46 protein-coding genes (1 of these 46 cut by a window edge) are annotated in these 54,102 nt (G+C 65.7%); 9 read left to right on the top strand and 37 right to left on the bottom strand.

The window, feature by feature from the left end; all coding sequences use genetic code 11:
- Window positions 1–2,851, bottom strand: a 2,851-nt coding sequence (gene dnaE / locus VGM20_04190) for a DNA polymerase III subunit alpha (GenBank protein HEY4100060.1), incomplete at its 3' end; no start/stop codon positions are given.
- Between the two features lie 181 nt (window positions 2,852–3,032).
- Here dnaE and VGM20_04185 point away from each other — a divergent pair.
- Together VGM20_04185 and VGM20_04180 are read left to right on the top strand one after the other, a co-directional pair.
- Window positions 3,033–4,124, top strand: a complete 1,092-nt coding sequence (locus VGM20_04185; protein HEY4100059.1) for an aminopeptidase — start codon at window positions 3,033–3,035, stop codon at window positions 4,122–4,124.
- 25 nt (window positions 4,125–4,149) lie between these two features.
- Entirely contained in the window at window positions 4,150–5,520 is a 1,371-nt protein-coding gene (locus VGM20_04180) for a M20/M25/M40 family metallo-hydrolase (GenBank protein HEY4100058.1), read from the top strand.
- A 28-nt stretch (window positions 5,521–5,548) separates the two neighbouring features.
- On the opposite strand, the gene VGM20_04175 is transcribed toward VGM20_04180, so the two are convergent.
- The 6 genes from VGM20_04175 to VGM20_04150 all read right to left on the bottom strand — a co-directional run bounded on the left by VGM20_04175 (window position 5,549) and on the right by VGM20_04150 (window position 15,888).
- A complete protein-coding gene (locus VGM20_04175; GenBank protein HEY4100057.1) occupies window positions 5,549–6,115 on the bottom strand; it encodes a DinB family protein in 567 nt (188 codons plus the stop codon).
- A gap of 83 nt (window positions 6,116–6,198) precedes the next feature.
- Window positions 6,199–7,668 carry an aminopeptidase P N-terminal domain-containing protein gene (locus VGM20_04170; GenBank protein HEY4100056.1) on the bottom strand — a complete coding sequence of 490 codons (1,470 nt, stop codon included), beginning with the start codon at window positions 7,666–7,668 and terminating at the stop codon, window positions 6,199–6,201.
- A 14-nt stretch (window positions 7,669–7,682) separates the two neighbouring features.
- Window positions 7,683–8,915, bottom strand: coding sequence for a C4-dicarboxylate transporter DctA (gene dctA, locus VGM20_04165; GenBank protein ID HEY4100055.1), 1,233 nt, complete (start codon window positions 8,913–8,915; stop codon window positions 7,683–7,685).
- Between the two features lie 52 nt (window positions 8,916–8,967).
- Window positions 8,968–12,855 (bottom strand): carboxypeptidase regulatory-like domain-containing protein, encoded by a 3,888-nt coding sequence (locus tag VGM20_04160; protein HEY4100054.1) that lies wholly within the window; start codon window positions 12,853–12,855, stop codon window positions 8,968–8,970.
- Between the two features lie 212 nt (window positions 12,856–13,067).
- A complete protein-coding gene (gene galA, locus VGM20_04155) occupies window positions 13,068–15,518 on the bottom strand; it encodes a beta-galactosidase GalA (protein ID HEY4100053.1) in 2,451 nt (816 codons plus the stop codon).
- Window positions 15,519–15,573: 55 nt separating this feature from the next.
- Window positions 15,574–15,888 carry a DUF3175 domain-containing protein gene (locus tag VGM20_04150; protein HEY4100052.1) on the bottom strand — a complete coding sequence of 105 codons (315 nt, stop codon included), beginning with the start codon at window positions 15,886–15,888 and terminating at the stop codon, window positions 15,574–15,576.
- 149 nt (window positions 15,889–16,037) lie between these two features.
- Between VGM20_04150 and VGM20_04145 the strand changes: the two genes are divergently transcribed.
- Window positions 16,038–18,500 (top strand): hypothetical protein, encoded by a 2,463-nt coding sequence (locus VGM20_04145; protein ID HEY4100051.1) that lies wholly within the window; start codon window positions 16,038–16,040, stop codon window positions 18,498–18,500.
- Between the two features lie 32 nt (window positions 18,501–18,532).
- On the opposite strand, the gene VGM20_04140 is transcribed toward VGM20_04145, so the two are convergent.
- The 4 genes from VGM20_04140 to VGM20_04125 all read right to left on the bottom strand — a co-directional run bounded on the left by VGM20_04140 (window position 18,533) and on the right by VGM20_04125 (window position 21,566).
- Window positions 18,533–19,657, bottom strand: a complete 1,125-nt coding sequence (locus VGM20_04140; GenBank protein HEY4100050.1) for a hypothetical protein — start codon at window positions 19,655–19,657, stop codon at window positions 18,533–18,535.
- A 253-nt stretch (window positions 19,658–19,910) separates the two neighbouring features.
- Window positions 19,911–20,195 carry a hypothetical protein gene (locus VGM20_04135; protein HEY4100049.1) on the bottom strand — a complete coding sequence of 95 codons (285 nt, stop codon included), beginning with the start codon at window positions 20,193–20,195 and terminating at the stop codon, window positions 19,911–19,913.
- 44 nt (window positions 20,196–20,239) lie between these two features.
- Window positions 20,240–20,605: a VOC family protein gene (locus VGM20_04130; protein ID HEY4100048.1), complete on the bottom strand. Its 366-nt coding sequence runs from the start codon at window positions 20,603–20,605 to the stop codon at window positions 20,240–20,242.
- A 127-nt stretch (window positions 20,606–20,732) separates the two neighbouring features.
- On the bottom strand, window positions 20,733–21,566 hold the full coding sequence (locus tag VGM20_04125; GenBank protein HEY4100047.1) for a hypothetical protein: 834 nt from the start codon (window positions 21,564–21,566) through the stop codon (window positions 20,733–20,735).
- Between the two features lie 228 nt (window positions 21,567–21,794).
- On the opposite strand from VGM20_04125, the gene VGM20_04120 reads away from it, so the two are divergent.
- Both VGM20_04120 and VGM20_04115 read left to right on the top strand, forming a co-directional pair.
- The gene (locus VGM20_04120) at window positions 21,795–22,310 is read left to right on the top strand and encodes a hypothetical protein (GenBank protein HEY4100046.1); all 516 of its coding nucleotides are present in this window, start codon (window positions 21,795–21,797) and stop codon (window positions 22,308–22,310) included.
- Between the two features lie 9 nt (window positions 22,311–22,319).
- Entirely contained in the window at window positions 22,320–23,297 is a 978-nt protein-coding gene (locus tag VGM20_04115) for an MBL fold metallo-hydrolase (protein ID HEY4100045.1), read from the top strand.
- Between the two features lie 36 nt (window positions 23,298–23,333).
- On the opposite strand, the gene VGM20_04110 is transcribed toward VGM20_04115, so the two are convergent.
- From VGM20_04110 to thiO, 9 genes are all read right to left on the bottom strand, one after another.
- On the bottom strand, window positions 23,334–23,885 hold the full coding sequence (locus VGM20_04110) for a hypothetical protein (GenBank protein ID HEY4100044.1): 552 nt from the start codon (window positions 23,883–23,885) through the stop codon (window positions 23,334–23,336).
- Window positions 23,878–24,564, bottom strand: a complete 687-nt coding sequence (gene lipB, locus VGM20_04105) for a lipoyl(octanoyl) transferase LipB (GenBank protein HEY4100043.1) — start codon at window positions 24,562–24,564, stop codon at window positions 23,878–23,880. Before lipB ends, VGM20_04110 begins: the two co-directional genes overlap by 8 nt.
- Window positions 24,561–25,028 carry a hypothetical protein gene (locus VGM20_04100; GenBank protein ID HEY4100042.1) on the bottom strand — a complete coding sequence of 156 codons (468 nt, stop codon included), beginning with the start codon at window positions 25,026–25,028 and terminating at the stop codon, window positions 24,561–24,563. Before VGM20_04100 ends, lipB begins: the two co-directional genes overlap by 4 nt.
- Entirely contained in the window at window positions 25,025–26,425 is a 1,401-nt protein-coding gene (lpdA, locus tag VGM20_04095) for a dihydrolipoyl dehydrogenase (protein HEY4100041.1), read from the bottom strand. Before lpdA ends, VGM20_04100 begins: the two co-directional genes overlap by 4 nt.
- Window positions 26,426–26,461: 36 nt before the next feature.
- Complete coding sequence (locus VGM20_04090) at window positions 26,462–27,727, bottom strand: dihydrolipoamide acetyltransferase family protein (GenBank protein HEY4100040.1); 1,266 nt, start codon at window positions 27,725–27,727, stop codon at window positions 26,462–26,464.
- Between the two features lie 4 nt (window positions 27,728–27,731).
- Window positions 27,732–28,712: a pyruvate dehydrogenase complex E1 component subunit beta gene (locus VGM20_04085; protein HEY4100039.1), complete on the bottom strand. Its 981-nt coding sequence runs from the start codon at window positions 28,710–28,712 to the stop codon at window positions 27,732–27,734.
- Complete coding sequence (gene pdhA, locus VGM20_04080; protein ID HEY4100038.1) at window positions 28,712–29,731, bottom strand: pyruvate dehydrogenase (acetyl-transferring) E1 component subunit alpha; 1,020 nt, start codon at window positions 29,729–29,731, stop codon at window positions 28,712–28,714. Before pdhA ends, VGM20_04085 begins: the two co-directional genes overlap by 1 nt.
- Window positions 29,732–29,741: 10 nt before the next feature.
- Window positions 29,742–30,686, bottom strand: coding sequence for a lipoyl synthase (gene lipA, locus VGM20_04075; protein HEY4100037.1), 945 nt, complete (start codon window positions 30,684–30,686; stop codon window positions 29,742–29,744).
- Between the two features lie 103 nt (window positions 30,687–30,789).
- Window positions 30,790–31,905, bottom strand: a complete 1,116-nt coding sequence (gene thiO, locus VGM20_04070) for a glycine oxidase ThiO (GenBank protein HEY4100036.1) — start codon at window positions 31,903–31,905, stop codon at window positions 30,790–30,792.
- Between the two features lie 91 nt (window positions 31,906–31,996).
- On the opposite strand from thiO, the gene VGM20_04065 reads away from it, so the two are divergent.
- A complete protein-coding gene (locus tag VGM20_04065; protein HEY4100035.1) occupies window positions 31,997–32,218 on the top strand; it encodes a hypothetical protein in 222 nt (73 codons plus the stop codon).
- Window positions 32,219–32,265: 47 nt separating this feature from the next.
- On the opposite strand, the gene VGM20_04060 is transcribed toward VGM20_04065, so the two are convergent.
- Genes VGM20_04060 through VGM20_04040 form a run of 5 tightly spaced genes read right to left on the bottom strand, consistent with a single transcriptional unit; the run spans window position 32,266 to window position 36,028 of the window.
- Window positions 32,266–32,739, bottom strand: a complete 474-nt coding sequence (locus VGM20_04060) for a hypothetical protein (GenBank protein ID HEY4100034.1) — start codon at window positions 32,737–32,739, stop codon at window positions 32,266–32,268.
- 2 nt (window positions 32,740–32,741) lie between these two features.
- Window positions 32,742–33,467, bottom strand: a complete 726-nt coding sequence (locus VGM20_04055) for a DUF3108 domain-containing protein (protein ID HEY4100033.1) — start codon at window positions 33,465–33,467, stop codon at window positions 32,742–32,744.
- The gene (locus VGM20_04050; protein HEY4100032.1) at window positions 33,464–34,249 is read right to left on the bottom strand and encodes a glycosyltransferase family 2 protein; all 786 of its coding nucleotides are present in this window, start codon (window positions 34,247–34,249) and stop codon (window positions 33,464–33,466) included. Before VGM20_04050 ends, VGM20_04055 begins: the two co-directional genes overlap by 4 nt.
- Window positions 34,246–35,292, bottom strand: coding sequence for a glycosyltransferase family 4 protein (locus VGM20_04045; protein HEY4100031.1), 1,047 nt, complete (start codon window positions 35,290–35,292; stop codon window positions 34,246–34,248). The genes VGM20_04050 and VGM20_04045 overlap by 4 nt, the downstream gene beginning before the upstream one ends.
- A 13-nt stretch (window positions 35,293–35,305) precedes the next feature.
- Window positions 35,306–36,028, bottom strand: coding sequence for a gamma-glutamyl-gamma-aminobutyrate hydrolase family protein (locus VGM20_04040; GenBank protein HEY4100030.1), 723 nt, complete (start codon window positions 36,026–36,028; stop codon window positions 35,306–35,308).
- A 133-nt stretch (window positions 36,029–36,161) separates the two neighbouring features.
- Between VGM20_04040 and VGM20_04035 the strand changes: the two genes are divergently transcribed.
- Both VGM20_04035 and VGM20_04030 read left to right on the top strand, forming a co-directional pair.
- Window positions 36,162–36,695, top strand: coding sequence for a hypothetical protein (locus VGM20_04035; GenBank protein ID HEY4100029.1), 534 nt, complete (start codon window positions 36,162–36,164; stop codon window positions 36,693–36,695).
- Complete coding sequence (locus VGM20_04030) at window positions 36,692–38,218, top strand: peptide MFS transporter (GenBank protein HEY4100028.1); 1,527 nt, start codon at window positions 36,692–36,694, stop codon at window positions 38,216–38,218. The genes VGM20_04035 and VGM20_04030 overlap by 4 nt, the downstream gene beginning before the upstream one ends.
- A gap of 42 nt (window positions 38,219–38,260) precedes the next feature.
- Here VGM20_04030 and VGM20_04025 read toward each other — a convergent pair whose 3' ends face one another.
- The 6 genes from VGM20_04025 to VGM20_04000 form a co-directional block, all read right to left on the bottom strand.
- The gene (locus tag VGM20_04025) at window positions 38,261–39,112 is read right to left on the bottom strand and encodes a c-type cytochrome (protein ID HEY4100027.1); all 852 of its coding nucleotides are present in this window, start codon (window positions 39,110–39,112) and stop codon (window positions 38,261–38,263) included.
- A 10-nt stretch (window positions 39,113–39,122) separates the two neighbouring features.
- Window positions 39,123–41,960, bottom strand: a complete 2,838-nt coding sequence (locus tag VGM20_04020; GenBank protein ID HEY4100026.1) for a TonB-dependent receptor — start codon at window positions 41,958–41,960, stop codon at window positions 39,123–39,125.
- A complete protein-coding gene (locus VGM20_04015; GenBank protein ID HEY4100025.1) occupies window positions 41,957–42,934 on the bottom strand; it encodes a hypothetical protein in 978 nt (325 codons plus the stop codon). The genes VGM20_04020 and VGM20_04015 overlap by 4 nt, the downstream gene beginning before the upstream one ends.
- A gap of 292 nt (window positions 42,935–43,226) precedes the next feature.
- Window positions 43,227–43,868, bottom strand: a complete 642-nt coding sequence (locus VGM20_04010) for a hypothetical protein (GenBank protein HEY4100024.1) — start codon at window positions 43,866–43,868, stop codon at window positions 43,227–43,229.
- A 488-nt stretch (window positions 43,869–44,356) separates the two neighbouring features.
- Window positions 44,357–45,604 carry a DUF1501 domain-containing protein gene (locus tag VGM20_04005; GenBank protein HEY4100023.1) on the bottom strand — a complete coding sequence of 416 codons (1,248 nt, stop codon included), beginning with the start codon at window positions 45,602–45,604 and terminating at the stop codon, window positions 44,357–44,359.
- Between the two features lie 24 nt (window positions 45,605–45,628).
- Window positions 45,629–47,335 carry a DUF1800 domain-containing protein gene (locus VGM20_04000; GenBank protein HEY4100022.1) on the bottom strand — a complete coding sequence of 569 codons (1,707 nt, stop codon included), beginning with the start codon at window positions 47,333–47,335 and terminating at the stop codon, window positions 45,629–45,631.
- Window positions 47,336–47,511: 176 nt separating this feature from the next.
- On the opposite strand from VGM20_04000, the gene VGM20_03995 reads away from it, so the two are divergent.
- Entirely contained in the window at window positions 47,512–48,276 is a 765-nt protein-coding gene (locus VGM20_03995) for a hypothetical protein (GenBank protein HEY4100021.1), read from the top strand.
- Here the strand turns inward: VGM20_03995 and VGM20_03990 are convergent.
- The 6 genes from VGM20_03990 to VGM20_03965 all read right to left on the bottom strand — a co-directional run.
- A complete protein-coding gene (locus VGM20_03990; GenBank protein HEY4100020.1) occupies window positions 48,273–49,082 on the bottom strand; it encodes a PhzF family phenazine biosynthesis protein in 810 nt (269 codons plus the stop codon). The genes VGM20_03995 and VGM20_03990 overlap by 4 nt on opposite strands.
- Entirely contained in the window at window positions 49,079–50,998 is a 1,920-nt protein-coding gene (locus VGM20_03985; protein HEY4100019.1) for a PDZ domain-containing protein, read from the bottom strand. Before VGM20_03985 ends, VGM20_03990 begins: the two co-directional genes overlap by 4 nt.
- Before the next feature lie 61 nt (window positions 50,999–51,059).
- A complete protein-coding gene (locus tag VGM20_03980) occupies window positions 51,060–52,064 on the bottom strand; it encodes an oligopeptide/dipeptide ABC transporter ATP-binding protein (GenBank protein ID HEY4100018.1) in 1,005 nt (334 codons plus the stop codon).
- Complete coding sequence (locus VGM20_03975) at window positions 52,061–53,041, bottom strand: ABC transporter ATP-binding protein (protein HEY4100017.1); 981 nt, start codon at window positions 53,039–53,041, stop codon at window positions 52,061–52,063. Before VGM20_03975 ends, VGM20_03980 begins: the two co-directional genes overlap by 4 nt.
- Window positions 53,038–53,844, bottom strand: a complete 807-nt coding sequence (locus VGM20_03970) for an ABC transporter permease (GenBank protein ID HEY4100016.1) — start codon at window positions 53,842–53,844, stop codon at window positions 53,038–53,040. The genes VGM20_03975 and VGM20_03970 overlap by 4 nt, the downstream gene beginning before the upstream one ends.
- On the bottom strand, window positions 53,841–54,102 hold the 3' portion of the coding sequence (locus VGM20_03965) for an ABC transporter permease (GenBank protein ID HEY4100015.1). The gene runs 710 nt beyond the window's last position; 262 of the gene's 972 nt are visible here — the last part of the coding sequence; its start codon lies off the right edge, out of view; it ends in the stop codon at window positions 53,841–53,843. The genes VGM20_03970 and VGM20_03965 overlap by 4 nt, the downstream gene beginning before the upstream one ends.

The following is a 54,102-nucleotide window of genomic DNA, read 5'->3' as shown; positions in this document are numbered from 1 at the left end:
CCTTCTCCTTCGCCAGACGCTCCGCTTCCGTCCACGCCGGCACATCGGGAAGGGTCGCCTCCGGGGCGTGCGACGCGGCGACGGCTTCACCAAAGAGCGATCCCTGACCGGCAGCGATCTCCTGCTGGAGCAGCTGTGCCGCGGCGATCGTCTGGTCGACCGCCGCGGTCAGTTGCGCGCGTTGCCCGAACGCGTCGCACGCTCCGGCGGCGATCAACGATTCGAGGACCCGCTTGTTGCAGAGCCGCGTGTCGATCCGCTTGACGAAATCCTCGAACGAGCGGAACGCCCCGCCGCTTCGGGCGGCGATGATCGATTCGATCGCACCGGCGCCGACATTGCGCACGGCGCCGAGACCGAAGCGGATCCGCTTGTCGCCCACGACGGTGAATTTGAATCCCGATTCGGCGACGTCGGGGGCGAGAACGGTGTGGCCGAGCTCGCGGGCTTCGTTGATGTACTGCACCACCTTGTCGGTCGAGCCGATTTCGCTCGACAGGAGCGCGGCCATGAATTCGGCGGAGTGATGCGTCTTGAGCCACGCGGTCTGGTACGACAGCACGGTGTACGCGACCGCGTGCGATTTGTTGAAGCCGTACCGGCCGAACGTCTCGATCTGCGCGGAGAGCTCGTCCATCACCTTCGGCGAACGCCCCAGCGCCACGCCGCGATCGACGAACCGCTTCAGCTCCTTCCGAATCAGCTCGGCGTCCTTCTTTCCCACCGCCTTGCGGAGCATGTCGGCTTCGGCGAGCGAAAACCCCGCCATGATGTTCGCGATCCGCATCACCTGTTCCTGATAGGTGATGACGCCGAACGTTGGTTCGAGCAGATCCTTGAGGAGCGGATCGGGATAGGTGACCGCTTCCTGCCCGAGCTTCCGCTTCACGAAGACGAGGTGCATCCCGGTGTCGAGCGGTCCCGGGCGAAGCAGCGCGTTCGACGCGACGAGATCGTCGAAGCGATCGCATTTCATGTTGCGAAGTGTGTCGGTCGCAAGCGCGGATTCGAACTGGAAGATCCCCGCGGTCCGGCCCCGGCGCAGCAGGTCGTACACGGCCGGATCGTCGAGTGGAATCGTCGCCATGTCGAGGCGTGTACCGGTGCGCGCCGCCACCGTCTCTACCGCGTCGTGGATCACCGTCAGCGTCTTGAGGCCGAGGAAATCCATCTTGAGCATCCCGACCTTCTCGAGCGACCCCATGTCGTACTGACAGATGATCGCGTCTTCGCCGTCGGCAGCCTGCCCCTTCGCGGGCGCCGTGCAGACCGGGACGTATTCCGCCAGCGGACCCGGCGCGATTACCACGCCGGCGGCGTGCACCGAGGCGTGGCGCGACAGTCCCTCGATCCGCGAGGCGAACTGGAAGACGCGGTCGAGCGCGGGATTGTCGCGCACGGCGGTCTTCAGTTCATCGACCCGCTTGAGCGCCTCGGGAATCGTCAGCGAGAATCCCGGCGCGGACGGGATCAGCTTGGTGAGCTTGTCGGCATCGCCGGCAGGGACTTTGAGTACCCGCGCCACATCCTTCACCGCGGCGCGCGCCTTCATCGTCCCGAAGGTGATGATCTGGCCGACCGATTCGCGGCCGTAGCGCTGGCGGACGTACTCGATCACCTCGCCGCGCCGTTCGAAGCAGAAGTCGACATCGATATCGGGCATCGACACGCGTTCGGGATTGAGGAACCGCTCGAAAAGGAGATCGAACTTGAGCGGATCGACGTCGGTAATCCTGAGCGAGTACGCCACCAGCGACCCCGCCGCCGAACCACGGCCCGGGCCGACCGGAATGCCGCGCTCCCGTGCCGCCGCGATGAAGTCGGCGACAATCAGGAAGTACCCGGCGTATCCGGCCTGGTCGATGACCGACAGCTCGTAATCAAGGCGAGCCTGCACCACGTCGGAAAGCGGATCGCCGTACCGTTCCTTCGCGCCCTTCGTGGCAAGATCGTGCAGGAGATTTTCGTCGCTGGCGTACTCCGCTGGCCGTGGAAAGTTGGGGAGGAAGTACCGCTTTTCGAAATCGAATTCGCACCGATTGGCGATCGTCTGGGTCAGTTCGATCGCGTCGAGCTGGTCGGGGAAGAGCTTGCGCATCTCCGGCTCGCTCTTGACGTACGATTCGCTCCCGGTGAACCGGAAGCGCTTCGGATCGTCGAGGTCGCTGCCGGTGCCGATCGCGAGGAGGACGTCGTGCGCCTCCGCATCGTCGCGACGGAGATAATGCGCGTCATTGGTCGCCACCACGCCGAGACCAAGGTCGCGCCCCAGCTCGACCATTCCCTTGGCAACCAGCGATTCCTCCGGGATGCCGTGGTCCTGAATCTCGAGGAAGAAGCGCTCCTTCCCGAACACCCGCGCGAACCACTCGGCCGACTCCTTCGCCTTGTCGTACTTCGATTGCCGGAGCCAGAGTGCTACCTCGCCCGAGAGGCACGCCGCCAGGCAGATGATCCCTTCGCTGTGGGCCTCGAGGACCTCGCGGTCGATCCTGGGCCGGCGGTAGAAGCCCTCGGTGAACCCGATGGACGAGAGCCGGACCAGGTTCCGGTAGCCGGCCTGATTTTGCGCCAGGAGCACCAGGTGGGAGTAATTGGCCGGCGCCCACTGGGGCCGAGCCTGCGCCTGCCGCGGTCCGAAGGCGAGATATGCCTCGAATCCCAGGATCGGGCGGATCCCATGGTCTCGAGCCTCGTCATAGAAATGGCGGGCCGCGTGGAGGTTGCCGTGGTCGGTGACGGCCAGCGAGTCCATCCCCAGCTTCTTGACGTGCTTGACCAGCTCGGGGAGCCGGTTTGCGCCGTCGAGAAGCGAGAATTCGCTATGAGTATGGAGGTGGACAAAGGCCATCTTGTCACCGGGTCCGCGTAGTCACCGGCGAATCGTATCGAGTTCCTTGACGATTGTCAAAAGTCATTGTCCCGCTTAGGCTTAGATCGATTTTACCGGATCACGGAGCGGGCGTGACCAAGGGGATTTCCGGCGCCTTCATCGGGCGCTCCACGGCATGGTGAGAAGAAGGCGCTGGAAGATGGGATTGATCATCGCAGCCGCGGCGCTCCTGCTCGGCTTCGGAGGCGCCTACGTGGCGAGCGACCAGGTCCGGTATCTGTCACGGGCCGGGATCGAGGAGATCCGGATCCTCGATCACCGCGTCCCAATCAGCCACCTCGCGCTCGACCGCAAGACCCCGGCTGCCCTCAAGGAAGAGGCAAAGCTCGTCCTCGATGTCCGCGAGTACGCCGCTGAGCTCGGTCTCGAAGCCAAAGAGACGTACACCACCTACAGCGACGTGGGTCGCGATACCCTCCTGCTGGTGCTGACGGCGTCGCCCCGCAACTGCATCTGCCCCGTGACGTGGCGCTATCCCATTGCCGGACGCGTGCCATACAAGGGGTTCTTCAACTTCAAGGATGCGCAGGCCGCCGCCTCCAAGTATGCCAAGCGCGGCGATGACGTGAACCTCCGGCCCTCGGACGCCTTCTCGACCCTCGGCTGGTTCAACGATCCGCTCCTGTCGACGGCACTGACCCCCGATTCGATGGAGCTCGCCGCGACGGTCTTTCACGAAATCGCGCACAACACGTTGTGGGTGAAGGGCGCGACCGACTTCAACGAGAGCTTCGCACAGTGGGTCGGCTATCGCGCGACGCAGATGTTCTTCCTCTCGCGGGGAGACACCGCGGTGGCACTCCGGGCCGAGGGACGCTGGCAGGATGAGCAGACGCTCGGCACCTACTACTCCCTCCTCCTCGATCGCCTCGATTCACTGTATGCATTGAAGCTTCCGCCAGCGGCGAACGACAGCGGACGGGCGGTCATCGCGCGATGGAGCGAGGACACGCTGGAAACGGGGTTCGGACCGATCCTGCACACCTATCACGTCGTCCACGCACCGGTGCGCCCGATCAACAATGCCGCGCTGATCGGTGTGCGGCTGTACCGGACCAATCTCGAGCTCTTCGACGATTGGGATCGAAGCAATGGCAACGACCTGATCAAGTCGGTGTACCGCCTGCAGCAGCTCGTGGGCGATGCGCACGGCGACGAGGCGTTCAAGCGGATGCGGGTGGCACTGCATCGCACTGCCGTACCGGCTTCGCCGGCCGACACAGGACACTAGCGGCTCAACATCGCAGGAGAATTCGATGGATCAGCAGTTCGTGGCACGTGAGCAGGAACGCCTGCTCGGGGAATTGAATGACTTTCTTTCGATTCCGAGCATCAGCACGCTCCCCGAGCACGCGAAAGACTGCCGGCGTGCCGCCGAGTGGGTCCGCGATCAGCTGACTGCGCTGGGATGCACCGCGACGCTGCTCGAAGGCGATGGACATCCGGTTGTCTGGGCGGAGAGCCCTGCCGTCCCGGGGGCGCCCACGCTGCTGATCTACGGCCATTACGATGTGCAGCCGACTGATCCGGCCAACGAATGGATCTCCCCGCCGTTCACACCGACCGTTCGGAACGGAAAGGTCTTCGCACGCGGCGCGGTCGACGACAAGGGGCAGGTCTTCTGCCTCATGAAGTCGTACGAAGCGGTGCTCGATGACAGGAAGCGTCCCCCGCTCAACGTGCGGTTCCTGATCGAGGGTGAGGAAGAGTGCGGCGGCCACGTGATCGAGGAGCTGCTGCGCCGGGAGCCGGGGCGCGCGCACGCCGATGCGATCCTGGTCTGCGACATGTCGTATTACGCGAAGGGTTGGCCGGCGATCTATACCGCACTGCGCGGGATCTGCTACGCCGAAATCGAAGTCCGGACGGCGCAACGCGACCTGCATTCCGGCACCTACGGAGGCGTCGCGCCCAACGCGATCGAAACGCTCTGCCGGATGCTGACCGACATCAAGGGCCGCGACGGCGTGATCGCCATGCCGGCGCTCTACGACCGCGTCGATCCGCCGACGGAGACCGAACTCGACGCGTGGAGTTCATTGCCGTTCGATCAGAAGACGTTCATGCACGAGGAGATCACCGGGCGCGCGGTGGTTGGTGTGCCTGATCGTTCGGTGTTCGAGCGGACCTGGGCGCTTCCGACCTTCGAGATCCACGGCATTCGCGGCGGGTTCACCGGCGAGGGAGCGAAGACGGTGATCCCCGCGGTGGCGACGGCGAAGGTGTCGATGCGGCTCGTCCCCGGATTGTCCTACGAGTTCGCGCGCGATCAGCTGCGCGACGCATGTCATCGAGCTGCGCCGGACTACGCCGACATCGAGGTCCGCTTCGTTCACGGTTCCGACCCGGTGCAGGTCGACGTCGACCACGCCGCGTTCGGACTGCTCGACCGCGCCTTTGCCGACGTGGTGGGCAAGGGAATGGTGCCGGTACGCGCCGGCGGATCGATTCCGATCGTCAGCGACCTCGCCCGCGGCGGGGCGCCGGTGCTGCTGAGCGGAATCGGTCTCCCCGACGATGGGCTTCATTCGCCGAATGAAAAGCTTGACCTGCAGCAGCTCTGGGACGGGATCAACGTATTCGGGACCTTTTTCGATCTCTTTGGCACGGGCGGCAAAGAGCGGTGAACTGACGACGACGCGCTTCAGCGCCTGGTCACTTGCTCCACGGCGGAACGACGCCGTTCATCCGCGCGTAAGCGATCAATTGCCCGAGATGCTCGTGCATGTCGGCGGTCATTGCCACCGACGTTTCGACGATGGTAAAGTCCCGGCCAAAAAGTTTCCGCGTTCCCGCCAGTGAATCGGGCGGCACCGCCATCACCGAGGCGGTGACATAGTCGTGCCCTTCCTTGAGATGCCGAAGTACGTCGTCCTTCGTCGCTTGCGCCTCGAACTTCGTCATCGCATCCTGGGCACGCGGAATGGCGGGTGAGCGCGTGGCGCCGAACGACATCGGCGTGTAGACGTAGAACTCGCTCGCCACGTGCATGAAGACCTCGCCGACCGAACGCACGCCCGGCGCCGGGCGCCACGCGAACTTGTCGGCGGGGAAGGCATTGGCGAGGGCGGTGAGCTTGGTGTACATCGTGTCGAGGTCGGCCATGAACTGCTTGCGGACCTCGACCGCCGATGCGCGGTCGGGCACCGATTGCGCCGCCAGAGGGGCGGCGCACGCCGCGAGGGCAACCATGCCGGCAAGGATCCGAGTGGACCGGTTCATCAGTGACGCTCCGATGTGGATGAAGGTTCGCCCGCCCTATGGAGGAGCACCCACGCCGGTTTCGCCGCGCGCGCCGGTCTTACCTACTGCTTACGCGGCGGCCGCTTCGCCATCATCGCCTCGATCTCGGCGATTTCCCGCGGAGCATTGCTCAGCCGTTCCAGCCCCTTCGCCGTGATGGCGTAGTCGTCCTCGATCCGGACGCCGGTCATGTCGTACTTCGCCACCACCGGCCGGACCTTCGCGATGAACTGACGGTTCCGCGGCGTGTCGGGGAGCACGTCGAGCATCTTCGACGAGATGTAGATCCCCGGCTCGAGGGTGAACGCATCGCCGATCTGATAGACGGGATCATTCGCCGGCACGTTGGTGAGCGGATCATGAACCGCGAGCCCGAGGCCGTGACTGATCCCGTGAATCATCCAGAACGACGCCTGCGTCGCCGGCGCACCGCCGCCCGAGCGGCCACGTCCTCCGGCCGCTCCGGGCGGGTCGTAGGTGGCATCGACGCTCTCGACCAGGCCGAGCTTCGCCAGGCCCGCGGCACGCACGGCGACCGATGAATCCGATGCCGCCCGCCGTGACATTCCCGGGCGAGCGTTCCGTTCGGCTGCGGCCTGCGCATCGCGGACGAGCTGATAGATGGCACGCTGTTCCGGCGTGTACTTGCCGTTCACCGGAATGCTTCGGGTCACGTCGGCGGCGTACCCTTGGTATTGCGTCGCGGCATCGATCACGATCAGATCGCCGGGCTTCGTCGGGCCACGGTCCAGCATGTAGTGGAGTTCGGTTCCCTTCTCGCCCGATCCGACGATCGATCCATAGGCCGGCCGTTCGCCGCCTTCGCCGAGGAAGGTGCTCTCGAGCACCGCCTGCACCTCGTATTCGTGCCGCGGCTCGGGCATGGCGAGGACGGCGCGGTGGCCGTCCGAGGAAATTTCGGCCGCGCGGCGAAGCAATGCGATCTCGGCCGGAGTCCGGTGCGATCGCAACTGGTTCACGATCGGATGTGCGCTCGTGACCGTCAGCCCAGGGTGGCGCGCCATCAGTTCCTTGATGAACTGCTGGCCGCGGGTCAGTGAATCGGCGCGGGCGAAATCAGCGTCCTCGAAGTCGGCGAGATCGTAGAACGGCAGCCGCGTGGCGACGAGCGAGTCGACGATCGGTTCCATCGCACTGGCCGAGCGGGCGTCGACACCCAGCATCTGTGCCAGGACGTTGGTGTCGGCGCGCTGGCCGTAGTAGAACGCGGTCCGCGGATCGAGCCTGGTGACGAAGAGCGTGGTCACAGGCCTGCCGTCGCGGACCACCATCACCATCCCGGCATCGGGTTCGTCGTAGCCGGTGAGGTAGTGAAACGCCGCGAGCTGGAAGAAGCGGCCGAAGTCGCTCACCAGCGTCCGGCCGCCGAAGCCGACCACCACGCCGTTCCGGATCCGTGCCGCGAGCGAATCGCGCCGCGCCATGTAGTCGGCCGACGTGATCTGCTGCGCGGGGAGCGCCACCACTCCCGTGACCAGCAGCACTATACCAACCAATGATACCCTGCGCATGTTCGCTCCTCGGCTCATGCCGATTGCAGTTCCTGCGGGGACGGTGCGCCGACAAACTCGCGCTCGCTCCGGGCGACGACCACGGTCGCCACGGCGTTGCCGATCACATTGGTGATGGCGCGGGCCTCGCTCATGAAGCGGTCGACGCCCAGCACGAGGGCGACACCCTCGACCGGCACCACGCGCAAGGCGGAGAGCGTGCTCGCAAGGACGATGAATCCCGATCCGGTCACGCCGGCGGCGCCCTTCGAGGTGATCATCAGGATCGCCATGACGCTGACCTGCTGGCCGATCGACAGGTGCACGCCGTACGCCTGCGCGATGAAGAGTGTCGCCATCGAGAGATAGATCGACGTCCCGTCGAGGTTGAAGGAATACCCGGCGGGGATGACCAGACCGACAACGTCGCGGGTGCAGCCGTAGCGTTCGAGCTTGTCGATCAGCCTCGGCAGGACCGCTTCGCTCGACGAGGTCCCGAGTACGATCGCGATGTCGTCGCGAAGGTAGACGAGCAGCTTCCAGAGGGAAAATCCTGCCGCGCGCGCGATCAGGTTGAGGACGCCGAAGATGAAGATTGCCATCGTGACGTAGACACAGAACATCAACCGGCCGAGGGTGAGCAGCGATCCGACGCCGAACGCGCCGACGGTGAAGGCCATCGCGCCCAGGGCGCCGATCGGCGCCACGCGCATCACCATCTCGACGATCCGGAAGATGATCCGTTCGAGATGTTCCAGCGCGCGCACCACCGGTGCACCGGCCTCGCCGACCGACGTGAGTGCGGCACCGAAGAGGATCGAGAAGAAGACGACCTGCAGCACGTCGCCCTGGGCGAAGGCACCGACGACGCTCGACGGGATGATGTGGGTGAAGAACTCGACCATCGAGAGCTTGCTGCCGGTGGTGTACCGGCTGACGTCGGCGGTTGCGAGGTGCGCCGCGTCGATGCCGGCACCGGGCCGCACGACGTTGATCACCACCAGGCCGATCGCGAGGGCGAAGGTGGTGACGACCTCGAAGTAGATCAGTGCCTTGATCCCGACTCGCCCAACTCGCCGCAGGTCGCCGGTCCGGGCCATCCCCAGGACCACGGTGAGGAAGATCACTGGAGTGATCACCATCTTGACGAGATTGATGAAGGCGTCGCCCAGCGGCCGCAGCGCGCGGCCGGTGCCGGGGGCGAGCCAGCCGATGACAGCGCCGCAGGCGATCGCCAGCAGCACCTGCACGGTGAGGTTACGGGTCACGCGACCGATTGTGGCCTCTGCGGCGGAGAGACTGGAAGGTTACATCGGTCGGTCAGTTCTCGCCGCCACCGCCCTTGATGATCACCGTGCCCGGTCCCATGATGACGTCCTGCTTGATGGCCGACGGCGATGCACCGGCGGCGCCACCCGGTGCGGCACCAGGGCGGCCACCCGGCAGCAGGCCGCCGATCGACGGGGTCGCCGGGAGCATCCGCAACTGCGCCGGCGTGAGCAATGCCCGGGCGCGCGTGTTCGCATCGGCCAGCATCCGCTGGATCTGCGGCTGCGCCCGGCTCAACCGTGAGTTGAGCTGCTGGTCGTCGATCCTGCGACCCTTCTTCATCACGTATTCGAGCGCCGGATCGAGCGCCGAGTCGATCCGGGCATGGAGCGCCTTGCTGATCGATTCGAGCTCGCCCACCACCTTCGGCGTCAACCCCATCGTGTCCTTCCGGACGAGGATCGGCTGCACCGGATCGCGGCTCATCTTCTCCAGCTTGGCGCGGATCTGGTCGATGGTATACGGCGGTTCCTTGGCGCCGGGAATCAGCCCCATGCTGAGCGCCATCGGCGCCGTCGGCGGGCCGCCAAGCTTGTACTCGAGCCCCATCTGCAGCTGGAACGGCGGATACAGATGCCGCGCCGTGCCGAAATTGGCCGGCTGCCCGAAGAGCTGGTTCACCTGATACTGGTAGCTCTGCGTCTGCGGATTGAACCCGGTCACGGTCAGCAGTGAGGCGTTGGCCTGCTGGCTCAGCGCGCCCCGGCCGAGCGGCGTGTTCTCCAGCCCGAAGAGCCGGACCAGCGCACCGCTGGTGTTCAGCATCTGCGTGGTGACGCGCAGGCGGTCGCCGAAGCCGAACGAGCGCGGGGGCTGCCAGTCGATGCGCAGATCGAGCCGCGCCTGCCACGGATTGCTGCAGCTGTTGATCCCGGCCACCTGTCCCATCTGCTTCATGAGACAACTCCGCGCGCTCGAGGGGGCCGAGGCGAGGAGCTGGGCCATCTGCGACGCCAGCACCGGATCGGTCGTCGTCGCGGGATTCGGGATGAAGGCGATATCGTCGTTGAGGCCGTCGCCGTTGATGTCGCCCGAGACCGACGGCGTGTACGGAATCCCGGAGAGAAAATTGAGCCGCGTGTTGATGTTGAACCACCAGGCACGGAACGACGCCGACGCGACGATCTGGTGGGTCGGTTGCGATGACCGCACCCAGGCGGTGGTGAACGGATTGCCGTTGATGGCGAAGTTTGATCCGCCCGACGAGAAGAATTGCCCGTTGATGATGGTGAAGAGACCACCACCGCCGAAGCTCCCGGCGTCGATACCGCGCTGCTCGCGTTCGCCGTGGTTGTACACGTAGGTCATCGAGAGCTGCATCTTGTTGTGCAGCAGCGCATGCGGCGGCGCGATCGTCGCCTGGAACTGCGCGGTGCGCTGGTGCAGGTCCGAGATGATATCGCGGACTGCTCCATACGCAGGATCGATCCGGTATGCATTGGGAGCGATCAGGCCGGTCTCGGGGACGATTTCCGACGGATTGACGTAGACCTGACGATTCGATTCGTTGCCGAGATTGAATACCGGCGTCTGCGTCAGGTTTTCGTCGATCGAGCTGCGGTAATGCACGCCGTAGTTGTAGAAGGTCGTGATCCCCAGCGTCCACTTCGCCGGCAACCGGATCCCGTCGATCCCGAGATTCGCGCGCCAGTTCACCTGGGCGCGGTACGACGGATCATAGACCTGCACCGACGGGACGTTGGAGGAGAAGGTCGAGACACCGCTCCCGTCGATGCACGACGTCGGCGCCGCGTTGTTGATCGCGCTCCAGTCGGGGATCGGGGTCACGTCACCGACGCAGCTGAGCACGCGGCGAGTGTCGGGCAATCCGGTCTGATCAAGGAGCGAGACGAGGTCGCTGTTGTCGAGCGGCGTTCCGTACGCCCCGATCGACCCGTTTACCGCCCACCCCGGCAATGTCGATCCACGCGGAGTGCCGAGCAGTGCCTGGATGAATTCCGGCGGCAGATTGAGCGGGATACCGCCGAGCGCGATCGGCCCGTTCTGGCCGGTTGCCGAACCCATGCCGCGCCGCCGCGCCGAGGTCCACGAAAAGCCGAGACGCGGCGTCAGCAGTCCCGAATACGGCACGCGGTTGGTCTCGACGCCGAATTCCTGCTGCGCGGCCGGGTTGAGTTGCGGAATGACTTCCGGAATCGCCGCGTCGTAGCGGAGGCCGCCCTGGAATTGCAGCGCCTTGGTCGCACTCCATTCGTCGCCGATCCAGGCAGAAATGTCGGCGCCGTGTGTCGATCGCTCCATGCTGTTCAGCGTCAGCGAATATGCTGCCGGACGGTTCGCCTCCAGGTCGGCGAGCGTCTGGTAGGTGTAACTGCCGAACCGGTTGCCCGACGAAAAGGAGGAGTTCCAGCTGTTCTGGAGATCCTGGCCGATCTTGACCCGGTGCTTCCCACTTCCCGCGATCCAGGAGAACTCGTTCCGCAATTCGAGGTTGTAGCTGGTATTGGTGCTCGCGCTCGAACCGCCGCCGAACGAGAGGGACCCGAGCCCGGTGTGCCCGTCGTCGAATACGGTACCGACGCGGACCGATGCGCTCGGCATCTGCAGGAAGGGGTTGCTCCCGAAGTTCGAGTAATTCAGTGAGGCATTCATCTCATCGAGGAAGCCATGCAGGTAGCCGGTGAGCTTGGCGGTCACGAACTGGAACCGGTTGCTCGACGTCTGTCCGATCGACGGATACGAGAATGGCGCCCGTCCCGGTGACCCGTTGTCGCTCCAGAAGCCGCTCTGGGTGATCCTGAGCGCCGTGGTTCCCTTCGGCGTCCAATCGATCACCATCGAGGTGTTGTACGAGCGGCCGTGATTGTTCGGCGACGCACCGGCGGCGGTCATCGGGATGCCGAGGTCGTGCAGCGCCCCCGACACCGCGTTGATCGTATCGGCCACGATCCCGTACTGCGAAATGATCGACTGTGGCGGGCTGAGGAGCGAGTAGACGTCGGACTCGTTGTCGCGCACGCTCCACGATCCTTGATAGTGCAGCCGCTTCCTGATGATCGGGCCGCCGATCGTCCCGCTGGTGAGACCGGTGCGCGCGACCGGCTGCGGCCACGACGGATCGGTCCACGCGAGATGGTGATCACCGAAGGAGCCGCGCGCGGTCATTGCGAAGAGATCGGTGCCGCCACGCGCGATGTTCTGCGTCACGCCGCCGGAGAAACCGCCCACGCCGGGATCGGCGGACGACTGGACCAGTCGCGATCCGGCCAGCGCGTCGGGCGGCAGGGAGGTTCCGCCAAAGCGCGAACCATCAAGCGTGCTCGCGTTCGCTCCATTGCCGGAACCAAGCACCGAGAAGCCGGTGCTATCGGTCGAGAAGACGCCCGGGATCTGCGCCGCGAGCGCCAGGAGGTCGCTCGGGTCCAGCGAGAAGAGCGCGCCGGAGAGGAGGTCGTTCGTCACCCCGCCGATCGACGTCTGGTCGTCGCCGGCGTTGAGCTTCTTCGCCGCGACGTTGATCGTGTCGAGCTGGAAGGCCAGCTCCTTGAGTGTCACGTCGGCGACGAGCACCGTGCTCAACCCGGTCCGGGTGACTCGGGTGTTGTACGGCGCGTAGCCGATCTTGCGGATGTTGACGATGTAATCCCCTTCGCCGTTCGGGAAGAGGGCGGTGTAGATCCCCTTCTCATTGGTGGGGACGGAAAGGGCGGTCTGGGAGATCAGGCCGGTGATCGTCACCGATACCTGCGGGATTGGCTTGCCGTCGATGCCGGTAATCTTCCCGCGCACGATTTCGGTCGCACTCTGCGCACGAGCGGGTGCCATGATCAACAGGAGCGCGGCAGTCGCCAGAAGGGCGCCGAAGCGTGTTGCATTGAGGAACGCTGCCGCTCGCCTGAGCAGTGTCTTCGATTGCATCGGTCGTCCGGGTCGCAGGGTCGGGATGTGGTGCTTCGTCCAAGGTCCGAATAACTACGGGATCAGTTGAGTACGCCGAACGCCGGCGATTGGTTACACGAGTGCCGAGCTGTTCTGCGGGTCAGATGCTTCGGATCAGGCGGCCGTTGCAGATGACGTCAGGTGAGACACGTGGAAGCGTCGATCCCGTTGGTCTTATCGCGGCAGGCGCGCTACTCGACCGCCAGCCGGGCGGGGGCGCCAGCCGCCTCGACCGTCACACTCGCCGGGCGAAGCCCCGGTGCGGTGGCGTCGATTCGAATTGATCCCGGAAGCTTCGCGCCCTGGATGATGGCGCAACAGAGACCGTTGAAGGCGCGGCGCGTCGAGCCCTTGTCCGGCTCATGACTGCTTGGGTCGCCGTTGCCGACGCCGATCAGCGCCGCCGGGGAATTCACGCTGAACGAGATCTGGTCATCGGCGGTCGGCACGACGCGACCGGCAGCATCGACGACCCGCACTTCGAGCACCACGACATCTTCACCATCGGCGCTGATTCGAGTGCGATCGGGCCGCAATGCGATCGCCGCGGGCGCGCCAGTCGTCTCGCGCACGTCGGTAATCGTCATCGTGCCGTTCGTGAAGCCGCGCGCCTCGATTTTCCCCGGCGCATACGGGACTTTCCATGCGACGTGCGAATTGCGATGCATCGGAAGCTTGCCGAGCGACTGTCCGTTCACCAGCAGTTCAACCTCGTCGACGTTGGCATAGACCCACACATCGATCGACTCCCCCTCGCGACCGGCCCAGTTCCAGTGCGGAAAGAGATGCAGCACCGGTGCGTCGCCCCACCACGCCTGATAGTAGTAGAAGAGGTCCTTCGGAAATCCGCAGGTATCCATGATGCCGAAGTGCGAGCTGATGCACGGCCATTTGTACGGCGTCGGCTCGCCGCGATAGTCGAATCCGGTCCAGACGAACCCGCCGGCGAGAAAGGCGCGGGCGTCGAAATAGCTCCACCACTCCTCGGCGAGCGCACCCCATCCCGGCTTGTTGACATCATACGCGGCGAGGTAGCCGCGATCCTTGTCGTTGGCGTAGATCCCGCGCGTGGACAGAGTGCTGGCCACTTCAGTGCCCATCAGCGGCTTGGCCGGGAATTGTTTGTGAATCGCATCGATGTCGCCCAGGAAATAGTTGAATCCCTGCACATCGACTACCGAGGTGAATCCTTTTCCCCAGCTGCCGTTCATCGCCGCGGTGACGGGCCGGGCCGGATCCAGCCGATGCGCCAGGCGCCGCAGCGTGCTCGCCATGCGCGCGCCGCGATCGTTCCCCTGATCGGAACCCTCCTCGTTGGCGAGTGACCATGCGAAGACCGACGGGTGATTCCTGTCCCGGCGAATCATCCGCTCGAGTTGGCTCGTCCCTTCGGCCTCGGACGAGAAGGTCCGGTTTTCGTCGAGGACCAGCATGCCTAGCCGGTCGCAGGCGTCGAGGAGTTCGGGCGTCGGTGGGTTATGCGACGTGCGATAGGCGTTGGAGCCCATCGCCTTGAGCCGCTCGATCCGATACGACTGCAGCCGGTCCGGGAGCGCCGAACCGACGCCGGCGTGATCCTGGTGGTTGCACGTCCCCTTCAGTTCGACGCGCTTGTCGTTGAGGAAGAATCCCTGATCCGGGTCGAAGCGCATCGTCCTGATCCCGAACGGCGTGGTGTAGCGATCGACCTCCCGGCCGGCAACTTCGACCGTGGTCACGAGGGTGTGCATCGCGGGATCGTCGATCGACCAGAGGCGCGGGGCGCGAACGGCGAGATCGACGGGGACGGTGCGCTGGTCCCACGGATCGACGCGAACCGGCGCGGAGCGGGCGGTCGAGATCGTTCGTCCGGTGCCGTCGAGAATCGATTGCGCCACGACACACTGGACCGCGTCGCCGCTCTCGTTGCGCAGGTCGGTCGCGGCGTGGACCGTCGCCGATCCCCGGGCGACGGTCGACGTGACGTACGTCCCCCACTGTCCCACATGCACCGGCGCGGTCTTGACGAGCCACGCGTGCCGGTAGATCCCGGCCCCTTCGTAGAACCATCCTTCGCGTTCGGTTGCGTCGGCGCGGACAACCAGCACGTTGCGCCCGCCGGTTGTCACGATGTCGGTGACGTCGGCGGTGAACGGGGCGTAGCCGCTGAAGTTGCGGCCGACGAGATGGCCATTGAGCGCGATCAGCGCATCGCGGTAGATCCCGTCGAACTCGAGCGTGATCCTGCGGCCGGCATCTCCTGGCGGCAGCGTGAAGACGCGGCGGTACCACCCGATGCTCGTCGCCGGGAAGTTTCGGCCGACGGGGTGGTGGCCGGCGTCGTTGAGTTCGTCGGCGGGGTCGAACGGCAGCTCGACCACCCAATCGTGCGGCAGGTTGACTTGCCGCCACGCGGAGTCATCGAAGGTGAGGCGTGACGGACGGAAGAGACCGCCGGATTTGTCGAATTCGCTGCCGGCTCCGAACCCGAAATCCTGGGCGGGATCGCTGGCGTGGCCCAGGTGGAATCGCCAGCCGAAATCGAGGAGGAGCCGTTCGCGACCTGCGGTCGGTGCGTGGCCGCGGGGGAGCCGCGCCACCCATGGAGTGAGCGACGCGGCGACACCGCTTTGAATCACGCTGCGACGGGACCAGCTGGCCATCAGGGATCTCCGGTTGATGATCGGGCGGGTCAACCGGTCAAAGTTACCGGCTTGTTCAGGGGCGCGCGGACTCCTTCCCGAACTGCCGTCGCAACTCGGTCTTGGCCCGCTCGAGCACGGCCCGCTGTGCCGCGTTGAGTGAGGCGCCTGCGCGATTGATATAGAAGTTCAATGTCGACATCGCCGAGCGGAACGGACTGGTCTTGCGGTGACGGCTCCGGAGGGCCGAGCGCTTGAGCGAGCCGGCGATGCGAGATGGATTGGACCAGGTGAGGACCTGCGGATCAAGGATCATGGCGCTGCTGTGACTTGCGACATCCCGGGACGACCGGCTGTAGCGGCGCCCGGTGTCTCGTCCGTGACGAACCATCCAAGCCTCCTGTTGTGGGGTGTCTTTTTCAAGACGTTCATGCCGACAAATCGACCACACATCGTCCAACGTCCGGCCTTGGCTGAGCGTTACATCACTGGCATCTTTTGCTCGCCGCCCAGCGGCTCCGCCACCACTGCAAGGTCTCAATGACACGTCCCGACATGGTTCAGCCGGACACGTTGCCGGCGCCTGCGCGCGTCCTCCCGTGGCTCCCCGTCCTCTTCATCGGCAGCGGCTGCGCCGCCCTGATTTACGAAATTGTCTGGTTCCAGCTGGTCGAGCTCGTGATCGGGTCGTCAGCGGTTTCTCTCGGCGTTCTCCTCGGCACCTTCATGGGCGGGATGTGCCTCGGCTCGCTGCTCCTGCCGCGCTTTATCTCGCCGCGCGAACATCCGCTCAGAGTATACGCCTTTCTCGAAGCCGGTATCGGACTGCTCGGCCTTCTCATTTTGTTCGGCCTTCCTGCGCTCGGCAACCTCTACGCTTCAGTATCGGCAGGAGGATTCCTCGGGATCTGCCTGCGGGGACTTTTCTGCGCCGTCTGCCTCCTCGTCCCCACGATGTTCATGGGAGCGACACTTCCCGCGGTGGCTCGCTGGGTCGAGGCGACGCCGCTTGGCGTGTCGTGGCTCGGTTTCTTCTACGGGAGCAACATCGTTGGTGCCGTGGTCGGATGCCTTCTTGCCGGCTTCTATCTCCTGCGTGTGTACGACATGGCGACGGCGACCTATGTCGCGTTCGCGATCAACATGGCCGTTGCGGCGACTGCCTTCCTGCTCGCGCGCTGGGCACCCCGCGCCGCGCCACCGACGATGCGGCCGCTGATCTCGGCGCCGGGGGCTCGCGTCGTGTACCTCACCATCGCGCTCTCCGGCCTCACGGCGATCGGCGCGGAAGTGGTCTGGACCCGGCTCCTGTCGCTGATGCTCGGCGCGACGGTCTACACTTTCTCGCTGATTCTCGCGGTGGTGCTCGTCGGCCTTGGTGCGGGGAGCAGTGCCGGCGCGTATCTCGCACGGGTGGTGAAGAATCCGCGCGCGGCCCTCGGCTGGTGTCAACTACTCCTGCCAATTGCGATCGCCTGGACGGCATACCTGATTGCGCGGTCGCTGCCGTACTGGCCGGTGAATCCTTCGCTCACTACCGATCCGTGGATCACCTTCCAGTTCGACCTGATGCGATGTGCGTGGACGATCCTCCCCGCCACCGTGCTGTGGGGCGCGTCCTTTCCGCTGGCGATCGCCGCGGCCGCAGAGCCGGGCGACGACACCGGACGACTCGTCGCACGCGTCTACGCGGCGAACACCGTCGGCGGGATTGTGGGTGCGATCGGGTTCAGCATGATCGCCGTTCCGGTCTTCGGCACCGAGAATTCGCAGCGGTTGATGATCGTGATCGCCGCGATCGCCGGCCTCACCATGCTGCTGTGGGATCGGGCGCGTCCGCTCATCGAGGCAACGCCGGCATCGCGATGGCGCACGCCGTCGCTTGTGGTGATGGGGGTGGTCGCAATCCTCCTTGCGCGCGGAGTCGCGGCGGTGCCGCCCGGATTGATCGGTTACGGCCGCTTTCTCGCGACCTATACGACCCTGCCGAAGTTTCTCTTTACCGGCGAAGGGATGAATTCCTCGATCGCCGTATCCGAACTCGCGAACGGCTACCGGAACTTCCACGTGAGCGGCAAGGTGGAGGCGTCGTCGGAGCCACAGGACATGCGGTTGCAGCGCCTCCTCGGGCATCTCTCTTCGCTGGTGCAGGGAGATCCCAAGACGGTCCTGGTGGTGGGCTTCGGCGCCGGGGTGACGGCAGGGACGTTCGTCCTCTACCCCGGAATCAAGCGGATCGTGATCTGCGAACTCGAACCGCTGATCCCCAAGTCGATCGGGCCGTACTTCACCAAGGAGAATTACGACGTCCTGCACGATCCGCGGGTGCAGATCGTGTACGATGACGCGCGACACTACATCCTGACGACCAGGGAGAAGTTCGACATCATCACGTCGGATCCGATTCATCCGTGGGTTCGCGGGGCGGCGACGCTCTACACCAAGGAATACCTCGATCTCGCCCGCGAGCATCTCAACCCGGGTGGCGTCATGACGGAATGGGTGCCGCTGTACGAAAGCCACACCGATGCGGTGAAGAGCGAGATGGCGACCTTCCTCGATGCGTTCCCGGGCGGGACCGTGTGGGCCAACAACGAGGACGGGGCGGGATACGACCTCGTGATGCTCGGTCAGCCGGGGCCGACGCACATCGACGTCGCCGCGGTGAGCAAGCGCCTCGAGGATCCTGCCGACGCGCCGATCGTTGCGTCGTTGCAGGAGGTCGGGATTACGTCGCTCTTCGACCTCTTCGGGAGCTATGCCGGTGAGCGTGCCGATCTGGCGCCGTGGCTTGCCGGGGCGCAGATCAACCGCGACCGGAACCTCAAGCTGCAGTACATCGCGGGGCTGGAAAACGACTCGTATGACAACGCCGCGATCTTTCAGGACTTCGCACAGTACCGGCGCTTTCCCGACGACCTCTTTATCGCCAGCGACGAATGGAAGACGACGCTGAGCGGCGAGGCCGGACTCAAGCGCACAACGACAACGGGGGCCCCGTAAGGAGCCCCCGCTGGCGTCCTGCGGTCACCTGATTACTGGAAGAGGCCGAGCGTTTCCGTGGCCGGATCGATGGTCAATCCGCTGCGCTCGAGCATCGGCCCGAGCGCGATGTCCATCTGGTATTCCTTGTTGTTGTGATCGACCTTCGGCCAGTCATGGATATCGTCGGGGGCGAAGAGACCGCCCATCACTCCCATGACGCCCATGATCGGCTCGTTGGTCTTGTTCTCGTAGACGGCGACGAGACGATAGGAGCGGCCTGCGCGGAGGTGCGGACCGCGACCCTTCACCGCGAGCAGCTGGCGTGACACCCCGATGACTTCGCCGGTCGAGTCGTGCAGCGTGTGCACTCGCGCGAGCACCTTGCCCGTCTTCACATCTTCGAGCCGCATCTCGACACCGTGATCGTGCATGTGTCCGCCGACGCCGAGGAGGCGGCCGCTCACCGGCACCTTGAATTCATAGGTCTTGGAGTTCCCGCCCGGTGGCACCATGTACGAATCGGGAGAGCCGGGGGTGTTGTTGACGTCGACCTTGAACGGCAGTGCCGCCACCGGGCGCGGGGTCAGGTTTTCGGGGGCGGTGATCAGCTCGAAGCGAAGATTGATCCCGTCGAGTTCGTGACCGGTATCGTTGTTCCACATCAGAAAGACACCGACCTGCTGTCCCGAGTCCATCGGCACGCCGACGGTGCGGGGCAACTTGATCGCGGCAGTCTCCTCGCCGATGCCCAACACGCGCTCGGCCATCGGATAGACCAGCTGGCGGCGATCGAAATTCACGAACTCCATATGATGCATGGTGCGCTGCGGCATCACGCGGCCGTTCTTGTCGGTGATCGTCAGCTTGAATCCGCGCAGCCACATGTCGTGCGGCCAGGGAAACTTGACCAGCAGGAGTTCCTGATGTGATTCGTGTCCTCCGCCCATCCCGTCCATCATCATCGGCACCTCGCCATCCATCATCATCGGCGGAAGATTCCACGGCCCGGTGGTGACGACGACGTGGTGTGTATTGGAATCGACCGTCACATGCACAGGAGCGTGCTTCAGTGGCGGCATATCCATGTTCGCCATGGACGCGGCCTGCGCGCTCACCTGCGATGCACCGAACACGAGCGCTGACGCAATGCCGGACCACAGCCGAAGTCGGCCCATTGAAGCTCCGTCGTCCTGAGGATAGAACCCGGGAGGTGCCGGATTCGCGACCGCAATGTCAAGGACGGTACGCCGAAGGTCAAGGTGTTCGGCGTTCGTGACAACGGCATGACAGCAACGGCCGCGTCATCCTGCGTGATCGTGCAGCGATGAACGAGTGACGATCGGGGAAAGTTTCGGTGTGGTGAAGCAGGTGGTTCCGCGATCCGGTACGGTACGGAAGCATGGAGCGCGCAGTGCCGGGGAACTCGAATCAGCGTCGCGCAGCAGTCAGGTATCGGTCAGCGAGCTGCTCGGCGCGCTCATCACCGCGCGCAACTGCCGCGGCGCGAATCTGCTCGAAGTGAGCGACAAGACTCGCGTCGCCCCACGCAATCCCCGTCGCCTCTTCCGCCGCAGCGGTCTCGCCGACGAGTGCACCGTGCATCAGCGCCGTGGCGGCGGCGGCGCGAAACCCCGGATCATCGCGCTCGGGAAGCCGAAACGTAGGGCGGGGTAGATCGGGCGGCTCATCCTTTGGCGCGAATGCGCGGGACATCCCACTCCTCCGTCACGCGCGATCTCCTGGCCAGCAGCGGACTCTCACGACTTTCCCATCTGGGCGAAGCCGACGATGTGCCCTCCGGGCTCGCGCACATAGATCTCGGTGCTCCCGTAGAAGGTCTCGTGCTTCGCCTTGACGATCGGCGCACCGGTCAACGCGCTCGCTGCTGCATTGATGTCGTCGACCGCGATGAAGAGGACGACCGACTTGCCATCTAGTTCCTTCGCCGTGCCGGGCAGGTCCGCTTCGACGCTGGCGCGCGTCTGGTACATCACCTCGATATCACCGAGCTCGACGGACGCGAAGACGAGGATGCCGTCGAGGCCCGGAACCTGGTGGCGCAGCGTGAAGCCGAACCGCGAGACCCAGAACTCCACACACGGCTCGATGCGGTCGACGATCATCACGGGAGTGAGTTTTTCGAGGCGCACAGGGCACCCTTTCACGTTGATGGTAATTCCAGCCGACAACCATACCGAACAAATGCCGAAAAAGGCAAGGGGGATCCCGGCCCTCCTTCGGCCACCGCGATCACTGCGGAATCCAGGTGATCGTGCTTCGCAACTGGGTCACGCCGGTTCTGGGGATCGCAACCGGGGTCACGTGCCCATGCATCGCCTCCGGGCCGATCGCGATCCCGTAGGGAAGGCGGTTCTGGTCGAGGCGAAAGGTCATCGCGAGACCGGCGGTGACCATCACGGGGCTCTGGATGACGACCGAGGAGTGCCCCTGGGCAAACTCCCACAGTGCATCGAGATCCAGGTCGTCACGTTGCCGCGATCCCTTGCGAATCAGGATCCGCCTGTCGGCGAAGGTCCACCCGAGCGAGGCGGGGTCATCACTGTTGTCTGCCATGTACCAAGGCGAGGCCGGCGACACCAGCAGACCGCCCTGCAGCCATTGCGGCCGGTTCTCGTCTGCCGGCTTGATCTCCGCATACCGCGACGGAGTTGCCGCGGTACCGGTGAAGCCGATGCGCCAGCTCGCAGCCTTTGCGGTCCCGCGCGCCGTGTCGCTCCGGACGATGTCTTCCCAGATCCAGAGTCGGATCACGGTGCCAGCTGCCGGCGGCGAGACCACGACGGTGTGCAACCCGTCCTGTCGCGAGACGAAATGCATCCGGGCGGTCTGGGCGCCGCTGTCAGTCGGCACCAGCAGGTCGGGTTGATCCGCATGGTCCCGTGGTGCCACAACGACCCGTGCATTAGCGGGCCAGACCGCGATTCGGTAGGCGCCATCCCGATGCAGCTCGACGGTGACCGTGTCGCGGAATGGCGCCGCGAAGGCCGGATGCGCGAGCAGCCTCGCGCCGGGAGCCGAATCGGCCAGTTGCGCGCGTGCCGTCTGCAGCGAGCACACCGCCATTGCTGCGAATGCGACCGCGAATCGGTGTCGCGTTGCCCGCGCGGTCGAGCGGTGCCCTGAGCATTCCATGCATTCGTTGACGCATCGGACGGCGAGATACTCACATCCCGAGGCGCTGGCGACTTACCCGACTCGAACCACGGGGCACCAGTTCGGGCGCGCTCACGCCGGATATTTGCAAGCGAGCATCATCCGCCGCTTGGCGCCTTCCCGTTCCCCGGAGGTCAGATGACCGCTGACTTGTCAGTTCGCGGCACCGCACGTCCCGTCGCACTGTCGCATGATCGACTCGCATCACGCTACGTGGTGGCCGGGTTGATGGTCGCGGTGCTGGATCTCTCCTTCGCGGCGACCTACTGGGTCGTCCTGCGTGGCGCGATCACCTTTCCCCGGCTCCTGAAAGGGATTGCCGCCGGTGTGCTCGGTCGCGCCGCGCTGCAGGATGGTGCATCGGTCGCGTGGCTCGGCCTGCTGGTGCATTGCACCGTTGCCTTTGGATGGACTGCGCTCTTTCTCCTGATGCGCGCCCGGTGGCCTGCATTTCGTCGCGCGCTGTCGACGCAACGGGGAATCGTCAGCATCGGTGTCGCATACGGCGCGTCTGTCTGGCTCGTGATGGATTTCATCGTGATACCGCTCAGTGGTGCCACACCGACGCCGCTCTCCTCGAGCTGGTTCTACATCTGCCTTGTGTGGCACATGATCGGCGTCGGGCCGCCGATGGCGATCATCCTGCGAGACTAACTTTCGGCGATGGGATCACGCAGCGATCATTACGACGGTCGGCGCTTCTTCAATCCCGGCGGAAGCGCCGGCCCTTCGCCACGGACCATCGTGCGGATGATGCGCGAGCCTCGCGCTCGGTGGCCGAGGTCAGTACCGGTGTCGCCGGTGCAGGCTCCCCCGATGGGCCTCGGAGCGGCGGCGCAGGTGACCTATGTCGGCCATGCGACTTTCCTGATTCAGACGCCGGCCGGCAACATCCTCACCGATCCGATCTGGTCGCCACGCGCGAGCCCGGTGGGATTCGCCGGCCCAAGGCGCGTGCGAGCTCCCGCGATCGCGTTCGGCGATCTCCCCGAGATCGCCGTCGTGCTGCTCAGTCACAATCACTACGATCACTGCGACATTCCCACGCTGCGTGCCTTGCAACGCCGATTCTCGCCGTGGGTCGTGACCGCGCTCGGCAACGGCGCCCTGCTGCGGCGCATCGGAATCCGGCAGGTCAGCGAACTCGATTGGTGGGACGTGCTCCCCCTGGATGGCATGACCATCACCTCAACTCCGGCGCGGCACTTCTCCGCCAGGACACCCTGGGATCGCAATCGCGCGCTCTGGTGCGGGTTCACCATCGAGCTGGCGAGCGTGTTGCTCTATTTCGCTGGTGACAGTGCATACGGGCCGCACTTCACGGCAATCGGCGAACGGATCGGCGCCCCCGATCTCTCCCTGATTCCGATCGGAGCGTACGAGCCGCGCTGGTTCATGGCGGCGCATCACATGGATCCGGCCGAGGCGGTCACCGCGCATCTCGACCTGGGGAGCCGGCGCAGCGTCGGAATGCACTTCGGCACCTTTCAGCTCACGGCCGAGGCGATCGACGCACCAGCGGAAGCGCTCGCCGCTGCACGGAGCGCTCATGGCGTTGCCGAGACGGTGTTTCGCGCGCCGACGTTCGGTGAAATCATCACCGTGCCGGAGGTGCCGACCGCCTCGATTTCTGGGGAGTGAAGGTGCTTGCGGGTCATCGGGGAACTCCCCGATGGATCAATCGTCGCGCGGAACGGGTGGACGTCCCTTGCCGGCGTATTGTGCCTCGATGCGGGAGTAGAGATCGTCGGCGCCGATCACGCCCTTGACCGAGGCGATGATCCCCGCGACGACATCCTCCGCCCAGTACTCGTCGGGGCGATCCGGTTCCGCGATGTCCATTCTCTTGCGCTGCAGAAACGAGATCGCGGTCTGCACCCACTCCGCCTGCGCCGACGCCACCAGCGACCAGGAGCCGGTCGCGCGCAATTCCATCTCGGCGAGCATGTCGAGCTGTTCCTTGAGCTCGCGCGCGATCGGTCCGGTGCGCAGGCGGTCGGCGACCTGGGTCAGCACGGCCTTCCGTTCGGATTCCTGCGGTTCGGGGAGCGGCGCGAGGTAGTGGCGCTGGTCGGCGACCATTTCGGCGAGCCGGATGCACACGGCGCGAATGGCCGGCGTGAGGGAAGGCGGTGCTTCCGCGGCCCACGACCCCGCTGCACGCAGGATTGCCGTGATCCGTTCATCGGCACCAGCGGTCACCCGCGCGGGATCGATCGGCTCAGCCATGCGTGGAAGAATACACGGGCCGCGCGTTGCGGGCGAAGGTCTCGGCGAACGCCTCGGAGACCGCCGCTATCGTGCGCCGCCAGAGCGCCTGATCCGATTCACCTGAATCAGTTTCCTGTCGTACCGATGTCATCTGGACTCCGTGAATTCCGCACGGCACGATCAGGTCGAACCACGACAGATCAGGGTGCACGTTGAGCGCGAAGCCGTGCAGCGTGACCCATTGCTTCACGTGGATGCCGATGCTGGCGATTTTCCGTCCGCCGGTCCACACGCCGGTCTTGCCCGGATTCCGCTCTGCACTGATTCCCAGCTGGCCGAGTGCGTCGATCAGCACCTGTTCGAGGGTGCGCAGATACCAGTGGAGATCTTCGTGGTAATTCGACAGCAGCAGCACCGGGTACCCGACCAGTTGCCCGGGGCCGTGCCACGTGACGTCGCCGCCGCGTTCGATCTCGACGACCGAGGCCCCTCGCGCCAGGAGATCCTCCGCGGGGAGCGGGAGCGACGTCTCGAGTGCGCCGCGACCGAGGGTGTAGACCGGATCGTGCTCGACGAGCAGCAGCGCGTCGCGCGGCACCGTCCCGTCGATGCGCCCGAGCCGGAGGGCGCGCTGTCGTTCGAGGGTGACCGCATACGACTCGTGGCCCAGGTCGACGATGTCGAGTGGGAGGGTCATCGGGCACTCACCGCTGACCGCCAGCCGAGCCAGAGCGCTATCATAACGGATACTATAGCGAGCACCAGGAGGGCCGGCCGTCCGGCGGCGCCGTACAGCATCCAGGTGGCGACCATCGCGAGCGAGGTCCCGCCGAGACCGGCCACCATCGCCAGCGCACCGCGGCGGTAGGTCGAGGGAATTGGCCACATGAGGAGCCACGCAGTCACGGCGGTGAAGGCAAGCCCGAGCACCATCCCGTACACCACGAAATTGACGTCGGCGGAATGCGGGTTGACCTGGGCGGCCGACCGCACCGTCGAGCGCTCGCGGGCATAGCTCTGGATGATGGTGAGGATCGCGAACCAGAGGCACGAGGCCGCGGCGGCGGACCCCATCGCAAGGAGCGCCGTGCCGATGCGATCCTCCTTGGGGGCATCGGGGCCGACCGGCGAGAATTCCGGACGGAAGTCCGGCGCGCTCATATGTCGATCGCGCGGCCCATCGAATCCAGCGCCGCCTGCCCGATCGCTTCGGAGAGGGTCGGATGCGCGTGGATCGCGAGGTCGATCTCCTCGACGGTGTACTCGTTGGTCCGGGCCATCACCAGCTCGCCGATCATTTCCGAGGCGTGCCCGTTGACGATGTGCGCGCCGATGATTTCGCCGTACTTCTTGCCGCGGATGATCTTGACGAACCCGTCGGTCTCGTCGGTGGCGCGAGCGCGGCCGTTGGCGGAGAACGGGAAACGTCCCACGACGTATTCCATCCCCTTCGTCTTCGCCTGGTCTTCGGTGAGACCGACGCTCGCCACTTCGGGGTGACAGTACGTCACGCTCGGCACATTGGTGTAGTCGATTCCCTTCACGGTGTGCCCGGCGATCACCTCGGCGACGTGCTCGCCTTCGCGTGTCCCCTTGTGCGCCAGCATCGGCGGCCCGGCGACATCGCCGATCGCGTAGACCCCCTTCACCGAGGTCTGCAGCGTGACCGGATCGACCTGGATGAAGCCGCGATCGGTGAGCTTCACCCCGACCTTTTCCAGCCCGATATTCTCCGTGTTAACGGCGCGTCCGGCGGCCATCAGGACCTTGTCGGCGGTGACCGTCTGCTGCTTCCCTTCGATCTCGACCTCGAGCGACACGCTGGTGTCCTGGACCTTTGCCTTGACGACCTTCACGCCGGCGAGGACGGTGATGCCGCGCTTGCGGTAGCTCTTGGTGATCACGTCCGACGCCTCGGCGTCCTCGATCGGGAGGATGCGGGGAAGCGCTTCGATCAGCGTCACCTGCGATCCGAATGAGTGGAAGATGTCGGCGAACTCGGTGCCGACCGCACCGGCGCCCACCACCGCGAGCGTCTTCGGCGCTTCCTCGAGGAAGAGCGCTTCGTCGGAGGAGATCACCGACTTCTTGTTGATCTCGAGTCCGACCTGCGGAATCCCCTTGACCCGCGACCCCGTGGCGATGACGAGCCCCTTCTTCGCGGTGACCGTGTCGCTCCCGACCTGAACCGTGGTGGCGGAAGTGAGCACGCCGGTCCCCTTGAGGACCGTCACCTTGTTCTTCTTCATCAGGTAGTCAGCGCCCTTGGAATTCTGGTCGGCGACCTTGCGCGAGCGCCGCATCGCGACGCCGTAGTCGACCTTGACCTCACCGACCTCGATGCCGAGATCCTTCGCCTGCTTGCGGATTGTGTTCGCGGTCGACGCGCTGTAGAGCAGCGCCTTGGTCGGGATGCAGCCGATGTTGACGCAGACGCCGCCCATCTTGTCGCGTTCGACGAGCCCCACGGTGAGGCCGAGCTGCGCGGCGCGAATGGCGCACGGGTATCCGGCCGGGCCGCCGCCGATGATCACGATGTCGAAGGACTGATTAGCCACGAGCATGGACTCCGTGTGTCGAATGTGACGCCCTGATCACCAGACCAGGGCGAGCGGATTCTCCAGCATGCCGACCAGGGTCTTGAGGAACGCCGCACCGGTGGCGCCATCGATGACGCGATGGTCGCAGCTGAGCGTCATCCGCATCCGGCGCCGGACCACGACGGCGCCGTCCATCACGACCGGCTTCGGCTCGATCCGGCCGACAGCGAGAATCGCCGCTTCGGGGGGATTGATGACCGCGGTGAATTCGTCGATGCCGAACATGCCGAGATTGGAGATCGAGAAGGTCGCGCCGGTGTATTCCTCGGGCTTGAGCTTTTTCTCTCGCGCGCGACCGGCGAGCTCGCGCACTTCGCCTGCGATGGCGCGGAGCGTCTTCTGGTCGGCGTGACGGACGACCGGTGTGATCAACCCTTCCTCGACGGCGACCGCAACACCGATATGCACCTCGTGCCACTGCCGGACCTTGTCGTCCATCCACCAGGCATTGACCCATGGATGCAGGTGGAGCGCGGTCGCGGCGGCGCGAATCAGCAGATCGTTGAAGGAGAACTTGCCGGTTGAATCGAGTGCCAGGAGCGCTTCGCGAGCTTCGTGCGCGCGCTCCATGTCGACTTCGGCGGTGAGGTAGTAGGTCGGAATCGGCCCGATCGATTGCGCGAGACGCTTGGCGATCGTCTTCCGCATCGGGGAGAGATCGATGTCGCTGAACCCGGATCCGGTGACGGACTGTGCGGCGGCCTTGGGGACGGCGTTCTCGACGTCGCGCTTGACGATCCGCCCTTCAGGGCCGGAGCCGGCGACACCATTGAGATCGAGTCCGCGATCAGCGGCGATGCGCTTCGCCAGCGGCGACGCCTTGACGCGCCCGCCCGTTGTTGGTGCGGTTGGTGCGGTCGACGCAGTTGGTGCCGGAGCGGGCGCCGGGGGCGCGGTCCGCGACGGCACCGCCGCCGCCGCCGCCGTTGGAGCTGGTGCCGCGGGATGTGACGAGGAAGGTGCAGCAGGTGCCGGTGCCGGCGATGCGGCGGGAGCGCTATCGCCACCGGGCACCGCTTCGCCCGCGTTGCCGATCCACGCGACCGTCTCGGCCACGGGAACGGTGGCTCCGGCTGCAACCGTCTGCTTGAGCAGCGTGCCTGCGGCTCGCGCCACGAGCTCCATCACGGCCTTGTCGGTCTCGACTTCGGCGAGCACGTCGCCGGTCTGCACCGCGTCGCCTTCCTTCTTCTTCCACTCCACGAGGCGGCCTTCTTCCATCGTGGGCGAGAGCGCTTCCATCACGACCTTGGTCGCCATAGCCTCAGTTCCGGTAGCAGACCTGGTGGACGGCCGCGGCGATCCTGGTCGCGTCCGCCTTGGCGGCCTTTTCGAGATGCTTGTTGTAGGGCATCGGGACGTCGGCCTGATGCACGCGAATCACCGGAGCGTCGAGCTGGTCGAACGCTTCCCGCTGGATCACGTCGACGACCTGCGCGCCGACGCCGGCGAATCCCCATCCTTCTTCGGCGACAACGACGCGGTTCGTCTTCGCCACCGATGCGAGAATCGCGTCCTGATCGAGCGGCGTGATCGTCCGGAGATCGATCACCTCGGCGTCGATTCCCTCGTCGGAGAGGGTCTTCGCCGCGTTGAGCGCCGGGGCCACGGTCTTGGAGTGGCAGATGATGGTGACATCCTTGCCGGGGCGCTTGATATCTGCCTTGCCCAGCGGAATCAGGTATTCCTCATCGGGGACGTCGCCCTTCTGGTTGTAGAGCATCTCCCCTTCGATGAAAATCACCGGATTGTCATCGCGGATCGCCGATTTGAGGAGTCCCTTGGCGTCGGCCGGGGTCGCCGGCATGACGACCTTGAGTCCCGGAATGTGCGCGTACCAGCTCTCGAACGCCTGGCTGTGCTGCGCCCCGAGTTGCAGCGCCGCGCCGCCCGGTCCGCGCACCACCATCGGGCAGCCGATCTGGCCGCCGCTCATGTAGCGGATCTTGGCCGCCGCGTTGACGATCTGGTCGATGGCGAGGAGCGCGAAGTTGAACGTCATCACTTCGACGATCGGACGGAGGCCGACCATTGCCGCGCCAACGCCGATGCCGGTGAAGCCGAGCTCCGCGATCGGGGTGTCGACCACACGGCGCGGACCGAACTCGCGAAGGAGGCCCCGGCTCACCTTGTAGGCGCCATCGTACTCGGCGACTTCCTCGCCCATCAGGAAGACGCTGTCGTCGCGCTGCATCTCCTCTCGGAGCGCGGCGTTGAGGGCGTCTCGATAGGTCAGCGTCGCCATCAGTGGGGCTCCGGCGCGTACACGTTGGTCCAGAGCTCCGACGGATCGGGATCGGGCGATTCCTCGGCGAACTTGACGGCGTCGGCGACTTCCGCGACGACACTCGCCTCGACTTCCTGCACGCCGGCGTCGTCGAGCATGTCGAGGTCGCGCATGCGGCTCTCGAGAAGGACGATCGGGTCGCGCTGGCGCGAGGCGTCGAGTTCTTCCTTGCTCCGGTACGTGCCGCTCGCCGCATCCGACATCGAATGGCCCATGTAGCGGAAGGTCTTCACCTCGATCAGTGTCGGACCCTCGCCGGCGCGGGCGCGTCGCACCGCTTCGTCGGTCGTCTGCCGCACCGCGACGACATCCTGACCGTCGACTTCGACGCCTGGAATCCCGTAGCTCGCGGCGCGCTGGTGCAGGTCGGTGATCGAGGCGGCGCGCTTCAGCGAGGTTCCCATCCCGTAGCCGTTGTTCTCGATGATGAACAGCGCCGGAAGCCGCCAGAGCGCGGCGATGTTGAGCGTCTCGTGGAACGAACCGATATTCGCAGCAGCTTCACCGAAGTAGGTGAGCGAGACCTGATCGGTGTTGCGATACCGCGCGGCGAAGGCGAAGCCGGCGCCGAGAGGTATCTGCCCGCCGACGATCCCGTGGCCGCCCATGAAGTGCAGCGCCGCATCGAACAGATGCATCGAGCCGCCCTTGCCGTGTGAGCAGCCGGTCGCCTTGCCGAACAGCTCGGCCATCACCGATCGCGACGACAGTCCACGCGCGAGCGCCTGTCCGTGTTCGCGATAGGCGCTCACGATGTAGTCGTCGGCGCGGAGGGCCGAGATCGTGCCGACGGCAACCGCTTCCTGACCGATGTAGAGGTGACAGAAGCCGCCGATCTGGCCCAGCGAATATGCCTCTCCGGCCTTTTCCTCAAAGCGCCGGATCAGGATCATCATCCGCAGCCAGTCGCGATACTGGTCGACGTAGGGAGCTTCGGTGCCGCGCCGTCTGGCGCGCGCGGGGGACTCGACTGCCATCACGCATTCCTCATTGGTGAGTCGCGGCCTTCTTCTGTTCCCATGCGTGGTACGACGACCGGGTGAGCGGCGAGGACTGCACGTGCGTGAAGCCCATGCGCATGCCGAGTACCGCGAGTTCGTCGAATTCTGCCGGGGTGTAGTAGCGAACGACCGGGAGATGCGCCGCCGAGGGACGCAGATACTGGCCGATTGTCACGATGTTCACGTCGCTGCGCCGCAGGTCGCGGAGGCAGGTGATGATTTCGTCCCACTCTTCACCCATACCGACGATGATTCCCGACTTGGTTAGGGCGTCGGGATCGAGCGTCCGGGCATTGGCGAGGAGCGTCAGCGCCCGGTCGTACCGGCCACCGGGGCGCGCGAGCCGATAGAGGCGTTCGGCGGTCTCGAGGTTGTGATTGAGAATGTCGGGCCTGGCGTCCATCACGATCCGGAGCGCGTCGAGCGATCCCTTGAAGTCGGGAATCAGCACTTCGACCGAGGTTTCGGGGAGGCGCTGCTTGATCTCACGGATGCAATCGGCGAACGCCTCGGCGCCGCCGTGCTCGAGATCGTCCCGGTCGACCGAGGTGATCACCACGTGCTCCAGCCCCATCTGTTCGACCGCAGAGGCGAGCTTCGCCGGTTCGGTCGGGTCAAACGCGGCAGGGGTCCCATGCGACACGGCGCAATAGGCGCAGTTCCGGGTGCAGACATCGCCGAGAATCATGAACGTCGCGGCCTTGTGCTCCCAGCAGTCGCCGATGTTGGGACAACGAGCTTCTTCGCAGACGGTGTGCAGCCCCAGGGTCCGCATCATCGACTTGATATGCAGGTACGAAGGGCCGCCGGGTGCCTGCACCTTGAGCCAGGATGGCTTGCGAACCGGGGTGAACGGCATCACCGAGCCCGACGCCGACTGCGGTTCGGCCACCATCGATCCGTGGGTCAGTTGCACCAGCGGTGCGGCCACCCGAACTCCTTGCACAGCACAGGGTTGACGCGCGCAATCGCAGTCGCGCGCAAGCCCATCAAGATAGCGCCGATTGAAGTTCGATCCTAGGGAATCGGAACGGTCAGGACCAATCCCAGAAGCGGGAAGGGCGGAAGGGGAGGAGTTCGTCGGGGAGCGGGTCGCCACGCAATCCCCGGGCGATCAACTCGCCGGTTATGCCGGCCAGGAGTATGCCGTTGCGACCATGTGCGGTCGCGTACCAGAGCCCGGCGAGTCGTGGCTCGGGACCGATGATCGGCAGGCCATCTGGCGCCGCCGGACGGAGGCCGGCCCAGCGGCGGATCGGGTCGTTGCCGATCAGGCCAGGGTAGACGCGCATGGCGCGTGTGTGGAGATCGGCGACCCCTTCCGCGGTGACGGACGCGTCGAATCCGGCGTGTTCAACTGTCGCGCCGACCAGCATTTCGTTCCCGCGCTTGAGGAGATAGCAGTGCTCGCCATAGATGACGGCCGGTGCGGCGCTCGCCGGCCACGGAAAGGCGATCATCTGTCCCCGGACCGGCTCGACGGAGAGCGGTCGCGGCAGATTGGCGATCCTGCCGGACCATGCCCCGGCGGCGATCACCACGGCGCCGCATGCGTGGATTCCGCTCCCGGTCTGGACGCCGTTGAGTCGGTCGCCAGTGCGATCGAGCGCCGTGACGCTCGACGCGACAAACCGGGCGCCGTGCGCCACGGCGTCGGCCTTGAGCGCTGCGACGAGCCGCTCAGGATCGACCGCGCCATCCTCCGGCGCCCAGAATCCGCCGAGGGAGGGGGCGAGCCACGGCCACCCCTCGGCGACCTCGAGCCCGCTCAGCCAGTCGGCGCGATGTGCCTGCTGACGTTGCCAGGCGACGCGTTCGAGCATGCGCTCGATCTCGGCCTCGTGACGCACCAGTTGAAGGACACCGCATTCCATCAGTCCGATGTCGATTCCGGTCGCGGATCGCAGTGGCGCAGCATTGCGGTGAAAAAACGCGCGACCAGCCAGGGCAAGCTTGAAGAGAGGGTCGTCAATCTCGGTCTCGACCTGCGCGGCGAGCATCCCCGCCGAGGCCCGCCACCCTTCGCCGGCCGGAGCGGGCGACGCCCCTTCGAATACGGTGACGCGAGCACCGGCATGCGCCAGCGCACGGGCACACCCCGAGCCGATCGCCCCGCCACCGATGATTACGACGTCAGAAAGCGCGGGCATACGGTGCGGGTTGAAACCTCAATCGGAGGGGCCACGTATTCTTCTTCGAGTATCGGTTCAGAGCGGTTTCCCAGTTTCGGCGGAGTCTAATATGGTTCGGACGATCGGTGGTTTCGCGGTGCTCGCCGTGGTCGCAATGATCGGCTTCAGGATCCTGATGGGGCTGCTCGGCACCGTGGTGGGGCTGCTGGTGACCGTGCTCTGGTGGGCTTTTCTCGGCTTCGTGGTCTACACCCTCCTCAAGATCTTCGCGCCGGGGGTGGCCCAGCGGATTCGGGACGCCATCCGGGGGACGTCGTCGAGCGCGGCCTGATCTTCCGGCAGTGAACGCCGGCACCGACCTGGTGCCGGCCAGCGTCATCAGGGATTGGTCGCCGGCGGAATGGTCGACGAATGCAGTTCGAGGATTCGCCAATCACCGCTTCGGGTCCGGGCGATAACCAGCGTCGCCCACCCCTCGACAATCCGGCCGCCAGCATCGTTCGGCATCCAGCGATACTGCACGCTTCCCCACACAAAGTTTCCCGTCACGGCAAAGCGACTCGACCCCATTTCGATCGAGCCGTCGGCCGAAACGCCGGCGAGCCGAGGAGGGTCCGCGCGAGGGGCACCGTTGGCAATCACTTCCGAATCGGGGATATAGGTCGAATCCGGGGTGGTCAGCTTCGCGTCGGCCGCGAACGCGACCTGGATCATCGCGTGGGCGATCGAATCGGCCTGCAACGAGCCGACGCTGATCGGGATCGCGCCAGGCGGGAGGATTGGTGGCGGCGCATGATGGCAGCTCGTTGAGACGAGCAGCAATGCGGCGAGGACCGCGGGGCGCTGCATCACGATCAGTGCGCCAGCGTGACCCGGCGCATGCGGAGCGTGATCGCGCCGACGGAATAGTTGGACCGGATCTGTACCGGGAGGCGCAGGCCGTCGTCGGTCAGCCAGAGCCGTGCGTCGTGATCCCGGGCAAACATCCCGTTCGGCTCATCGACGATCGGATGAAGGATCCAGCAGTACCGGCGGGTACCGTCGTCGAGCGAGACCATTTCGCGGCCGAGCACATCGATGCTGACCGGGTTCTTGTCCATCCGGTAGTAGTGCGAGAAATCGTAGTGGGCGTGCTCATGCAGCGGCGTGGTGCGCAGGAAATAGATGAACGCGAGATCGTCGATCGGATCATGGGGCGTCGGGTGGTGCGTGGTATCGCCGCTGGAACGATAGAAGCCGGAATCGGGGAAGATGGCGAATTCGCTGGTCTTTCCGTCGATGACCTTCCGGTACTTGAGCGACTCGAACGGATCGATCGCGGTCCACGAATCGAGGGCGGTGCTGCTGTGAAACATCAGCACCGCGACATTCATCGCCAGCGAGAAGTGCCACGCCTTTGCACCTCGCACATCGTCGACGCCGACGACCTTCAGCGTGACATGGCCGGGGCTGAGAAATTTGTAGTGGCCGACGTATTCGATCGTCTCGCCCACGCCGAACGGCGATGGTGCGGCGGAGATCGGCGCCGGTGCCATTGCGAGCGATTGCGCGAGCATCGTGCCGACGACAAACGGAATCACGCGGCTTCCTGACCTCTCGGCGTCGCCTGCTGCCCGCGTTCCGCCTTCTGCCCGGCCGGTGGCGCGGGAAGGAGGCTGCGAGCGGCCCAGAGGGCACGAGCTCTCGCCCACGGTGCGTGGCGATGCGCCCGGGTGTGACGGTCGAGGCGTTCGGTCACCGGTACCACTTCAACCCGGCGCGATCCCGCGGCGGCCCAGCCCAGCAGCTGCGCATTCGCCGCCCAATCCTGGGTGGTGAGCCAGCGACCCTCGCAGTCGCGAAACGCATTGCGCAACGAGACCAGCCGGAACGCGGCGAATCCGGAGACGACGTCGCGCACTCCGGGAATCCTGGCGTGCCGGCCGAGAATCCGGGGAGCCCACTCACGCACGCGCCGATCCCATTTTCCCACGTCGCCGGTGAGGGTGGCTTCGCCGACCACCAGGTCGGCGCCGCTGTCGATGTGCTTGAGGAACTCGGGGAGTGCGTCGGGGTCGACGGCAAAGTCGGCGGGCATGACCACCGCGATATCGCGCTTGTGACGATCGGAACGCGTCAGCGCTTCCTTGAGCAGACCTTCGACGGTTGCCGCATATCCCTGATGTGATGGCGACCGCAGCACGACCAGCGGGAGCGCCTTCTGGTACGGCTCGAGGACCTCCTGGGTGCTGTCGGTCGACGCGTCGTCACCGACGAGCAGGAGATACTCTCGCGACGATGCTTCGAGCACGCGACGGATCTTCCACAGGAGAAGTCCCACCGTGGCTTCCTCGTTGTATGCCGGAATGCAGAAGTAGATCATGCCCCATCTCGGGTGGACGCCACGGAACGATACACGCGGCGCGTGCGCTCCACCAATTGTTCGACGGTGAAATGTCGGGCGGCCGCGCGACCCTCCGCGGCGAGACGCGCCAGGACTTCCGGCGCCTGGAGAAGTTCGTCGATGACGCGAGCAAGTTCGGCGGGTGCGTCGCGCGGAACGATGACGCCGCCGCCGAGGGCCACCGTGTCAGGGAGACCGCCCGCGTCGCTGACGATGAGGGGAACACCGCAGGCCAGCGCTTGCAGGGCGGCCGATCCGAGTCCCTCGCTGCGCGATGGCTGCACTGCGAGCGCTGCACCGGCGAACGCCTCGTATGCCGCGCGAGGCGGGGTGAATTCCACCAGTCCCGCGAGGTCGAGGCGGTCGCGATGCGCCTCGAGCGCCGCCCGTTCGCTGCCATCGCCGACAATCCGCCAGCGGACGAGCGGATGGATAGTGCGCACGATGGCCGCTGCGTCGAGGAGCGTGTCGATCCCCTTTTCCGCTTCGAGTGCCGCAACGCAGGCGATCACCGGACCGCCCTCATCGCCCGCATCCTCGAAGTGATCCGGGATCCCGGCTGGATCGATCGCATCGGGAATCAGGTGAATCCGATCGGAGAGGACTCCGGCTCGTGCCACCTCGGCGCGGACGGCGTTCGAGATCGCGATCACCGCTGCCGCACGCCGGAATCGCCGGGGGCTGTGGATCGGAAAGATCACCCGCCGCGTGACGACGAGCGGCCGGCGCCGGATGCGGGTCACCGCGTCGGCGAGCGCAAACGCATGGTTGTCGTGGGCGTGGATGATCGTATCGGGCCGGACCAACCGGAGAAGGCGTATGGCAACGCGCGGGTCGAGTCCGATGCGCCATCCGACCTCTTCCACCGCAACGCCGGCGTCGCGAAGGCGCGCGGCAAGCGTTGTCGCGGTGCCGGTGATCACGACGGTCGGCACGCCTGCGTCGTGAAGGCCTGCGGCGAGGAGGAGGACCTGATGCTGTCCGCCGCGCCACTCGCGGCCGCTGGCGACATGGACGATCATCGGACTGCCGTGATCAGTTTCGTCGGGCCGCGGCGATCAGGGCGGAGAAGAGCTTGAGGTCTGCCGCGTCGGGGTTGAGCGCCAGTTCCTCGGGATGCCATTGCACCGCCACGATCCAGTCATGCGGATCGGCGCTCTCGATTCCTTCGATGATGCCGTCGGGCGCGGTAGCCGTAACCACGAGTCCCGCGCCGACCGTGTCGACAGCCTGATGGTGAAACGAATTGGCGTCGAACGACGTCGCTTCGAGAATCGCCGCAAGGCGGGAGTGTTCGGTGATGGTGATCGGATGGGCGCGAACGTCGCGCTGCGTCGGCGAATCGTGATTGATGGCGCTGCTGCGCTGCGCGGCGATATCCTGGATCAGTGTGCCGCCAAACGCCACGTTGCAGAGCTGGATGCCGCGGCAGATGCCGAGGATCGGGAGATCCCTCGCGCGCGCTTCGGCAACGAGGGCGAGTTCATTTGCATCACGCCGCGGATCGAGGGTGCCGAGCTTCGGATGTGGTACCGCGCCGTAGTGACAGGGGTCGACGTCTTCGCCGCCGGTCAGCAGGAGGCCGTCGCAGTCGCCGAACAATTCGACGGTCTGCTCGCGGGAGAGCTCGGGAACGAGGAGAATCGGAAGGCCCCCGGCGGCGAGTACTGCACGGACATAATTGACGTTGACGCCGGTGCGCGTCTGCCCATCCCATTCGCGCGTCACGCCTGCCACACCAATTCGCGGTCGGCTCATCGGAATCCCCACGGTCGTCTTCGGCAATCTCGGCGCGCCCTTGGCGCCGCGTTGCAATCTACCCGTCGTCTCCGTTGCTTGACCATGCCGCAGTCCGTGGGGTAGCATTCCCCGTTCCCCATCCACAGCGCGCATGGAATTCGACGATATCAAGGCTGAATTTGATCGGATCCTGGCATCCGTGTCGCGCGGGTCGAACCGCGAGCAGGCAGCGGGGCTGCGTGCGGCACTGGTGGAGTTCAAGGTCGGCATCGGCGTCCTGCGCGACACGCTGGCGCGCGCCGAGCGCGAGCTCGACGGGGCACGCCGCGAGTCGGCGGACTATGCTCGGCGGGGACAGCTCGCCGGAGAGATCAACGACGCGGAGACGGTCAGGATCGCGACGGAGTTCACCGCTCGCGCCCAGGAGTGGGTCGACCTGCTGGAGCGGAAGGTGATCGTCGTGCGCGACGAACTGGCGATGGCCGAACGCGAGTACGAATCGACTCGGGAGCGATTCCAGGCGGCGTCGCGCGGCGTGCCGTTCGACGCATCACCGGCCGAGGTCGCTCCAGGCACGGCGGAGACGACTGCGGCCGACAGGCTGGCGAACGACCAGCGTGCTCGTGACGCCGCAGTGGAAGCCCAGCTGGCCCATCTCAAGAAGAAACTGGGAGAGACCAAGTGAATCAGGCTCCGCAGACGGGATTCTTCGGCCAGCCAGCCGGTTTGCGCACGCTCTTCTTCGCCGAGATGTGGGAGCGGTTCTCGTACTACGGCATGCGCGCGATCCTCGTACTGTTCATGACCGCGCCGATCGCCGCCGGCGGGTTCGGGTGGACGCCGGCCAAGGCCGGTCCAGTATACGGGGTGTACACCTCGATGGTCTACCTGCTGGCGCTGCCGGGCGGCTGGATCGCGGACCGCGTCCTCGGCGCGCGCAAGTCGGTGTTCTGGGGCGGCGTGATCATCATGCTCGGGCACATTTCACTCGCTGTCCCTTCGATCAATTCCTTCTATCTCGGCCTGGTGCTGATCGTGATCGGGGTCGGCCTGCTCAAGCCGAACATCTCGACCATGGTCGGCCAGCTGTACGCGCCGGAAGACGAACGCCGCGACGCCGGTTTCTCGATCTTCTACATGGGAATCAACCTCGGCGCGATGATTTCGCCGCTGGTCGTCGGATATCTGGCGCAGAGCGAAGGGTGGCGGGCGACGCTGAGCAGCTGGGGGATCCGCCCCGAGACATCATGGCATTGGGGGTTCGGCGCCACCGCGGTGGGGATGTTCCTGGGGCTGATCTGGTACGTGGTCGACCGGAAATCACTGGGTGAAGCGGGACTCCATCCCGCGGTGACGTCGCCGGAGGATGCCGTCATCGCGAAGCGGAAGCTGTGGCGATCGCTGACGGGCGTCGCCGCCGCCCTCGTGATCGTCTGCGGGCTTCAGGCCGCAGGAGTCATCGCTCTCACGACCACGTCGGTGTCGAACATCTTCGGCGTCGGTCTCCTCGTCCTGGTCGTGGTCTTCTTCGCATGGCTCTTTCTGAGCGCAAACTGGACGCCGGAGGAACGACGGCGGCTGGTCGTGATCCTGGTGCTCTTTCTCGGTGCCGCGGTCTTCTGGTCGGTATTCGAGCAGGCCGGGTCGACGCTGACGCTTTTCGCCCAGAACAGCACTCGCAATTCGGTCTTCGGCCACGAATTCCCATCGAGCTGGTGGCAGTCGATCAACTCGGGGTGGATCGTCGTGCTGGCGCCGGTCTTCGCGTGGATCTGGGTCTGGCTCGGGCGGCGCAATCCATCGAGCCCGGCGAAATTCGCAATCGGCCTGCTGCTGGTGGCGTTGTCGTTCTACATCATGGTGCCGGCCGCAGTGCTCGCCAATGGCGGCCACCGGGTAGGGTGGTGGTGGCTGATGAGCAGTTACTTCCTCGCCACTGCCGGCGAACTGTCGTTGAGCCCGGTGGGATTGTCGGCGATGACGCGGCTGGCGCCGAAGCGAGTCGCGTCGCTGATGATGGGGGTCTGGTTCCTGGCAGATTCGGTCGGGAATTTCATCGGCGGCCGCGTCGCCGGCGTGTACGAGAAGTTCTCGCTTCCGACGCTCTTTGGCGGTGTTGCGACCTATGCGCTCATCTTCGCCGTCATCCTTGCGCTGCTGGTGAATCCGATCAAGCGGATGCTGGCGCAGTCGGAAACGGCAGGGTGATCTCCGCTCCGTAGCGCCGAGCTCTCGCCGGGCCCCGCGACTTCAGGGCCCGGTCCCATGGCCGGCGAGCAGTGGATACGGCGCATCCGCCGGCGCGTCGCCGCGGGGCCAGTCGTGCTCCTTCCCCGGAAAATCCGGACGCGGCCTCGACACGATGTACGCCGCGACATTTGCCGCTTCCTGATCGGTCAATACACCGGTGCTGTCGCGCGGCATGTTGCGCCGGATGAACGCGGCCGCGGTGCCCAACCGGGCCATTCCCGCCCCAATGTTGAAACTCTGCGCCCCCCAGACCGGCGGATAGATCGCATTGCCCGCGCCCTCGGGTCCGTGACAGCGCGCGCAGCTGACGCGATAGCGCTCGCGCCCGGCCAGTGTGTCGCCGTGCGGCGGGTCGATCGTGTTCCCTGGTGTACCGGTTGCGACCTGGATGCCGCGCGACTCGAAGGCGAGGAACGCGACGATGTCGTGCATGGCGGGGTCGTCAAGTGCCAGCGGCGTGCCGTTCAGCGATCGCTGAAAACAGTCGTTGATCCGGTCCTCGATGAGCTCGACGCGATTGGACCGCGAGCGATATTGCGGAAAGCGCGCGTAGACACCAGTCAGCGGAAGCGCGGCGGTATCGGTTCCACGGCCGAGATGACAGGAAAAACATCGGAGGGCGCTGCCGACGTGCGCGGGGAGCGAATCACGCGTCGCGGCCATGATCGCCGCGCCGCGCCGGATGCTGTGACCGACCGCGTCGTCCGCAGGCACCGATCCATCGGGTGCGCGGAGCGTCGAGTCGGCGGCCGCAGCCACGACCGGCGGGTGAGCGCCGCCACGACACGCGCCGGAGAGAACAACAGTGAAGGAGCAGGTGGCGATCCACCTGCTCCGCCAGCCAACGCGCACCGGTGTTCTCCTAGAAGAGCAGCTCCACGCCAAATCGCACCAGCCGGGGCGGACCGTAGACGAAGAGCGGGAAGGTGAAGTCGGTCGCGGCACGCGTGTACAATGGCAGCAGTTCGCTCTGGCCCGACAACAGGCCGTCGCCGTTCTTGTCGGCCCACGCGCGGTATCGGGGCGATTCGTAAGGGATCGGATTCGGGTTGGCGAGGTACGCCTTCATCGCCAGCGCGGCGACGGTCGCGTCGTCGGGCGTCGGGGTGCCAGTGTCGCGACGCACGCTGGTCTGATTCTGCGTGTTCAGCAGATTGCGCATGTCGAGGTAGATGCTGCCGTCGAACTTGCCGACACGCATCGGCCGGCGGAAGAGCGCGTCGATCGAATACTGATTCGGCAGCCGGCTGCCGTTGATCGGCCCGGTCAGCGAATCTCCGGCGGTATTGGTGCGGGTGTACGGCAAGCCGGTGTAGTAGCGTCCGACGGCCGACATCTGCAGTCCGGCCAACGGACGGACGCCGAACATGCTGAAACGGCTGTGCTGCGAGATCTCGCCGGTGACGACCGCCGTGATCGCCAGCCGGCGGTCGTAGTCGAGCGGAAATTGGGCGCGCGACGGCGGGACGGTGTCGCCGGTGATCGGATTGATGTGGGTCTGATCGTAAATCAGGAATGCATTGCTGACCGTCGCCTCGGCGCGCTGCACAACGCCCGAGACGCGAACTCCCCAGCCATCGTGCAACTCGCGTTCGAAGATTAGTTCGGCGCCGGTCACCGTGCCGACATCGGCGTTGACGAAGACCGATGAATCGGGATTCACGTTGATCGGGACGGACGCAACCAGTCCGTCGAGGTGCTTGTCGTAGATGTTGATCTTGAGCGAATTCCCGCTCGGCAGCCGGACCCGCGCGCTCATTTCGTACTGCGTCGCCGACTCGAAGCCGAGGTTGGGGTTTCCCTGACGGAAGCGGCCGGTGCGGGTGGTGTCGTCGAAGGCAGCATCGACGAGGTATTGCAGGTCGGGTGGCTGCGAGAACTTGCCGATCGACGCGACGAAGGTCGCTCCCTTGACCTGGGTCGATACGGCGACGCGTGGACTCAGGGTCGAGCGCGCGTTGAGCGTGGCGTTGTGCAGGTCGGTGCCCGGCGCAAAGCCGTCGTATCGCAATCCCGCGGTGAATCCAAGATCCGAAGCACGCGCCTGACCCTCGACATACGCGCCGGAGACCCACGGCGAAAAGTTTGACGCGGTGGGCGGTGGAACGGAGTCACCGACGGGGAGGTACGAGAGCACCCGCTGGAACGTCTTGACGCTCTGTGCCGCGTACATGCCGCCGAATGCGAGATCGACGTAACGCCCCAGCCCCAGGGTCGCATCGAGTTGCGAACGGAGCTCGGAGAAATCGTTCCACGCCAGTTCGCCGCTGCCGGCGCCGCTCTGGAAGAAGGCGGGAACGCCCCACGGCGTGTTCGACGCGAACTGCGGCGTACCGAAATCGGGGAGCGCCGCGCGGGTCGAAATGGTGTCCTGCCGTTTCGCGATCTCCTCGTCGAGGATGTGCATCGTCTTGCCGGTGAACGCACCGAAGGCGTAATCGGGCGCGGCGACCTCGCCGCGGACAAACGACTTGTCTGAATAGCCGACGCGGAGATCCCCCCAGAGCGGGGTGTGATTCTGCGACGGCGGCAACATCTGCAGGTGCGCGGTGAGCAGCTTGCCGTTGGTGCGGCTCCCCGGTCCGTCATTCGGATCGTACTTGTACATCGGATCGTAGAGATACGCCTGCTGCGTCGTTGCCAGGCCGAAAAGCCGCCCGGTGAGGCGGTCGCTGAAGGGAATCGTCAGCTTCCCGCCGGCGGTCCACGTTTCGGTGCTGCTGTGCGGCAGCGGGTAGGGCGTCGATGACCGTGGGTCGAGCGTATCTGACGGGGCCGGCGCGGACGACGGGTCGCCGTCGAGCTGGCCGTTGAGGTCGAGGATGCCGACGGCGCGAATCTTCTTGCCGATCGGTCCGTCCGCCTGGAACACGATCCGGTCGATGCCGTGATCGGCGCCGCCGGCGAGCGGTCGATCGGTTTCGTACGCCGTGCGGCCGCGCCACACCGGTCCGCCGTCCATCGTCGTGACGTCGACGACCCCGGAGATCGCCTGCCCGTAGCGCGCCGAATATCCGTTGGTGATGAGCGACGCCGACACGATCAGGTCGGGCGGGATCTGGATCGCCGCGCTCCCGTTGGTCGACGCGTCGAGCTGGTTCTTGATCCCGAAGCCGTCCAGCACGAACGCCTGTTCGCCGGGCCGGCCGCCGCGGAAACTTTCACCAACGACACCGGCCTGCATCGCGATCGCATCCTGCAGATTGGTGACGGGGAGACGGCGCAACTGATCGGCGGTGATCCGCTGTTCGGTGGCGGTCGCGAGGGGATCGAGCACCGGGTCCTGCACGCCCACGGCGCGGAGGTCGGCGAGTTGCACGGCTTGCGGAGCGAGTCGTACATCGACACGCGTCACCTCACCGGAGATGACCTGGATGCTGTCGCGATGCTCGGGGCGATACCCGGGACGCAGGACGGTGAGGGAATGCATCCCGGACGGAATGGCCCGCAGCCGATACTGGCCAGCCGAATCGGTCGTGGTGGTGAATCGCATGCCATCGAGCCGGATGTCGACACCGCGGATCGAATGTTCGTTGGTGGCGTCGACGACCTGCCCCACGATGCCGCCGGTACTCTGTGCTGCGAGCGGAGCGGCATGACTCACTGCGACGAACACGGCACCAAGCACCGCGGCACAACGTCGAGGCGATATTCCGCAGATGCCGAACCGCCGGTCGATCGATCGCATCGGTGAGTTCATGGCAGCAGTCCCGGGAAGAGGTGCAGGTCGGAGAGTTGCGACGAGACCGTGCGCAGATGGCCGAACACCCCGCCCCGCTGCGCGACGACATCGTGGCCGGCCGGAGAGATCTCGGGCGTCGCAACAACGGCGAGAGGGTCACTGAAGACGATCTGACTGGCACCTGTCGCCAATGACACGGCGCGAAGCGTGGCCGGATTGCCTGCGGTGCCGATGAACGCGACGTCAGCGATCGGGTCGGTGGCAACAACGCAGGTTGAGCCCACGCACGACACACCGAGGAGTTCCGCGCCTGCGCCTACCTGCGTCACGGTGATAGCGGTGCCACCGCCCGCCGGAACCTTGAACAGGCCGGGATTGCCGGGCTTGGTGAAGACGATTGATGATCCGCTCTCCGCCGACGAATAACCGCTGGCGCCCTCGGTTCCCGCGATCAGTGCGAGCGTCGCGCCGCTGGGACCGATCGTCCCGCGGACCACGCCGATCCCGCCGAACAGCGAGTCGAAGATCACGCATCCCTTGCAGTGCACCGCGCCGTCGAAGGTCTGGGCGAGTGCCGTGAATTCGGCTGGACCGGTCCAGGCGATATCGGCGAGCCACGCCATCGACACGCCTCCGAGCGGCATCGGCAGGGTGAGAAGCGCCCGGCGTTGCAACGGATTCGCGGTATCCGCGAGCCAGAGGGTGAACGATCCGGGATTCAGCCGCTGCGGGCTGTCCAGCGATTCGGATTCGGCGTAGAGGAGCTGTCCGGCGTTATCGAGCGCGTACGCGGCGAACGAGTTGAGTGAGTCCGATTCTGCGGCGCGGTTATCGCAGAATTCCCAGACCCTCGTTCCCCCCGCAGCCGGGAGGATGCCGAGGCAGCGATGCTCCGAGCCCGGGACCTGTGCAATGAACGAATAGAGAATCCCGTGGCCGTCCGCCGTCCACGTGGGCCAATAATCCTGCTCGGGATTGATGGTGAGCCGCATGTCGGCTGCGGAATTGAAGGGTCCCGACGCGGGAGGGGACGGAAAATCGGCAACCGAGTGGCCGCAGGAGGCCAGCGCAACCAGCGTCGTGAGCCAGAGGGCGGTTGGTCCAGGTACTCTCACAGGATCTTCGCCATGGAAGACTCCATGGTGCGCACGTAGCACTCACGCGGCACTCGAAGCGTGACTCAGTAGTCGTCCGGAACTTTCAAGGTAACCCGAATTGAAACGGTCGCAAATGATCGATGGCGATGACAATCGGCAATCTGTCGGACCGTCGCCGACACCGGCATCATGGAATCAGTCCGGGAAAGAGATGCAGGTCCGCGCTCGGTGATGAATCGGTGCGCAGGTGACCCAGGAGTCCGCCGCGCTGGGCAACAACGTCGTGCCCTGACGGCGAGAGCAATGGTGTGGCGAGGACAGCCGAGGGATCGGACCGCACGACGTTGGTAGCGCCTGTGACCAGCGATACCGACCAGAGTTTGCCGGGGTTCACCGTGGTGCCGACAAATGCGACCAGGGCAGTCACAGGGATCAGCGTCACTGGATCCTCGGCGACGACGCACGTGCTGCCCTGGCACGAGACGCCGAGCAACGAATCGCTGCCCACCGCCGCAATCGCGTTCGCGATGCCGCCGACCGCCGGGAGTTTGTAGAGGTGGGGATCAGCGTGTCGCGAAAAAACGATGGACGCCCCGCCGTCCGCATTCGAATAGTTGCTCGCGCCATCGGTCCCCGGGACGAGCGTCAGCGATGCGCCGCTGGCACCGATCGATCCGTGCAGCACCGCGACGCCGGTAAAGATCGAGTCGAATGTCGTGCATCCCTTGCAGTGGATATTGGCGCCGTATTCCGCTGCCAGAGCCGTGAATTCGGTCGGGCTGGTCCAGTTGAGATCGACGAGCCAGTCAACCCGTTGACCGTCGACCACGACAGGGAGTGTTGCCAGTGCGCGACGAGCGAACGGAGCCGCGGTATCGGCGAGCCACAGCGTGGAACTGGCCGGGTTCAGCGACTGTGGCCCCGACGGTGCTTCGGCTTCGACGTACAGAAGGCGCCCGTCGGCCGCGAGCGCGTATGCAGGGAACGAGTTGATCGAGTCGACCTCGGTGCCACGATTGTCACAGAGCTCCCAGATCCTCGTACCACCCGCCGCAGGGAGAAGTCCAATGCACCGATGACGATTGTCTGGCGCCTGGTTGACGAACGAGTAGAGGACTCCCTGGCCGTCGGCGGTCCATGCCGGTCAGTAGTCCTGCTCGGCGTTGACCGTGAGACGGACGTCGGGGCCGCTACCCGACGGACCGACGCTGGGAGGGTTCGGCAGTTCGCTCGAGGAATGGCTGCACGCGGTACCCACGAGCACCGCGAGGATCAGGCATGCCGAACAAGACGGGCGCGCTGTCATAGGCAGTTCTGTTAGCCGAAGAGACCTACCTTAGCCGGCTGCGCGAACCCTGGGAAGACCTGCGAAACGTCGATCGGCCCGAGGTGCCCCTGGATCACCTCGCTGAAGACCGACCGGAAGTCGGTCGTGACAGCGAGATCACGTCCCTCGTAGCGCTGGTCCGGCGCGAGCCCGGGCCACCGCCCGTACACCTGCCCGCCCTTCACCTCACCGCCCAGCACCATCATCGCCGTCCCATGGCCGTGATCGGTGCCGCTGGTGCCGTTTTCCTTGACCGTCCGCCCGAACTCACTCATGGTGATCAGGACGACGTCGCGCATCCGGGCGCCGAGATCGGTGGTGAATGCACCCAGCGCACCGGACAGCTCGTCGAGTCGCGACGCCAGCTGTCCCTGGTCGGACCCCTGATTGACGTGAGTATCCCAGCCACCCACATCCACGAACGCGATCTGCAGCCCGAGATCGGCCTTGATCAGCTGCGCGATCTGGCTGAGCGAAGTGGCGAGCTTGGTGCGACTGTAGACGGCGCCGTTGGATGGCGGAAGGGACGTGGGATTCGCGCTCTTCAGCATCTGAATTGCTTCGAAGCTTTCGGCCGACGACGATGCCACCAGTCCGGTCGCCGCTCCCTGATAGAGCTCCTCGAATGCGCGCGTCAATTTCTGTTCGCCGCCGGCCTGTGCTGCGCGAAGGCCGAAGGTGCGGAGGTCATCGATTGCAAGCGACGGTGCACTCCCCGCGAGGGTTCGGGGAAGTTGCGGTCCGAACGCGACTGCCCGGAACGGCGTGTTGGCATGTTCCTCCGCGTGGGCACAATACCGGTTGGCCCAGCCGTCGGGGGTCGCCTTGACGTCGGGTGTCCCCGATTCCATGTAATCCTGCGCGTCAAAATGCGAGCGCGTCGTCGACGGCGACCCGACCGCGTGGACGATCGCCATGTTGTGCTGATCCCAGAGCGGCTTGAGCGGCGCGAGACGCGGGTGCAAGGCGAACATGCCATCGAGCGGGATCAGCTGTTCCTTCGGCAGCGCGATCCGCTGCCGTTCCTGCCAGTACCAGCTGTCTCCCGCCGGCACGATCATCGAGAGGCCGTCGACGGCTCCGCGCTGAAAGAGGCATACCAGCGTCTTCCTGCCGGCGATCCGGCGGCCCGAACGTCCGAGCGCGTACGCAGCGCGATCGAGGAAAATGGGATCGGCGCCGAGGGAGAGCAGTGCGAGGCCGCCGGCTTTCATGAATGCGCGTCGAGAGATGGGCATGTGAACTCCTCCTGTGATGCTGCGCTACTGGCGCTGGAATTCGGGGCCGCCGATGGCCAATCCGACCGCGAGTGCGCGAGCCGCGCGCGGATCAGGGACGTCGGCGAGTTCCTTCAGAATCGTCTGCCGGGTCTGTGCGGTCATCGCGCCGCCGAGGATGGCGTGATCCACCGCGGTCACCAACGCCGCGTGATCGTCAGTCGCGGAGACAACCCGGTCGAGATCAACCGCAACGCCGGCGACCCGGCCGCTGGCGAGCTGGACCGCGAAGTTCATCCGGGCGAGAAGCGCTCCGCTGTTGACCCAGTCCTCCTGGCGTTCGCCATAGCCGTCGGGGGTCTGATGCTGAAAGAGCGGCTCGCCAAGCTGCGCGACTCGTTGTGCGAGTCGCGGCGTGGAATCCGGAACGCCACCGACCGCCCGCACAGCGCTCGCGACGAACTCCAGCGGCGTCTTGACCTTGCTCTGCACGTTGGCGGAGGCCCAGAAATCCGGCGAGCGGATGATGGCGCGAACGACGTCCCGGATTTCGCCACCACTCTTTTTCCATGCCTGGACCGCGTCGTCGATGCAGCCATCGGGCGGCACATCGTTCACGAACCGGGCGCAGAGCTGTGCGCTGACGTGATGCATCGTCGCGGGGCTCGTGGCCAGCATCTTGAGCAGGCGGACCCCTTCGTCCTCGCCGTGGCCTGCGTCGAACGGCTGGCCCATCACGGTCTTGGCGTCCTCGTCATGCGCCGCTGCGCGGAAAGTGAACGATGCATCGCGGCGATCGATCCCCCACCCGGTGAGGATCCGCGCCACATTGATCACGTCCTGCTGGGTGTAGCCGCCGTCGACGCCGAGGGTGTGCAACTCCATCAGCTCGCGGGCGTAATTCTCGTTGAGTCCGCGGGGCGCCCGCGGGGCAACCTGCTGGCGGGTCGCGGTGGCTGCCGCGCCGGTCCCCGATGGCGGTGGATAGACGCCCGGGCGAGGGTCGGGGAAGAGTGGTCGCCCTCGCCCGAATCCTGGGCGGCCGTTGATCGCGATCCGCCGCCCGCCTGGTGCCATCCTTGTGGCGCTGGCGTCGGCCACGCTCTCGGATTGGTCGAGATAGAAGAGCATGGCGGGACTGCGGGCGGTGGCGAGAAGAAGATCCTCGAACCGGCCGAGGGCGCGAGCGCGAATGGTGTGCTCGAGATAATCGGCGAAATAGGCGCGGTCCTGGCCCTTGTTGATGAAAACGTTGAAATGGTTGGTCCAGAAATCGCAAAGGATTTCGTCGAGCTGGTGATCGGATGCTACAGCGCGAACCACCACCAGTGCAGCGAGTTGATTATCGAGAACGGCGAGCGAACGACGATCGCCCCGCTGTTCGGCGCGCAACTGGTCCATCGCCTGCTGGCGTTCGACTGAATCGCCGATCGACTGTACTTGCGCATTTCGTGCCTGGGTCTTTTGCAGGAGCGCCTGCATGTCATCATTGGATTCGTGCAGGACATCAAAGCGGGCTTCCCCGGTCGTCAGCGCGGGATCGTGGACGTCGGCAAATCCGAGCTGGCGGTCGACCCATTTGAGAACACCTTCGTGAATAACCTGATCGACTTCATCGGTAGTGGCACCATAGGCCAGACGGTTCAGGACGTGCCGGGCGGAATCCCGGGTTGTCATCGGCGCCTGCGCGGCCGTCGGAATAGCGATTCCGGCGGCAAGCCCGACGACCAGGAACTCGATGCGGATTCTCATGCTTTCTAGGACGATTCCGCGCGGTGCGGGTTAAGCTTCCCGCCAGTGGGTGAAGCGGGGCGCCGTGGTTATTGTTTGGCGCTGCCCCAACGATACAGGTGCCGTGCCACCAGTGGCCGCTACCGTCCTGATAGCCCAGGACCGGGAGACCAGTTGCCTTGATTGTACCCTTGAGAATGTGGGCGCGTACAGTCGTCCCTGCACTCGTCGTGCTGTCGGCGTGCAGCACCATCGGCATGAGCCTGCCGTACGACGACGCACCGCCCGAACCGGTCGGCGGGCGCGTCAAGCCGAGTGTCGGCTGGCTGACTACCAAGATCAAGGATGATGACGCGTCGGCGCCGGAAGGGTCGATTGCGATCGACATTGTCCACATCGGTGGCCGCGTCATGCTTCAGCAGGTTCGTCATTTCACCACCGGTGAACGGATGACGGGCGACTCGGTGCTTCTCGACCGGACGACGCTGCGGCCGATTGCGACATGGCGATGGACCAACAAAGGGACGTATATCGTCCACTACAACCGGCGGGTGGTCGAGCGGATCTTCCGATCAATCAACGGATCGACGACGCGCCGGATCGAAACCGAAGATGTCGAACCGTACTCCGCGCTCGGCATGGAGCTGGTCATCGCATCGATGCCATTGGGAGGCGGATATCACGGGTTGATACCGGTGGTGGTCGACACCGCGCCGCGGGGATGGGAGTGGCTGCGTTTCGAGGTCCAGACCGAGATGGACATGCAGGAGCGTCCCGACATGGCGGGCCGCGAATTGTGGGTAGTGAGCGCCGACATCGGGCCGGTGCGCACCCGGCTCTGGATTGCCGCCGAAGGGCGGTCGGTCCGGCGCATCGAGTTGGTCAATCGCGACAATGAACTGCTCGGCGTGGTCCGCCGACTCCTTCTCGGCCTTCCGCAGGGAGCCAAGCCGACGAACTAGCGGGCCGCGGCAACCTTTCCGCGCATAGTCGTGACGGCCCGGCCGGTCAATGTCACGCGCTCGCCGCGCAATTCGCAGCGAAGCGTTCCCCCGCGGGACGACGCCTGGTATGCGGTCAACGCCGTCTTTCCCAGTTGCCGATGCCAGTACGGCACGAGGACGCAGTGCGCCGACCCGGTGACCGGATCCTCCGGCACGCCGAGCGCCGGGAAAAAGCACCGGGAAATGAAGTCGATCCCCTCCCGATCACTCAGCGCGGTGACCACGACGCCACCCTTCGGATTCCAGCTCGTGATTGCGCCGAGGTCGGGGCTGCAATCGCGCACCTGCGCTGCGGATCCGAGACGGCAAATCACCGTGAATCCTCCGTGCATCGCTTCCACGACTTCACCGCCCAACACTCGCGCTGCATCGTGCGGCATCGCCACCGGCGTCGACGCGATTGCCGGGAAATCGAGGGTGATGCCGTCCTTCGAATGCGTCGCAGTGAGGAGGCCGCTTCGGGTCTGAAAGCGGGCGGTATCATCGGGGGAAAGAATCCCCTGACCCCAGAGGTAGTGCGCGCTGGCGAGGGTCGCATGGCCGCAGAGATCGACTTCGCTTCGCGGCGTGAACCACCGCAGCGAGTACCCATCGTCCTGGGGAAGGAGGAAGGCGGTCTCCGCCTGATTCATCTCCATCGCCAGCTGCTGCATCCACCGATCCGGCGGCGGCGCGTCCACGAGGACGACCGCCGCGGGATTGCCGGCGAAGGGACCGTCGGCGAAGGCGTCAATCAGGTGGAGGTCGTACTCGCGCGCGCTCATTTCGCCTTGGAGGCGAGCCACGCGTTGCGGAACGCCAGCTGCTCCGCCGACGGCGTGCGCCCGGCATCCTCGTAGGTGACCGTCTGCAGCGCCGGATTTTCGCCGATGGTGATCGTGGTGCTCTTCTGACCGGCGGTGTTGGTGTAGGTCACGCTCATCCGGTCGCCAGGCTTGTGCGCCGTGAGCGCAGCATCGAACTCACCGCTCGATGCGATCGTCTTCCCGTCGACGCTGGTGATCACATCACCGACGTCGAGGCCGGCGGCGTACAGCGGCGAGTTCGCAGGTGCGCTGGACACGCGCGCGGTGGTATCGCCCGGCGCGACGGCGGCACCGCCACGGCCGGCACGACCGCCACCACGTCCGCCGCGACCACCGAATCCGGCACCGACTCCCCCGCCGATCCACGGCTGCCCTGCCGCACTCTTCCGCACGATGATCCCGGCGCGGTCGAGCAGCGTCGCATAGTCGGGGAGATCGTGTCCTTCGACGTAGCGCGTCCAGAAGTCGACCGCCCATGCGGAGTCACCCGACGTCGTGATCAACGCATGGCGGGCGTCGTGCATCGAGTAGGGAATCTCGGGCTTGCCGAAGTCGAGCCACATGGTGCGCATGAAGTCGTCGAGCGACTTCCCCTTGGCGCGCAGCGAGAAGTCGAGGGCGATCGCGATGCCGGCGCCGTAGGTGTAATACGAAATGAACGTGTTGGGATTGGGCGCGTCGGCGGCAGCGGCGCCATCGCGGAACGGCGCCTGGTTGCTCATCCCGATCGGTCCGAAGTAGAGCCGGCCCGGCGAATTCGCCACCGCGTTGATGGTGTTGCCGAGTCCGCGGATTGTGTTGGGCGGCTGCGTGACGCCGGCGCGTTCTTCGAGGAGCGGACCGTAGTATTGCGTGAATCCTTCGGCGATCCAGAGACCGTCGGTCATGTTGGCGCGGTCGTAGTCGAACGGCTCGATTCCCTTGGGGCGGATCCGCTTGACGTTCCACGAGTGGAAGTACTCGTGCGCCAGGGTGCTGAGCCCGGCGACGCCGTTGCCATTCATGCTGTTGCCTGTCACGCTGGTGGAATTGCGATGCTCCATCCCGTCGCTCTGGCAGTCGGAGCGATAGCAGGCAACGAAGGTGTAGGTGCCGTAGTCGAACTTGGGGAATTCGCCATACACGGCACCGGCCTCATGCACGATCTTGCGGGCGCCTTCGGCGTAGGCATCGATCGCCTGCGGCCCGGTCGGATCGTCGAGCGAGACGCGCCACGTCTGCTTCACGCCGTCGTGGGTCTCGGTCCATTCGCGCCACTGCAGGTTGCCGAGGTGCGTGGGCGAATCGAAGAGGTACTGCATTCCCGGTGCGGTGAACGTCTCGGAATCCTTCGTCGGCACCAGCTGGGTCGCGATGGTCCACGACGGATCGAGACGATGGAAGGTCACCCGGATCGGCCGCGCCTCGAGACCCTTCACGTAGACGAAGGTCCCCTGCGGCTGGATATGCTCCTGCTCCGGATTGAACCCGGGGTACGTCCCGCTGCCGACATTGGCGTAGACGACGTAGCTGAGCGTCACGGTGCCGTCGTGGCCCGAGACGGTCCAGCTGTACGGATCAGGATGGGTTACCGCCAACGCCTTCCCCTTCGAGTTCACCGCCGTCACCGAATGAACATTCTTGGAGAACTCGGCCAGCGCGTACCGGCCGGTCGACGATCGCGCCATCCGGAAATTCACCGGCGTCGCGGGGAGCGCCGTGAAGGTCGCCTTGACGTTCGCTTCATGGTGCATCGCATTGGGGAACGAGATGTCGTAGACGATCACCGGTCCCTTGTTGCAACATGTCACCGGATGAAGTTGAGCGAGCAGGGAAGTGTGCGGCACGGCGAAGGCCGCAACGAAGGACGCGACAACGGCGAGGCGAGAGCGCATGGAAGCCAGTGATGTGAGGGACGGCGCAAAATAAAGCAGCGGCGCGAAAAACGCGCATCTGCTATCCGTGCGTGGTGGCACTCGCATGGGCGGGTGCGACGATCTCGGCATAGTGGCAGGCGACGTCGCGGCCTTCCACCGGCCGGAGGACCGGGCGTTCGGTGACGCAACGCTCATCCTTGTGAGGATGAAAGCACCGGGTCACGAAGGGACAGCCGGGTGGTGGCGCTGCGGGTGACGGCGGATCGCCGGCGAGAATGATCCGGTCGCGCCCCCGGCCGGGATCGGGTTCCGGCACGGCGGAGACAAGCGCCTGCGTGTACGGGTGGCGTGGCGTGTCGATCACCGTGCGCGCTGCGCCGATCTCGACGATCGTCCCGAGGTACATCACCGCGATGCGATGGGCGATCTGCCGCACCACCGCCAGGTCGTGCGCAATGAAGAGGTACGCCAGGCCGCGCTGGTCGCGGAGGTCGAGGAGCAGGTTGAGTACCTGCGCCTGGACCGACACGTCCAGCGCCGACACCGGTTCGTCGCACACGATGAACGCCGGGGAAACGGCGAGGGCGCGGGCGATACCGATCCGCTGGCGCTGGCCGCCGGAAAATTCGTGCGGGTACTTCGAGGCGTACGACGGATCGAGGCCGACTTCCTCGAGGAGCCGACCGACCATCGCCGGGATCTCGCGCTTGGGCGCGAGCTTGTGAATCTCGATCCCTTCGGCGACCGACGCGCCGACGGTTCGCCGCGGATTGAGCGACGCGAACGGGTCCTGGAAAATGATCTGCATCCGTCGCCGCAACGCGCGCAGGTCACGCGGCGCAAGCGTCGCGAGATCGACGCCATCGAAGCGCACCACGCCATCGGTGGGAAGCTCGAGACGCAACACCGTGCGGCCGACGGTGGTCTTGCCGCTCCCGGATTCGCCGACCAGTCCCAGTGTCTCTCCGGCGGCAATCGTGAATGAGACATCCTCGACCGCCTTGACCGTCGCCTGGCGGCTGAACATCGCGCCGCCACGAAAATGCTTGACGAGATGCTCCACGCTCACGAGCGGCGCTGTCATCGTGACTCCGCGAGTGCAACCCAGCAGGCGGCGCGCTGGCCAGGTGCCACTTCGTCGAGCGGCGGACGTTCGACGGTGCAGCGCGGGATAGCCACCGGGCAGCGAGGATTGAATCGGCACCCCGGAGGCCATTGATCGGGGCGGGGCACGCTGCCGCGGATCGGCGTGAGCCGTGTGGCGCCGGCGTCGAGCCGCGGGATCGAGGCGAACAGACCCTGCGTGTACGGGTGCGCCGGATGCGCGAAGAGCTGCGCCGTCGGCGCCGACTCGACGATACGCCCGGCGTACATCACCAGTACGCGATCGGCTCGGCCAGCCACGATCCCGAGATCGTGGGTGATCAGCAGTACCGCCATTCCGTGGTTCTGGCGCAACCGGTCGAGGAGTTCGAGAATCTGCGCCTGCACCGTGACGTCGAGCGCAGTGGTCGGTTCGTCGGCGATGAGGAGCTCGGGCCCCGCCGCCAGCGCCATCGCGATAAGGACACGCTGCCGCATTCCGCCGCTCATCTGGTGCGGGAAGGCATCAATGCGCGACTGCGGATCGGCGATCCCGACTTCGGTCAGAAGCGAGAGCACCCGAGCGCGGGCATCCCGCCGCGACACCTTTTCGTGCGCGTGAATCGCTTCTGCGACCTGATCGCCAACGCGCATCACCGGATTGAGGGAGGTCATCGGATCCTGGAAGACCATCCCGATCCGGCGGCCGCGGTAGTGGCGCAATGCGCGTTCATCGAGCGCAGTGAGTTCATCTCCGCCGAGACGGATCGATGTCCGGGGACCGAGTTCGGCGCCGCGCGGGAGGAGACGCGGCAGCGCGAGCCCCGTCAGCGTCTTGCCGCACCCCGATTCGCCGACCAGCGCGACCAGTTCGCCGCGCTCGATAGTGAACGACACGTCGTCCACCGGCTCCAGCGCAGCAGCGCCGGTCCGCGGAAACGTGACGTGCAGGTCGGACACCTCGAGGAGCGGCGTCATCGGGAATCGGGTTGCAGGGATTGGCGCAGTGCGTCGCCGAGCAATGTGGCGGCGGAGGTCGCCACCACCAAGGCCACGCAGGGGCCGATGAGCAGCCACGGCGCTGATGCGAGGTAGTCCCGTGCCTCGAAGATCATGCTCCCCCACGACGGTGCCGGCGGCCGGACTCCGACGCCGATGAACGAGAGGCCCGCCTCGAGGAGGATCGCATCGGCGAGGCCGAGGGTGCTGGCGACGAGGACCGCCGGCAGTGTGCCGGGAAAGATCTCGCGAGAGACGACGCGCCCCGGCGTGGCACCCAGTGCTTCGGCCGCGCCGACGAAGAGGGCGTGCCGGAGGCGCAGCGTTTCGCCGCGCACGAGACGCGCGACCGCCGGCCAGCCGGTGATGCCGAGCACAACGCCGAGCACCAGCGGCGGCACGTCGCCGATTCCGGCCAGGATCACGAGGAGCACCACCACGCGCGGGATCGAGAGGCCGAGGTCGATGCACCGCGTCACGATGTGGCCTCCGAGTCCGGGGAGCGCGCCGCCGGCCAGCCCCAGCAGTGATCCGATCACGCCGGCGACGGCGACCGCGACGACGCCAATCGTGAGCGACACCCGGGCTCCGCCGGCCAGCCGCGCGAAGATGTCGCGGGAGAGCTGATCGGTCCCCAGCCAGTGCACCGCGGAGGGGTGGAGCAGTGTGGCGCTGATCAGGTCAAACTGACGCGCGGGATCGGGTGCGACCAGCGGGCCGAGCAGCGCGAAAAACGCCAACAGCACGAGGAGCGCCAGTCCGACCATTCCGGAGCGCGTCACGCTGGGCGCTGCGCCGGATCGACGACGCGATAGAGGAAATCGGCGAGGAGTGATCCCAGCTGGATCACGCAGATCAGCACCAGCCCGGTCGCCATGACGAGCGGGATGTCCCGTTCCGCAGTGGCCTGCGCCAGGAGGAGCCCGACGCCCGGCCACGCGAAGACCGATTCGACGAAGACCGACCCCGCAACGAGCATCGGCAGCCAGAGCCCGAGCAGAGTCACGATCGGCGTGAGCGCGGGGCGCCAGCAGTGACGC

The organism is Gemmatimonadales bacterium, assembly GCA_036500345.1.
GTDB lineage: Bacteria > Gemmatimonadota > Gemmatimonadetes > Gemmatimonadales > GWC2-71-9 > Palsa-1233.
This window is presented reverse-complemented; position numbering and strand designations above follow the sequence as displayed.

Coding starts and splice junctions, on each gene's coding strand:
- VGM20_04185 (HEY4100059.1), top strand. CDS start 3,033: ATGGGATTGATCATCGCAGCCGCGGCGCTCCTGCTCGGCTTCGGAGGC.
- VGM20_04180 (HEY4100058.1), top strand. CDS start 4,150: ATGGATCAGCAGTTCGTGGCACGTGAGCAGGAACGCCTGCTCGGGGAA.
- VGM20_04175 (HEY4100057.1), bottom strand. CDS start 6,115: ATGAACCGGTCCACTCGGATCCTTGCCGGCATGGTTGCCCTCGCGGCG.
- VGM20_04170 (HEY4100056.1), bottom strand. CDS start 7,668: ATGCGCAGGGTATCATTGGTTGGTATAGTGCTGCTGGTCACGGGAGTG.
- VGM20_04160 (HEY4100054.1), bottom strand. CDS start 12,855: ATGCAATCGAAGACACTGCTCAGGCGAGCGGCAGCGTTCCTCAATGCA.
- galA (HEY4100053.1), bottom strand. CDS start 15,518: ATGGCCAGCTGGTCCCGTCGCAGCGTGATTCAAAGCGGTGTCGCCGCG.
- VGM20_04150 (HEY4100052.1), bottom strand. CDS start 15,888: ATGGTTCGTCACGGACGAGACACCGGGCGCCGCTACAGCCGGTCGTCC.
- VGM20_04145 (HEY4100051.1), top strand. CDS start 16,038: ATGACACGTCCCGACATGGTTCAGCCGGACACGTTGCCGGCGCCTGCG.
- VGM20_04140 (HEY4100050.1), bottom strand. CDS start 19,657: ATGGGCCGACTTCGGCTGTGGTCCGGCATTGCGTCAGCGCTCGTGTTC.
- VGM20_04135 (HEY4100049.1), bottom strand. CDS start 20,195: ATGTCCCGCGCATTCGCGCCAAAGGATGAGCCGCCCGATCTACCCCGC.
- VGM20_04130 (HEY4100048.1), bottom strand. CDS start 20,605: ATGATCGTCGACCGCATCGAGCCGTGTGTGGAGTTCTGGGTCTCGCGG.
- VGM20_04125 (HEY4100047.1), bottom strand. CDS start 21,566: ATGGCGGTGTGCTCGCTGCAGACGGCACGCGCGCAACTGGCCGATTCG.
- VGM20_04120 (HEY4100046.1), top strand. CDS start 21,795: ATGACCGCTGACTTGTCAGTTCGCGGCACCGCACGTCCCGTCGCACTG.
- VGM20_04115 (HEY4100045.1), top strand. CDS start 22,320: ATGGGATCACGCAGCGATCATTACGACGGTCGGCGCTTCTTCAATCCC.
- VGM20_04110 (HEY4100044.1), bottom strand. CDS start 23,885: ATGGCTGAGCCGATCGATCCCGCGCGGGTGACCGCTGGTGCCGATGAA.
- lipB (HEY4100043.1), bottom strand. CDS start 24,564: ATGACCCTCCCACTCGACATCGTCGACCTGGGCCACGAGTCGTATGCG.
- VGM20_04100 (HEY4100042.1), bottom strand. CDS start 25,028: ATGAGCGCGCCGGACTTCCGTCCGGAATTCTCGCCGGTCGGCCCCGAT.
- VGM20_04090 (HEY4100040.1), bottom strand. CDS start 27,727: ATGGCGACCAAGGTCGTGATGGAAGCGCTCTCGCCCACGATGGAAGAA.
- VGM20_04085 (HEY4100039.1), bottom strand. CDS start 28,712: ATGGCGACGCTGACCTATCGAGACGCCCTCAACGCCGCGCTCCGAGAG.
- pdhA (HEY4100038.1), bottom strand. CDS start 29,731: ATGGCAGTCGAGTCCCCCGCGCGCGCCAGACGGCGCGGCACCGAAGCT.
- thiO (HEY4100036.1), bottom strand. CDS start 31,905: ATGCCCGCGCTTTCTGACGTCGTAATCATCGGTGGCGGGGCGATCGGC.
- VGM20_04065 (HEY4100035.1), top strand. CDS start 31,997: ATGGTTCGGACGATCGGTGGTTTCGCGGTGCTCGCCGTGGTCGCAATG.
- VGM20_04050 (HEY4100032.1), bottom strand. CDS start 34,249: ATGATCTACTTCTGCATTCCGGCATACAACGAGGAAGCCACGGTGGGA.
- VGM20_04045 (HEY4100031.1), bottom strand. CDS start 35,292: ATGATCGTCCATGTCGCCAGCGGCCGCGAGTGGCGCGGCGGACAGCAT.
- VGM20_04040 (HEY4100030.1), bottom strand. CDS start 36,028: ATGAGCCGACCGCGAATTGGTGTGGCAGGCGTGACGCGCGAATGGGAT.
- VGM20_04035 (HEY4100029.1), top strand. CDS start 36,162: ATGGAATTCGACGATATCAAGGCTGAATTTGATCGGATCCTGGCATCC.
- VGM20_04020 (HEY4100026.1), bottom strand. CDS start 41,960: ATGAACTCACCGATGCGATCGATCGACCGGCGGTTCGGCATCTGCGGA.
- VGM20_04015 (HEY4100025.1), bottom strand. CDS start 42,934: ATGCGGCTCACCATCAATCCCGAGCAGGATTATTGGCCCACGTGGACG.
- VGM20_04005 (HEY4100023.1), bottom strand. CDS start 45,604: ATGCCCATCTCTCGACGCGCATTCATGAAAGCCGGCGGCCTCGCACTG.
- VGM20_04000 (HEY4100022.1), bottom strand. CDS start 47,335: ATGAGAATCCGCATCGAGTTCCTGGTCGTCGGGCTTGCCGCCGGAATC.
- VGM20_03995 (HEY4100021.1), top strand. CDS start 47,512: ATGTGGGCGCGTACAGTCGTCCCTGCACTCGTCGTGCTGTCGGCGTGC.
- VGM20_03990 (HEY4100020.1), bottom strand. CDS start 49,082: ATGAGCGCGCGCGAGTACGACCTCCACCTGATTGACGCCTTCGCCGAC.
- VGM20_03985 (HEY4100019.1), bottom strand. CDS start 50,998: ATGCGCTCTCGCCTCGCCGTTGTCGCGTCCTTCGTTGCGGCCTTCGCC.
- VGM20_03980 (HEY4100018.1), bottom strand. CDS start 52,064: ATGACAGCGCCGCTCGTGAGCGTGGAGCATCTCGTCAAGCATTTTCGT.
- VGM20_03975 (HEY4100017.1), bottom strand. CDS start 53,041: ATGACGCCGCTCCTCGAGGTGTCCGACCTGCACGTCACGTTTCCGCGG.